48 protein-coding genes (1 of these 48 running past the window's edge) are annotated in these 57,182 nt (G+C 69.6%); 27 read left to right on the top strand and 21 right to left on the bottom strand.

Going from position 1 to position 57,182, the window contains the following annotated elements:
- Positions 1-759: 759 nt before the first annotated feature.
- From D3869_RS25655 to D3869_RS25595, 13 genes are all read left to right on the top strand, one after another.
- Positions 760-1,641: a glycosyltransferase gene (locus D3869_RS25655; protein WP_137142564.1), complete on the top strand. Its 882-nt coding sequence runs from the start codon at positions 760-762 to the stop codon at positions 1,639-1,641.
- A gap of 38 nt (positions 1,642-1,679) precedes the next feature.
- Positions 1,680-2,720, top strand: coding sequence for a polysaccharide deacetylase family protein (locus tag D3869_RS25650; protein ID WP_137142563.1), 1,041 nt, complete (start codon positions 1,680-1,682; stop codon positions 2,718-2,720).
- A gap of 293 nt (positions 2,721-3,013) precedes the next feature.
- On the top strand, positions 3,014-3,217 hold the full coding sequence (locus tag D3869_RS25645; RefSeq protein ID WP_137142562.1) for a hypothetical protein: 204 nt from the start codon (positions 3,014-3,016) through the stop codon (positions 3,215-3,217).
- A 19-nt stretch (positions 3,218-3,236) separates the two neighbouring features.
- Positions 3,237-4,448 (top strand): right-handed parallel beta-helix repeat-containing protein, encoded by a 1,212-nt coding sequence (locus D3869_RS25640; RefSeq protein WP_137142561.1) that lies wholly within the window; start codon positions 3,237-3,239, stop codon positions 4,446-4,448.
- Between the two features lie 69 nt (positions 4,449-4,517).
- Positions 4,518-5,696, top strand: a complete 1,179-nt coding sequence (locus tag D3869_RS25635) for a GNAT family N-acetyltransferase (RefSeq protein ID WP_137142560.1) — start codon at positions 4,518-4,520, stop codon at positions 5,694-5,696.
- 404 nt (positions 5,697-6,100) lie between these two features.
- Complete coding sequence (locus tag D3869_RS25630; RefSeq protein ID WP_137142559.1) at positions 6,101-7,495, top strand: nucleotide sugar dehydrogenase; 1,395 nt, start codon at positions 6,101-6,103, stop codon at positions 7,493-7,495.
- A gap of 43 nt (positions 7,496-7,538) precedes the next feature.
- Positions 7,539-9,791, top strand: a complete 2,253-nt coding sequence (locus tag D3869_RS25625; RefSeq protein WP_137142558.1) for a GumC family protein — start codon at positions 7,539-7,541, stop codon at positions 9,789-9,791.
- A 96-nt stretch (positions 9,792-9,887) separates the two neighbouring features.
- Positions 9,888-11,318 carry an O-antigen ligase family protein gene (locus D3869_RS25620; protein ID WP_137142557.1) on the top strand — a complete coding sequence of 477 codons (1,431 nt, stop codon included), beginning with the start codon at positions 9,888-9,890 and terminating at the stop codon, positions 11,316-11,318.
- Complete coding sequence (locus D3869_RS25615; protein ID WP_137142556.1) at positions 11,315-12,748, top strand: lipopolysaccharide biosynthesis protein; 1,434 nt, start codon at positions 11,315-11,317, stop codon at positions 12,746-12,748. Before D3869_RS25620 ends, D3869_RS25615 begins: the two co-directional genes overlap by 4 nt.
- Before the next feature lie 35 nt (positions 12,749-12,783).
- Complete coding sequence (locus tag D3869_RS25610) at positions 12,784-13,707, top strand: glycosyltransferase family 2 protein (protein ID WP_014242000.1); 924 nt, start codon at positions 12,784-12,786, stop codon at positions 13,705-13,707.
- Positions 13,704-14,690 carry a glycosyltransferase family 2 protein gene (locus D3869_RS25605; RefSeq protein ID WP_137142555.1) on the top strand — a complete coding sequence of 329 codons (987 nt, stop codon included), beginning with the start codon at positions 13,704-13,706 and terminating at the stop codon, positions 14,688-14,690. Before D3869_RS25610 ends, D3869_RS25605 begins: the two co-directional genes overlap by 4 nt.
- A gap of 93 nt (positions 14,691-14,783) precedes the next feature.
- Positions 14,784-15,143 (top strand): IS630 transposase-related protein, encoded by a 360-nt coding sequence (locus D3869_RS25600; RefSeq protein ID WP_137140950.1) that lies wholly within the window; start codon positions 14,784-14,786, stop codon positions 15,141-15,143.
- Positions 15,144-15,163: 20 nt separating this feature from the next.
- Positions 15,164-15,748: an IS630 family transposase gene (locus D3869_RS25595; RefSeq protein ID WP_247895652.1), complete on the top strand. Its 585-nt coding sequence runs from the start codon at positions 15,164-15,166 to the stop codon at positions 15,746-15,748.
- Between the two features lie 99 nt (positions 15,749-15,847).
- Here the strand turns inward: D3869_RS25595 and D3869_RS25590 are convergent, their stop codons facing one another.
- Together D3869_RS25590 and otnI are read right to left on the bottom strand one after the other, a co-directional pair.
- Positions 15,848-16,738 carry an AEC family transporter gene (locus D3869_RS25590; RefSeq protein ID WP_137142554.1) on the bottom strand — a complete coding sequence of 297 codons (891 nt, stop codon included), beginning with the start codon at positions 16,736-16,738 and terminating at the stop codon, positions 15,848-15,850.
- Positions 16,739-16,740: 2 nt separating this feature from the next.
- Positions 16,741-17,529 carry a 2-oxo-tetronate isomerase gene (otnI, locus tag D3869_RS25585; RefSeq protein ID WP_137142553.1) on the bottom strand — a complete coding sequence of 263 codons (789 nt, stop codon included), beginning with the start codon at positions 17,527-17,529 and terminating at the stop codon, positions 16,741-16,743.
- Positions 17,530-17,742: 213 nt separating this feature from the next.
- Here otnI and D3869_RS25580 point away from each other — a divergent pair, with 213 nt between their 5' ends.
- A complete protein-coding gene (locus D3869_RS25580; protein WP_137142552.1) occupies positions 17,743-18,771 on the top strand; it encodes an AbrB family transcriptional regulator in 1,029 nt (342 codons plus the stop codon).
- Between the two features lie 9 nt (positions 18,772-18,780).
- Here D3869_RS25580 and D3869_RS25575 read toward each other — a convergent pair whose 3' ends face one another.
- Both D3869_RS25575 and D3869_RS25570 read right to left on the bottom strand, forming a co-directional pair.
- Positions 18,781-19,473, bottom strand: a complete 693-nt coding sequence (locus tag D3869_RS25575) for a hypothetical protein (protein WP_137142551.1) — start codon at positions 19,471-19,473, stop codon at positions 18,781-18,783.
- A 178-nt stretch (positions 19,474-19,651) separates the two neighbouring features.
- A complete protein-coding gene (locus D3869_RS25570) occupies positions 19,652-20,260 on the bottom strand; it encodes a flavodoxin family protein (RefSeq protein WP_137142550.1) in 609 nt (202 codons plus the stop codon).
- Between the two features lie 168 nt (positions 20,261-20,428).
- On the opposite strand from D3869_RS25570, the gene D3869_RS25565 reads away from it, so the two are divergent.
- The 3 genes from D3869_RS25565 to D3869_RS25555 all read left to right on the top strand — a co-directional run bounded on the left by D3869_RS25565 (position 20,429) and on the right by D3869_RS25555 (position 23,275).
- Positions 20,429-21,193 (top strand): M48 family metallopeptidase, encoded by a 765-nt coding sequence (locus D3869_RS25565; protein WP_247895970.1) that lies wholly within the window; start codon positions 20,429-20,431, stop codon positions 21,191-21,193.
- Between the two features lie 170 nt (positions 21,194-21,363).
- Positions 21,364-22,398, top strand: coding sequence for an AAA family ATPase (locus D3869_RS25560; protein WP_137142548.1), 1,035 nt, complete (start codon positions 21,364-21,366; stop codon positions 22,396-22,398).
- Entirely contained in the window at positions 22,388-23,275 is an 888-nt protein-coding gene (locus D3869_RS25555; RefSeq protein WP_137142547.1) for a ParB/RepB/Spo0J family partition protein, read from the top strand. The genes D3869_RS25560 and D3869_RS25555 overlap by 11 nt, the downstream gene beginning before the upstream one ends.
- Positions 23,276-23,332: 57 nt before the next feature.
- On the opposite strand, the gene D3869_RS25550 is transcribed toward D3869_RS25555, so the two are convergent.
- The 3 genes from D3869_RS25550 to D3869_RS25540 form a co-directional block, all read right to left on the bottom strand.
- The gene (locus D3869_RS25550; protein WP_137142546.1) at positions 23,333-24,517 is read right to left on the bottom strand and encodes an HPP family protein; all 1,185 of its coding nucleotides are present in this window, start codon (positions 24,515-24,517) and stop codon (positions 23,333-23,335) included.
- Between the two features lie 89 nt (positions 24,518-24,606).
- On the bottom strand, positions 24,607-25,746 hold the full coding sequence (locus D3869_RS25545) for an SbmA/BacA-like family transporter (RefSeq protein WP_247895969.1): 1,140 nt from the start codon (positions 25,744-25,746) through the stop codon (positions 24,607-24,609).
- A gap of 115 nt (positions 25,747-25,861) precedes the next feature.
- Positions 25,862-27,889, bottom strand: coding sequence for a methyl-accepting chemotaxis protein (locus tag D3869_RS25540; protein ID WP_137142544.1), 2,028 nt, complete (start codon positions 27,887-27,889; stop codon positions 25,862-25,864).
- Between the two features lie 329 nt (positions 27,890-28,218).
- On the opposite strand from D3869_RS25540, the gene D3869_RS25535 reads away from it, so the two are divergent.
- On the top strand, positions 28,219-29,205 hold the full coding sequence (locus tag D3869_RS25535; protein ID WP_137142543.1) for an aldo/keto reductase: 987 nt from the start codon (positions 28,219-28,221) through the stop codon (positions 29,203-29,205).
- A gap of 9 nt (positions 29,206-29,214) precedes the next feature.
- On the opposite strand, the gene D3869_RS25530 is transcribed toward D3869_RS25535, so the two are convergent.
- Complete coding sequence (locus D3869_RS25530) at positions 29,215-30,090, bottom strand: LysR family transcriptional regulator (protein WP_137142542.1); 876 nt, start codon at positions 30,088-30,090, stop codon at positions 29,215-29,217.
- Between the two features lie 107 nt (positions 30,091-30,197).
- Here D3869_RS25530 and bla point away from each other — a divergent pair, with 107 nt between their 5' ends.
- From bla to D3869_RS25510, 4 genes are all read left to right on the top strand, one after another.
- Positions 30,198-31,088 (top strand): class A beta-lactamase, encoded by an 891-nt coding sequence (gene bla, locus D3869_RS25525; RefSeq protein WP_137142541.1) that lies wholly within the window; start codon positions 30,198-30,200, stop codon positions 31,086-31,088.
- A 311-nt stretch (positions 31,089-31,399) separates the two neighbouring features.
- On the top strand, positions 31,400-32,152 hold the full coding sequence (dsrO, locus tag D3869_RS25520) for a sulfate reduction electron transfer complex DsrMKJOP subunit DsrO (RefSeq protein ID WP_137142540.1): 753 nt from the start codon (positions 31,400-31,402) through the stop codon (positions 32,150-32,152).
- A complete protein-coding gene (nrfD, locus tag D3869_RS25515) occupies positions 32,152-33,285 on the top strand; it encodes an NrfD/PsrC family molybdoenzyme membrane anchor subunit (protein WP_137142539.1) in 1,134 nt (377 codons plus the stop codon). The genes dsrO and nrfD overlap by 1 nt, the downstream gene beginning before the upstream one ends.
- Positions 33,286-33,299: 14 nt before the next feature.
- The gene (locus tag D3869_RS25510) at positions 33,300-36,404 is read left to right on the top strand and encodes a molybdopterin dinucleotide binding domain-containing protein (protein WP_137142538.1); all 3,105 of its coding nucleotides are present in this window, start codon (positions 33,300-33,302) and stop codon (positions 36,402-36,404) included.
- A gap of 215 nt (positions 36,405-36,619) precedes the next feature.
- On the opposite strand, the gene D3869_RS25505 is transcribed toward D3869_RS25510, so the two are convergent.
- The 5 genes from D3869_RS25505 to D3869_RS25485 all read right to left on the bottom strand — a co-directional run bounded on the left by D3869_RS25505 (position 36,620) and on the right by D3869_RS25485 (position 41,414).
- Positions 36,620-37,816, bottom strand: coding sequence for an ATP-dependent DNA helicase (locus D3869_RS25505; RefSeq protein WP_137142537.1), 1,197 nt, complete (start codon positions 37,814-37,816; stop codon positions 36,620-36,622).
- 82 nt (positions 37,817-37,898) lie between these two features.
- On the bottom strand, positions 37,899-39,095 hold the full coding sequence (locus D3869_RS25500; RefSeq protein WP_137142536.1) for an MFS transporter: 1,197 nt from the start codon (positions 39,093-39,095) through the stop codon (positions 37,899-37,901).
- A 13-nt stretch (positions 39,096-39,108) separates the two neighbouring features.
- Complete coding sequence (locus D3869_RS25495; protein ID WP_137142535.1) at positions 39,109-39,918, bottom strand: amino acid ABC transporter ATP-binding protein; 810 nt, start codon at positions 39,916-39,918, stop codon at positions 39,109-39,111.
- Between the two features lie 4 nt (positions 39,919-39,922).
- Complete coding sequence (locus D3869_RS25490) at positions 39,923-40,585, bottom strand: amino acid ABC transporter permease (protein ID WP_094303574.1); 663 nt, start codon at positions 40,583-40,585, stop codon at positions 39,923-39,925.
- 31 nt (positions 40,586-40,616) lie between these two features.
- Complete coding sequence (locus tag D3869_RS25485; protein WP_137142534.1) at positions 40,617-41,414, bottom strand: glutamine ABC transporter substrate-binding protein; 798 nt, start codon at positions 41,412-41,414, stop codon at positions 40,617-40,619.
- A gap of 286 nt (positions 41,415-41,700) precedes the next feature.
- Between D3869_RS25485 and hutG the strand changes: the two genes are divergently transcribed.
- The 3 genes from hutG to D3869_RS25465 are packed head-to-tail and all read left to right on the top strand — an operon-like array spanning position 41,701 to position 44,695.
- Positions 41,701-42,501, top strand: a complete 801-nt coding sequence (hutG, locus tag D3869_RS25475) for an N-formylglutamate deformylase (RefSeq protein WP_137142532.1) — start codon at positions 41,701-41,703, stop codon at positions 42,499-42,501.
- 20 nt (positions 42,502-42,521) lie between these two features.
- Positions 42,522-43,910, top strand: a complete 1,389-nt coding sequence (locus tag D3869_RS25470) for a formimidoylglutamate deiminase (RefSeq protein ID WP_247896014.1) — start codon at positions 42,522-42,524, stop codon at positions 43,908-43,910.
- On the top strand, positions 43,907-44,695 hold the full coding sequence (locus tag D3869_RS25465) for an IclR family transcriptional regulator (RefSeq protein ID WP_137142530.1): 789 nt from the start codon (positions 43,907-43,909) through the stop codon (positions 44,693-44,695). Before D3869_RS25470 ends, D3869_RS25465 begins: the two co-directional genes overlap by 4 nt.
- Before the next feature lie 16 nt (positions 44,696-44,711).
- Here the strand turns inward: D3869_RS25465 and D3869_RS25460 are convergent, their stop codons facing one another.
- Positions 44,712-45,890: a pyridoxal phosphate-dependent aminotransferase gene (locus D3869_RS25460; RefSeq protein WP_137142529.1), complete on the bottom strand. Its 1,179-nt coding sequence runs from the start codon at positions 45,888-45,890 to the stop codon at positions 44,712-44,714.
- A gap of 281 nt (positions 45,891-46,171) precedes the next feature.
- On the opposite strand from D3869_RS25460, the gene D3869_RS25455 reads away from it, so the two are divergent.
- Positions 46,172-47,665, top strand: coding sequence for an acetyl-CoA hydrolase/transferase family protein (locus D3869_RS25455; protein WP_137142528.1), 1,494 nt, complete (start codon positions 46,172-46,174; stop codon positions 47,663-47,665).
- Positions 47,666-47,689: 24 nt separating this feature from the next.
- Here D3869_RS25455 and D3869_RS25450 read toward each other — a convergent pair whose 3' ends face one another.
- From D3869_RS25450 to D3869_RS25420, 7 genes are all read right to left on the bottom strand, one after another.
- Positions 47,690-48,043 carry a hypothetical protein gene (locus D3869_RS25450; RefSeq protein WP_137142527.1) on the bottom strand — a complete coding sequence of 118 codons (354 nt, stop codon included), beginning with the start codon at positions 48,041-48,043 and terminating at the stop codon, positions 47,690-47,692.
- A 127-nt stretch (positions 48,044-48,170) separates the two neighbouring features.
- A complete protein-coding gene (locus D3869_RS25445; RefSeq protein WP_137142526.1) occupies positions 48,171-49,874 on the bottom strand; it encodes a methyl-accepting chemotaxis protein in 1,704 nt (567 codons plus the stop codon).
- Positions 49,875-49,992: 118 nt separating this feature from the next.
- Positions 49,993-51,522, bottom strand: coding sequence for an AMP-binding protein (locus tag D3869_RS25440; RefSeq protein WP_137142525.1), 1,530 nt, complete (start codon positions 51,520-51,522; stop codon positions 49,993-49,995).
- Between the two features lie 55 nt (positions 51,523-51,577).
- Positions 51,578-53,347, bottom strand: coding sequence for an ABC transporter permease subunit (locus tag D3869_RS25435; protein ID WP_137142524.1), 1,770 nt, complete (start codon positions 53,345-53,347; stop codon positions 51,578-51,580).
- Entirely contained in the window at positions 53,344-54,447 is a 1,104-nt protein-coding gene (locus D3869_RS25430; protein WP_137142523.1) for an ABC transporter ATP-binding protein, read from the bottom strand. Before D3869_RS25430 ends, D3869_RS25435 begins: the two co-directional genes overlap by 4 nt.
- Before the next feature lie 29 nt (positions 54,448-54,476).
- The gene (locus tag D3869_RS25425) at positions 54,477-55,550 is read right to left on the bottom strand and encodes a polyamine ABC transporter substrate-binding protein (RefSeq protein WP_137142522.1); all 1,074 of its coding nucleotides are present in this window, start codon (positions 55,548-55,550) and stop codon (positions 54,477-54,479) included.
- A gap of 125 nt (positions 55,551-55,675) precedes the next feature.
- Entirely contained in the window at positions 55,676-56,446 is a 771-nt protein-coding gene (locus D3869_RS25420; protein ID WP_137142521.1) for an enoyl-CoA hydratase/isomerase family protein, read from the bottom strand.
- A gap of 166 nt (positions 56,447-56,612) precedes the next feature.
- On the opposite strand from D3869_RS25420, the gene D3869_RS25415 reads away from it, so the two are divergent.
- On the top strand, positions 56,613-57,182 hold the 5' portion of the coding sequence (locus D3869_RS25415) for an IclR family transcriptional regulator (protein ID WP_137142520.1). The gene runs 315 nt beyond the window's last position; only the first 570 of its 885 coding nucleotides appear in the window; it begins with the start codon at positions 56,613-56,615; the stop codon falls past the right edge of the window.

Below are 57,182 nucleotides of genomic sequence, written 5' to 3'. Positions count from 1 at the left end.
GGCGTTGGCGTTTCCGCCTGGCGGATCCGACACGAAGCCGTAAAGATTGGCCAGGCGGACCCTCCGGGCTCATCTATGGCCCCGATTTTCTTGTGCATTGCACAATAGGCTGCCGGTCTGCGGAATGCTGGATGCTGGAATTCATCCGCGTTTCCCTGCGTTTCATGGCAGTCAGCCGTTATTTCTTCAATAGACGCGCGGCATCCCCCACTTTCTCCTCAATCGACCAAAGTGGCAGACAGCTTTCCCTTTGGGACGCTGCGAAGGGGATATTTATCTTGCACTTTATGTAGGTTTACCCGCCATCCGCCCTTTGATAGCGTCCACAGACCTATTCCGTGCCTATGCGTGCATCGGCACCGGCCGATACGACGGCCAGGGGTGTGCTCGTCCGGGATGCGGACCGGAGGGAGGCCCCCGCAGAACCGACCAGGAAAGGGACGAGGCAGGGCAAGAACGGCACTGAAAACGACGACAAGGACGGGACGGCCGGCGCCGCAGAGGCGCCGGACCGACGGCCACCGGGGAAGGAACGCCGAAACCGCTTCCGCGCGCGTGCCGCGGACGCGGGGCTGTGGGCGGCACGCACTCGCCTCCATTCCCTGGGCCGCGGTGTCCGTGGTCCGGTTCTCCGGCATCGCCCGAGGACTGGACCGCCGGACGCCGTCCGCGTCGCCACGACAAGAGGGGTGGAGACCAGGTATGAATCACGTGAGCGGACCGAGGGACGGTCGGGACACTCAATCGATCAGCGTGCTTATGGCCACCTACGCCGGCGAGAAGGCGGACAACCTTCAGGCCGCGCTGGAGAGCGTCTATACCCAGACGCTTCTCCCGCGCGAATGCGTGCTGGTGGTCGATGGACGGATCGGGGAGGAGCAGGAGAAGGTCATCGCCCGCTATCAGGCGTCCAACGCCTGCCGGCTTGTGGTGGTGCGGCGGCGCAACCAGGGGGGCTTGGCCCGCGCGCTGAACGATGGCCTGCAATATTGCACGGGCTATCTGGTGGCCCGCATGGACAGCGACGACATCTGCCTGCCCCACCGCTTCGAGACGCAGGCGCGCGCCTTCGCCGAGCAGGGGGCGCTGGACGCGTCCTTCTCCTGGCACGCGGAGTTCGAGCAGGACCCCGGCGTCATCACCTGCGTGAAGCGCAGCCCGGAGACGCACGAAGAGATCAGCCAGGGCATGAAATGGCACTGCGTCCTGTCGCACCCCACCATGATGGTGCGGCGGCGGGCGCTGACCGCCATCGGCGGCTACCGCTCCTGCTTCGGCAATCTGGAGGACTACGACCTGTATGTCCGCCTGCTCCAGGCCGGGGCGCGCATGGAGACGGTGCAGGAGGCGCTTCTCCTCTTCCGCACCAGCATGGCCCAGCGCGTCCGCCGTGGCGGGCTGCGCTACGCCGTCAACGAATGGGCCTTCCGGGTCTGGTGCTGGCGGTCGGGCTTCCTGACCAACTCGGAGTTCCTGGCGACCGCCTCCCTTCAGATCGGCTTCCGGCTGACGCCGCCGGGCCTGAAGAGGATGCTGTACCGCTTGGTCCGCACGCCGACCGAGGCGCAGGCCATGGCCCGGATCCACAGCGCCATGATGCAGCCCAAGCGCCTCGCTCCCGATGGCGCGGACGCCCTCTGACCCTCTGCCCTCTGACTCTTCTCCGCGGGAGGACATGAATGAGCGTTGCCGACGTGATTTCCGGTGGCGGGCTGGGCCGGCGGCTCCGGTGGGTGGACACGCTGCGCAACCCGTTGGGGACCGCCTGCCATCACGCCTATGGCAGCCCGGTGCTGGCCGTCGTCTACCACGCCGTCTGCGACACGGTGCCGGACCATCTGAAGCACATCTACCGCCCCCGCACGCCCAAGGAGTTCACGGAGGACCTTGATTTCCTCCTGAAGCACTTCGAGCCGACGGACCTGCCCACGGTCACCGGGTCGGCCATGGGCGGGCCGGAGATCCGCCGGCCGTCGCTGCTGGTCACCTTCGACGACGGCATGCGCGAGGTCGCGGAGGTGGCGATGCCCATCCTGCGCCGCAAGGGCATCCGTCCGGCGCTGTATCTCAACCTGAACTTCCTCGACAACGGGACGCTGTTCTACCGGCACAAGGCGAGCCTTCTGGCGGAGCGGCTGAGCCGGCTGCCCGAGGCCGATCCCCGCCGCGCCGTCTGCGCCGCCACCCTGGCGCGGGCCGGCGCCATAGCCGCCGATCCGGCCGCGGGCGTCATGAAGGTGAGCTGGCACCAGCGCGCCGTGCTGGACGAGATCGCCACCGTGCTGGAGTTCGACACGGCCGGCTTCCTGGCGACGCAACGGCCTTACCTGACCCGCGACGAGATCACCGACCTGATGGCGGAGGGCGTGTCGATCGGCGCCCACGGTTTCGACCATCCCAACCACCGTCTGCTGACGCCGGAGCAGCGGAAGGAGGAGGTGACGGGCAGCGTCGCCGGCATCCGGGAGCTGTTCGGCCCCGGCTGCGGCTCCTTCGCCTTCCCCTATTCGGACGAGGGGCTGCACGACTCGCTGTTCGGCGAGCTGTACGGCAGCGGCGTCGACCTCACCTTCGGTACCTCCTGGCCGCGCCGCGGCGGTCCGCAGCGGCGCATCCAGCGGATTTGCTTCGAGAACGGTCCGGCCCCCGCCAGACAGCAGCTCGTCAAGCGCCTGCTGCGCGGCGGCGCCGGCAACCTGAAGCGCGCTCTCGCCGGGTGAGTGGTCTCGCCGGATAAGCGGTCCGGCTTATGAATGGCTCCCTCTCCCACCGCGGGGGAGGGAGTTCATGCCCTTTTCATATGCATTCCGAGCGATGATGTCTCGGCAATTCCAAAGAGAAGGCCTATTCCTCCCTTTGGAATGCCCCCTTATCGTACGCGGATCGCTTAAGCGTGATCCCTTTTCATTTCCCTTTATTTGTCCGCGACGTAACACAAAATACCGCAATAGGGACACGCTGCGGTTTTGGTCGGCGGGTCCTCCGCTTATCGGCCCCCCCCGAGGAGATCGCCATGATCGAGCAAGCCACGCCGGCCAGCCCGAACCTGCTGGGTGGGGTTGCGGACGTCCTGCCGGCGGACGCCGCCCCGACGGCGACGGACCGCGTCGCCCCCCCGATGCTCGATCTCCAGCGGGCCGGCTGGGCCTTGCTGTGCACCGGCTGCGCGCTGGCGGCCTGGGGCCTCGCCTACGCGCTGATCCGCGTCGCTCTCTAAGGCCGCGCGAGCTGGACCCATGGATCACCTGCCCCCGCCTCCCCCCGCCATCGAGCGTCCCGCCGCGCCGTCGCTGCTCGTCAGCGCGCGCCGGACCGCGGATGACGCGCCGGTCTTCTACGTCGACGCCACGGACGGCGACGACCGCCGGTCGGGCCGCGGCCCGAAGGAGGCGTGGAAGTCGCTGGACAAGGTGAACGCCACGGCTTTCCCGCCGGGCAGCCGCGTGCTGTTCGAGCGCGGGGAGAGCTGGCGCGGCAGCCTCCTGGCCTCCTCCTCCGGCACCACCGACCGGCCGATCACCTACGGCGCCTATGGCAAGGGCGACGCCCCGGTGATCGACGCGCGGGGCGCGTCGGTCGCGGTCAGCCTGAACGGGCGGACGAACGTCGCCTTCGACGGGCTGACCATCACCGGCGCGGCCGACACCGGCCTGCTGCTGGGTCCCAGGGCGCGCAACGTGTCGGTGACGAACGTGACCGTCGCGGGCAACGGCGGCTCCGGAATCGTCGTACAGGGCACGTCGGATGGGCTGCGGATCGACGGGTCGGCCATCACCGGCAACGGCGCCTACGGGATCGTGCATTACGCCGCGGACAACACCGACCAGGTCATCACGCGCAACACCATCGCCGACAACGGCTGGCGCAAGGACGGCGGCGTCTATTCCGGCTGGAACGGGCGCATCCGGACCGGCGAGATCGCCCACAACCGGGTCTTCAACAACGGCGTCAACGGCGGCGAGGGCCGCTCCCACGGCCTCTACCACGACCAGGGGCAGGCCGGCAGCGCGCTGAAGATCCACGACAATCTGATCCACGACAACCCGCGCGGCGCCGGCATCCTGGCCAAGTCCAGCACCGAGATCTACCGCAACGTCATCTTCCGCAACGCCGACGCGGGCCTCTCGCTCGGCCAGAACCGCGGGATCGACGTGACCTACCGGGTCTACGACAACGAGTTCTACGACAACAACGGCGGCGTCCTGCAGCACCAGAAGGGCAACGGCTCGATCACGCTGGAACTGCGCGACAACGTCTTCCACCGCAACGGCAAGCGGGCCGCCATCATCATCGCCGACAGCATCGACAAGGCCGTCACCGGCAACCGGGTCAGCAACGACGCCAAGGCCGAAAACAGGGCCGAATCCCGGACCGGGGCGACCGTGATCCAACAGCCAGGAGGAACCGTGCAGGAAGCATCCGGAATGCGGCCGGAATCCGTGCGCTGACCTTGGCGACGTCCGCGGGCGAGCCGCGGGCCGGCCAAGGGAACGGCGCGTTCGAACAAGGGGGGGCATGTGAGCACCAGCAGCAGCACCGTCGGTCAGTCGATCACCGACCGGCTGAAGAAAACCGTTTTCCGCTTCGACGCTTCCGACAAGGGGGAGCTGCGGGGCTTCCAGCGCAAGATGTTCGGGGAACGGGTCTGGCAGGTGGACGAGGCCTACAACCGCTGGCTCTTCGACGAGGTGCCCGACCGGGACGCGGACGGGCCGCAGGTCTGGGTGTGCAAGCGCCAGGGCCAGATCGTCGGCCAGCAATGCGGGATTCCCTTCCGCCTGAAGGCGCAGGACCGGGAAATCCCGGCCTCCTGGGCCAACAGCCTGATGGTCCTGCCGGAATGGCGGATGCGCGGCGCCTTCACGCCCCTGGCGGAAGCGCAACTCGACAGCCGCCCTCTGGCGATGGCCATCCACATCTCGGACTCCGCCTACAAGGCCTACAGCAAGGCCGGCTGGATCGACATCGGCGCCCTGCCCGCCTACGTCTTCCCGCTGGACACGCGGCGCTGCCTGGAGGCGTCGTCGCTCCAGGGCCGCATGCGGACCCTCGGCACGATCGCCGGGCCGGCCCTGCACGGAGCACGGATCGGCGGCCACCTGCTGAGCCGGGCGACCGGCGCGCGGTTCGAGGAGATCGGGCGGTTCGATGGGCGGGCCGACGCCATCTGGCGACGCGCTTCCCCGCATTACCCGCTGATCGCGCTGCGCGACCTGACGCATCTGCGCTGGCGCTACGACGCGATCCCCTGCGCCTCGGACTACCGCCGCTTCATCCTGACGCGCGGGGGCGAGCCGCTGGGCTATGTCGTCCTGCGCCGCGAGACCTGGCGCAAGGAGCCCTGCCTCGCCATCGTCGATTACCTGTGCGAGCCGAAATGGCTGTGGGTTCTGTTGAGCCACACCCTGCGCATCGCCGCGACGGAGCGCGCGACCGCGCTGATCTGCCGGACGCTGAACACGCGGGCGGAGCGGACCTTCCTCGCCATGGGCATGATGAAGGTGCCCGACCGCGTCGGCTTCCCGGTGCGGGTGATGGCGCACGCCGGGCCGGACGCCGGCATCGATCGGGACGCCTTCGCCGACCGCGGCAACTGGCTGCTGACCATGGGCGACGGCGACGCCAGCTTCCTGATGCACAACACGCTGCCCGAGACCGCCGGGCTGCAACCGGAGGGAGTCGCCGTCCAGGGATGACCGCGGTGCGAAGGAGCCGCCCGGCCGCCGACGCGCCGGTCCGGCTCCTTTCGTCTATTCTGCCCGTGGTTACTCAAAAGGGGTTAATAAAGCGACTTTCGGGATGGTCATCCCGAAAGTCTCACGAGAAAGGTCACTCGGTCAACTGACGGTAGTTCGGCCTTTTACGACGTTTACGGCTCCCCCTTTTTCTATCACGATTGCTGGGTGCTTAGACAAAGCAGCCTGATGTATTCGGTGAGAGGAAACGCCGATCGATCAGTCTTATGAACAGCAAAAGCCAAGGCCCGATGTCAGAACCGGACCTTGGCTTCGGTTTTGTGTCGGTGAATTTGATCTCTGCCATACAGCGCGAATAACGGTGAAACCTCTACGAACAAGAGAGTCGGAAAAGGAGACGTCTTATGTCGAGCAATGAGTTTGCCGACCTGTTGGTGAGCGGGGGTTCGGTCGGCACGTCCGGCATTCCGGAAGCTCTGGCGACCCTGGAGTCGAAGATCGCGGCGGGCACCGCCAGCGTCGGCGTCATCGGCCTGGGTTACGTCGGCCTGCCTCTGGCGCGGCTGTTCGCGCGGGCCGGCTTCTCGGTGACGGGCTTCGACATCGACCCGGAAAAGGTCGCCAGCCTGAACGGCGGCACCTCCTACATCGGCACCGTGTCGACCGACGAGGTCCGCGGGATGCTGGAGGAGGGCCGCTTCACGGCCACGGCGAACTTCCAGTCGCTGGCCGACATGGACGCCATCGTCATCTGCGTGCCGACGCCGCTGACCCGCAACCGCGAACCGGACATGAGCTGCATCGAGGTCACCACCCGGCAGATCGCCCAGGTGCTGCGCCCCGGCCAGCTGATCGTCCTCGAATCGACCACCTACCCCGGCACGACGCGCGAAGTCGTGCGCCCGATCCTGGAGAAGACCGGCCTCGTCAGCGGCACGGATTTCCTGCTGGCCTTCTCGCCGGAGCGCGAGGACCCGGGCAACGAGACCTTCACCACCGCCCGCATCCCGAAGATCGTCGGCGGCGAGGACCCCAACGCGCTGCGCATCGCCTGCTCGATGTACGGCCGCGCGCTGGAGCGCGTGATCCCGGTCTCGTCGCTGGAAGCGGCCGAGGCGGTGAAGCTGACCGAGAACATCTTCCGCTGCGTCAACATCGCGCTCGTCAACGAGCTGAAGGTCGTCTACGACGCGATGGGCATCGACGTCTGGGAAGTGATCGAGGGCGCCAAGACCAAGCCCTTCGGCTACATGCCCTTCTACCCCGGCCCCGGCCTGGGCGGTCACTGCATCCCGATCGACCCCTTCTACCTGACCTGGAAGGCCCGCGAGTTCGACGTCGCCACCCGCTTCATCGAGCTGGCCGGCGAGATCAACACCCGCATGCCGCATTACGTGGTGGAGCGGCTGTCCCAGGCCATGGACTCCAAGCTGGGCCGCGCGCTGCGCGGGTCGCGCATCCTCGTTCTGGGCGTCGCCTACAAGAAGAACATCGAGGACATGCGCGAAAGCCCGGCGCTGAAGATCATCGATCTTCTCCAGGACCGCGGCTGCGAGGTCTTCTACTACGACCCGCATGTGCCGGAGCTTCCGGAGACGCGCCGTCTCGCCCGCATGGCCGGCACGCCGTCGGTCGCGCTGGAGGAAATCCAGCAAGGCGCCTTCGATGCCGCGATCCTGTGCACCGACCACGACTCCTTCGACCTGAAGGCCTTCCTGGACGGGCTGCCGCTGATCGTCGACACCCGCAACGCCTTCGGCAAGGCGGGCATCGTCGACGAGAAGATCGTGAAGGGCTGACCGCCGGCCTGGACCCTAACCGACCGATCCTCAGGAGAATGGGATGGCCGCGTACACTCATGTAGACGGAGCCCTGGGGTCCGAAGCCAGCACCCGGGAGGTCGCGCTCCGCGACCTCCTCCAGGTGCTGCGCCGGCGCCGGAGCACGATCATCGCCAGCGTCCTGTGCTGCACCGCGCTGGCCACCACCGGTGCCCTGCTCTATGAGCCGCGGTTCACCAGCCAGGCCGTGCTCATCATCGACCCGCGCACGACGGAGGTCACGGACATCAACGCCGTGATCTCCAACCTGCCGCGCGAGGCGGCGGCGATCCGGACCGAAATCGACATGATCACCTCCAGCGCCACCGCCGCCAAGGTGGTGGACCGGCTTGGGCTGGTCCATGACCCGGAGTTCAACGGCGCCATCGAACGGCCTTCGGCCATCGACCGGGCCATCGCCGGGATCAACGACACCATCGGCTACGACCTGTCGCCGCTGCAGCAGCAGATCACCGGCTATCTGAACTCCGCCGGAATCGGTGTGAAGGAGCCGACGACTGCGGAGAAGGAGCGTGCGGCGGTCATCGCCGACGTCCGCCGCGGCCTGTCGGCGACCAGCGACGCCCAGTCCTACACCATCGTCGTCTCCTTCAAGGCGAAGGAGGCGGAAAAGGCGGCGCGCATCGCCAACGCCTTCGTGGACGAGTATCTGCTCGACCAGCTCCAGACCAAGCAGGAGGTCACCCAGCAGGCCAACAAGTGGCTGGAGGACCGCATCAACGAGCTGCGCGCCCAGGTCGAGGTGTCGGACAAGGCGGTGCAGGACTACCGCGCGCAGCAGGGCCTCGTGCTCGGCAGCGCCGGCGGCGAGACCTTCCTGTCGCAGCAGTTGGCCGAGCTGAACCGCGCCCTGGTCGTCGCCCAGACGGAGCGTGGCCGGGCGGAGGCGCGGGCGCAGAACGCCCGCATCGTCGCGCGCAGCCCGACCGAGGGCAACGCGGCCGAGGTGCTCGGCTCGCCGCTGATCCAGCGGCTGGGCGAGGAGGAATCGGGCATCGCGCGGCGGCTCGCCGAATACCGCACCCGCTACGGCGACCAGCATCCGGCGGTGCAGGCCTACGTCAACCAGTTGACGAACCTGCGCCAGAAGATGCGCGAGGAAGCCACCAAGATCATGGCGGTGATCAACAACGAGGTCGAGATCGCCCGCGCCCGCGAGCGCGAGCTTGAGGCCGCGTTGAAGAAGCTGACCGCCGAGACCGCCGGGGAGCTGGGCGCCAACGTCCGCCTGGCCCAGCTGCAGCGCGAGGCCGACGCCAACCGCCGCGTCTATGAAGGGCTGCTCCAGCGTCTCGTCGAAACGCGCGAGCAGGACGACCTTCAGCAGCGCGACGCCCGCGTCGTCTCCAAGGCGGAGCCGCCGCTGGAGCCGTCGACCCCGGGCAAGAAGCTGTTCGTCGGCGGCGGTCTGGCCGTGGGCCTGCTGATCGGCATGTTCCTGGCCTTCCTGCGCGACCATCTGAACAAGACCTTCCGCAACACCCAGCATGTGGAGGAGACGATCGGCGTGCCGGCCATCGGGCTGGTGCCGTCCCTGCCGCATCACAAGAACGCCAAGCCGGAAGACTATGTCCTCGACCGTCCGCGGTCGGAGTACAGCGAGGCGGTGCGCGCCATCGGCGTGTCGCTCTACGCCCGCGGCGCCCTGAACACCGGCTCCGTGGTGATGGTCACCTCCGCCGTTCCCGGCGAGGGCAAGACCACCGTCTGCCTGACCCTGGCGCGCATGCTGGCGGCGTCCGGCCGGCGGGTCCTGCTGCTGGAATGCGACCTGCGCTGCCCGCGCATCGGGAACGTGCTGGGCGACAACGCCCCGGGCGACCTGAGCGATCTGATCGTCGGCAAGGCGGAGTGGAACGACGTCGTCCAGGTGGATGGCCGCAGCGGACTGCACTATGTCGTCGGCCGCCCGCATTGCGACCACCCGCAGGAGCTCCTGGGGTCGGAGAAGCTGGCGAGCATCATCAAGTTCGCCTCGCTCGAATACGACTGCGTCATCCTCGACACCCCGCCGATGGCGGTCGTGGCGGACGCGGGCGTGCTGACCCGGTCGGCGACGGAATGCCTGTTCGTGGTGCGCTGGGAGCAGACGCCGCGCGCCGTCGTCCAGCGGGCCATCGACCGGCTGACCGAACTGGGCCGCGACGTGACCAGCGTCGTGCTGAGCCGGGTGGACCTGAAGAAGCTGGCCCGCACCGACGCGTCGGAAGAGGCCTACGGCATGAACGAGGCGCGCCGCTACTACACGCGCTGACCATGACGTGACGGCGGAAACGCCCGGCGCCCCGGCGGCCGGGCGTTTCCGTACCCCCGGGCAGGAGTTGACCCGGGGGTTCATCGGGGGAACAGGATGAGTGCAACGCCATTTCCGCGAAACCGAGCCGCTCTGGCGGCGGCGCCCGCTGCGGACGCGCCGCCCGCCCGGCCACGGACGCCGCTCCTGCGCAGCGCCGCCGATCTCACGCCCAGCCTGTTCGATCAGGTGGTGTGCGCCATCGGCCTGATCCTGCTGTGGGACGCGCTGCTGTCGGTGATGATGTCCGCGCCCTCGCAGCGCTTCATCCTGCGCGCGGGCGGCGCGCCGGAATCCTCCGGCGACACCATCAAGCAGCTCATCTTCGCCGCGCTCTACGCCACGGCCCTGCTGCGGATCGTCATGCTCCACGGCGTCCGGGCCTTCCGCTATCTCAGCATTCCCATGGCGCTCATGGTGGTGCTGGCCATCGCGTCCAGCCAGTGGTCGCATGACCCGTCGCTGACCATCCGCCGCAGCGTGGCCCTGGTCGGCACGACCATCTTCGGCCTCTATGTCGGCCTGTCCTACGGCGAGGTCGCGCTGGCCCGGCTGATCCACCGCGCGGTCTTCGTGCTGGCGGTGCTGAGCGCGCTTCTGGCGATCGGCCTGCCGAGCTACGGCCTGATGCCGGCGGAGCAGGGATCGCAGTGGCGCGGCGTCTTCTCCCACAAGAACGGCCTGGGCGACGCCATGGCCTTCGGCCTGACCGCCGGGCTGTTCGTCCTGCGCTCCCGCCCGGTGACCGACACCATGGCGCTGGTCTGGCGGCTGGGCACCTTCGCCATCATGGCCGGCTGTCTCGCCATGTCCGGCTCCGCCACGGCGCTGATCGTCGCCACGGCCGGCATGACGCTGGTCATGCTGGTGACCCACCGGCAGGACGCCGGGTCGCTGGCGCTGGAGCTGTACGGCGGCACCATGGTCATCATGCTGGCCGCCATCTTCGCGCTGCTGAACCTGGAAAGCATCACCGCGCTGCTCGGCCGCGACATCACGCTGACCGGGCGCACGCTGATCTGGGACTTCGCGATCCGGATGATCGAGCAGCAGCCGGTGCTGGGCTACGGCTTCAGCGCTTTCTGGTCGGGGCTGGACGCGCCGGGCGCGCTGTTCTGGCGCACCTCGGGCCGCTTCGACATCCACGCCCACAACGGCTTCATCCAGACGACGCTGGACGTCGGCCTGCTCGGCCTCGGCCTCTTCCTGGTGGCCTATGTGATCTACCTGTCGCGGATCGCCCGGATCGTCCCGGTCGACCGCAGCGGGGCGGCGCGCTGGCACATCGTCTTCGCCATGATGCTCCTGCTCGGCAACGTCGCGGAAAGCAGCCTGCTGATCCAGAACGGCCTGCTGTGGTTCCTCTTCACCGCCTTCCAGACGCGGCTGGCCAAGACGGTCCACGTCCATGCCCTGACGCCGCGTCCGTCGGCGGGACGGCGGCCCAAGCTGCAGAACGGCATCCCGGTGGCGGAGTCGCGGTCATGATGTCGAGCGGCTTCGCCTTCTTCGCGACCCGGATCGCCGTCGGCGTCCTGGGCTTCGCGGCGGTCGCGGTCTTCTCGCGCATCGTCACGCCGGAGGCCTACGGCCATTACGCCCTGGTCATGGCGGCGGCGGCGGCGATCAACGCCTGCGGCTTCTCTTGGATGGGCCTGTTCGTCCTGCGCAAGTGCGGCGGCGACGCGGCGGAGCGGGACGCCTGGCTTTCCACCGTGGTCACCGCCTTCCTGGTGGTGGCCTGCGGGGTGCTCGCCATCCTGGGCGCGGTGGTGGCCTTCTATCCCGGCATGAACGGCATCGACTATGTGCTGTACCTGCCGGTGATCGCGATCCTGATCTCCTGGTTCGACCTGTCGATCCAGATGTCGCGGGCGCGGCTGAAGGGCTCGGTCTTCGCGGCCAAGTCCTTCGCCAAGGCGCTGTTCGGGCTGGCGCTCGGCTCCGCCTTCGTGCTGATCGGCTGGAAGGAGGAGGGGCTGCTGCTCGGCACCAGCATCGGCTTCCTGCTGGTCACGGCGATCTGGCTGCGCTCCGACCTCAAGGGCATCTCGCTGCGCTGGCCGGCGCGGGAGCGTGTCGGCCTCCTGCTGACCTTCGGCGGCCCGCTGATGCTCAGCCTGATGGTCGGCTGGGCGCTCGATTTCGCCGACCGCTTCCTGATCTACTGGTTCATCGGCGAGGCGGCGGCCGGCGCCTACGCCATGGCCTTCGACCTCGCCAAGCAGCCGATCATGCTGGTGGCCTCGGCGGCCTCGCTGGTCACGCTGCCGATGGCGTCGCGCGCCTTCGACAGCGCCGGCCCTCGCGCCGCGCGGCCGATCATGGCGCAGAACCTGACGATCCTCCTGCTGGTCTGCCTGCCCCTGGTGCTGATGGAGGTCATCTCCGCCCAGGGCATCGTCGGGCTGCTGCTCGGCGAGGCGTACCGCGAGACCGGGGCGGCGATCATGCCGCTCGTCGCCCTGTCGGTCTTCATCAGCATCCTGCGCATCTATCACTTCGACCTGTCGCTGCACCTGACCAAGAAGACCGGCTACATCCTGAAGCTGACCATGCTGACGGCGGTGCTGAACATCGGCGCCAACCTGTTCCTGATCCCCCGCTTCGGGGTGATCGGGGCGGCCTACGGCTCGCTGGCGGCGCAGCTCGGCTGGGTGGTGGCCGCGGTCATCCTGATGCCGCGGGCCGGCGTGCTGGCGGTGCCGGTGAAGGATCTTCTGAAGGTGACCACCGCCGCCCTGCTCTTCGCCGCCGGGCTGAAGATCGCGGCGATGGAAAGCGACCTGCTGCTCGTCCAGCTCGCCCCGGCGGGCAGCCTCTATCTGCTGGCCCTGGCCGTGCTCAATCCCGCCAACCTGATGGGTCAGGTGCGGATCGCGCTGGCCCGGCTGAAACGCACCCGATCCCCGGCATGAACACCATGAACAGGCGTGAGGAAGGAACAGGCACCATGTCGAAAAAGCTGGTGGTTTGCGTGTGCACCTACCGCAGGCCGAAGGATCTTCACCGCACGTTGCTGTCGCTGGAGGGGCTGACCTTCAACCCCGACGCCCCGCTGGACGTCGAAGTGCTGGTGGTGGACAACGACCCGGCGCGCTCCGCCGAACCGCTGTGCCGCGAGATGGCGCAGGACTGGCGCTTCCCCATCCGCTACGCGGCGGAGCCGGTGCCGGGCATTCCCGCCGCCCGCAACCGTTGCCTGGACGAAACCACGGACGCCGACCTGATCGCCTTCATCGACGACGACGAGGTGGCGAGCCCCGGCTGGCTGGACTGGCTGGTGACGGCCATGGAGCGCACCGGCGCCGCCGTGGTCGCCGGCCCCGTCCTGCCGATCTACGAGAAGCGTCCGCCCGACTGGCTGACCAAGGGCCGCTTCCACGACCTGCAGCGGATGCCCACGGGCAGCGAGCCGGCCTATTGCGCGACCGGCAATGTGCTGTTCCGCCGCTCCATCCTGAAGGGCGGCGTGCGCTTCGATCCGGAGCTGAGCCTGTCCGGTGGCAGCGACGTGCTGTTCTTCGAGCAGATCCGACGCCAGGGCCATCGCATCGTCTGGTGCGATGAGGCGACCATCGAGGAGCATGTGCCGGCCAGCCGCATGACCGCGCGCTGGATTCTGCGCCGCGCCTTCCGGCTCGGCACCTGCGTGTCGCTGACCGAGGCCAAGCTGAACGGCCAGCGCCGCACGCTGGTGAAGCGCTCCACGCTGGGCCTCGCGCACATCGCGCTGAACATTGCCGCCCTGCCGCTGGTGCCGATGGTGATGGCCTTCGACACGAGCTGGCCAATCCGCCGGCTCCAGAAGATCTGCGTCGGCAGCGGCTATCTCTACGGCCTGATGGGCTTCCAATATCTGGAGTACAAGCGATGAAGGACGTTGAGGTGAACGGCGGAAAGGCGAAGGGCGGGACGGCGGAAGCCCCGCCCGTCACCGTCAGCGCGGTCATCCCGACGCGCAACCGCCCGCATCTCGTGCTGAACGCCGTGGAGAGCGTGCGCGCCCAGACGCTTCAGCATCTGGAGATCGTCGTCGTCGTCGACGGGCCGGACCCGGCGACCGTCGCGGCGCTGGAGGCGGTGGAGGACCGCCGCCTGCGCATCGTGCAGAACCCGGCCTCGCTCGGCCCCGCGGGGGCGCGCAACGCCGGCGTGCAGGCGGCGCTCGGCGAGTGGATCGCCTTCCTGGACGACGATGATTCCTGGGCGCCGGAGAAGCTGGAACGGCAGCTCGCCGCCGCCAAGGCGTCGGGCGCCAAGTTGCCGGTGGTCTCCTGCAGCACCAGCGTCAGCATCGGGGAGCGCCGCTACGTCTGGCCGCAGCGCCGGCCGGAGCCGGGCGAGCCGATCAGCGACTACCTGATCGACCGCCGCAGCCCGCTGTCCCGCCCCGGCTATCTCGCAACCCCGACGATCATGGTGCCGCGCTCTCTGGCGCTCGCCGTGCCGATGCCGGACTACCGCCATTTCGAGGATTGGGGCTGGCTGTTCCGCGCGCTCGACCAGCCGGGCGCGGAGTTGGTCTTCGTCGACGAGCCGCTGTGCTTCGTGGAGATTGACGAGGGCCGCGCCTCGCTGCATTCGGTGGACGACTGGCGCCAGGCCTTCGAATGGGCGCGCACGCACCGTCCGCTGATGACCGGCAACGCCTACGCCGCCTTCCTGATGACCAAGGTCGTCGGCATGGCCCGCCGCGAGGGTGACTGGAACGCCGTCCGCCGCCTGCTGGCCGAGGCGACGCGGGCGGGCGACCCGAAGATGCGGCATTACCTGATGTTCTTCGGGACCTGCGTGGTGCCGCCGTCCTTCCACCGCCGGGTGCGCGCAGCGACCCATTCGGACGCCGCGACGGCGTGAGGCCCCACCCTAAAGCGGATTGTCGCTGAGTATAGACGGAATTTTGGCTGGCCTGAGCGGTTGGAGGAAGACACCGCTGAAGGACCGCGCGCCATGGGCCAGCCATATTCCGCCGATCTGCGCGAACGGGTTCTGCTGGCTTATGAGCGCCACGAGGGCGGCCCCGAGTTGCTGGCGCGGCGCTTCCAGATCAGCCGAGCCTGCGCGTACAACTGGGTGCGGGCCGCGCGCCTTGAGGGGCGGCGGGTCGCCAAGCCCCATGCCGGCGGCGTACCAGCCAAACTGGACGCGGAGGGCGTGAGCGTGCTGCGGGCCTTGGTGCGGGAGGATAATGACGCGACACTGGCACAGTACCGCGACCGGTTGGCCGCACGCACCGGCATCGCGCTGAGCCCGGCGGTGGTGTGCCGCACCTTGAAGCGGCTGGGGTTGGCGCGCAAAAAAAGACGCTGAGGGCCAGCGAGCAAGAGCGCATGGATATCGCCGCGGAACGCGCGGCCTACCGGGACGATGCGGTGGTCCACGAACCGGCGCGTTTGGTTTTCCTCGATGAAACCGGCATCAACACCCAGATGACGCCCACCCAGGCCCGGGCGCCGCGCGGCCAGCGGGCGCTCGGGTCCGTGCCCTGTGGGTCGTGGCACCGCGTCACGGTGCTCGGGGCGTTGAGCGCCGAAGGCATGCTGGCCGCCATGAGCATCGAGGCGTCTACCTCCTCGGCCGTGTTTCTCGCCTTTGTCGAGCAGGTGCTCTTGCCCGTGCTCCGGCGCGACAAACCCGGCGCCGTGGTCGTGATGGACAACCTTTCCGCTCACAAGCGGGCCGATATCCTCGCCGCCTTTGAGACCGCAGGGATCCGTGTCCGCTTCCTCCCGCGCTACTCGCCCGACCTGTCGCCCATCGAGCCCGGCTGGGCCAAGCTCAAAGGAATCCTGCGCGCCAAGGAAGCCCGCACCGTCGAGGCCCTCAACGAGGAACTCGGCCCAGCCCTCAATGCGATCACCGCCACCGACGCCAAAGCGTGGTTCAAGCTATGCGGCTACCCGAATCTAAACTGAGCCGAAATCCGCTTTAACGCAGGGGAGGGAACTGTTTCTCCCTCCCCTGCGAAGCGGGGGAGGGCCGGGGAGGGGGGCAACAACACTCCCCTCCCCTCTTCACATCACCACGGCCAGCAGCAGCGGCAGTGTCAGGAACGACAGCGCGGTGGAGCCCAGCACCATCCCGGCGACCTCCTGCGGCGCGTTGTTGTAGCGCAGCGCCCAGAGATAGTTGAACACCGCCACCGGCATGGTGCTTTCCAGCAGAACGACGCCGCGCATCGTGCCCTCCAGGCTCAGCACCTCCACCACCGCCAGCCCGGCGGCGAAGCCGAGCAGCAGGCGCAGCGCCGACATGGCCAGCGACCGCATCATCCCCTGCATCCGCAGCCCCGCCAGAGCCACCCCCAGCGAGAACAGCATCAGCGGCACCGCGCAGTTGCCGAGCAGCGTCGTCGTGTTGGTCACCCATTGCGGCGGCTGGAAGCCGGTCAGCAGGACAAAAACCGCCAGCGCGACCGCGTAGATCACCGGCGTGCGCAGCACCTGCTTGGCGTCCGTGCGCCCCGCCGCCAGGGCCGGACCGATGGTGAACTGGAGGACGGCGAGCGTCGCGAAGAACAGCACGGCCAGCCCCATCCCGGTCTCCCCAAAGGCGAACAGGCAGACGGGAATGCCCATGTTGCCGCCGTTGGGAAAGCTGAGCGCCGGCAGATAGACGCGTAGCGGCAGGCGGCTGGCGAGCAGGATCGGCGTCGCCATCAGCCCGGCCAGCGCCATGCTGCCGACCGAGGCCGCCGCCATGGTCAGCAGGTCGTCCCCGCCCAGCGTCAGGCGGGCCAGCGAGGAGAAGACCAGGCAGGGGGTGGAGACGTTGATCGCGAAGGTGGTGATGAAGGCGCTGTCATAGGGCAGCTTGGCACGGCTCCAGCCGAAGCCGAGGGCGGCGATCAGGAACACCGGCACGACGACCGCGGCGATGCTGGACAGGGGGGCGAGCAGGTCCATGGTCAGCGCGCGGCCTGCGTGTTGGCGGCGTGGAACCAGCCCAGCCCATCCTCCGTCCGGCCACAGGGCCGGTACTCGCAGCCGATGAAGCCGCGGTAACCGGTGTCGGCCAGAACCTCGAACAGATAGGGATAATGGACCTCGCCGCGGTCGGGCTCCTGGCGGTCGGGGACGCCGGCGATCTGCACATGGGCGGTGAGGTCGGCGTTGGCCCGGATGCGGGTGGCGAGATCGCCCTCGCTGATCTGGCAATGGTAGAGATCGAGTTGGAGCTTCAGGTTCGGCGCCCCCACCGCCTCGATCACCCGACGGGCCAGCGCGGTGCTGTTCATCAGATAGCCGGGCATGTCGCGGTTGTTGATCGGCTCCACCAGCAGCGTCAACCCGGCCTCCGCGCAGGCCGCCGCGGCGTGGCGGAGGTTGGCCGTGTAGAGCGCCAGAGCCGCGTCGCGCCCCTGCCCTTCCGGCGGGATGCCGGCCATACAGTGCAGCAGCCGGTTGCCCAGCACCTTTGCGTAGGCGATGGCGGTCGCCACACCCTTGCGGAACTCCGCCTCGCGGCCGGGCAGGCTGGCAATGCCGCGCTCCCCCGCCGCCCAATCGCCGGGGGGCAGATTGAACAGCGCCTGGGTCAGGCCATGGGTGTCCAGCGCCGCCTTGATCCGCTCCGCCGGAACGTCGTAGGGGAACAGGAACTCCACCGCGTCGAAGCCGGCCGCCGCCGCCGCGCCGAACCGCTCCAGGAAGGGCCGCTCGGTGAACATCATGGACAGGTTGGCGGCGAATCTCATGGCGTCCGTCCCCTGGCTGTCGTGGGCATGGTCCCCTCCCCTATCGTCTGGGCCGCCGTGGCGGCCGGTTGCACCGACAATGCAGCAGGCGGACGGTCCGGACAATCGCCGGCTTATGCCGCACACGCTTGTCAGGTGACCGCCCATACCGGTTGCGCGGAATTGCGGGTGACACGCACAGTGCACGGCCCTTACCGCAGCCGGACCCGACGGATGATGAAGCGACTCGCCGCCACCGCCCTGACCCTCCTTCTGGCCACCCTGGGTGGCGGGCTGTTCGCCTTGGCGGGGCTTCCCGCAGCGTGGCTGATGGGGGCAATGACCGCGGTGGCCGGCGGGGCGCTCGGCGGGTTGAAACTCCGCCTGCCCTCCCCGCTCGGCACCGCCGCCTTTGTGCTGCTGGGCATTTCCATGGGCGCCGGGGTGACGCCGGACACGCTGCACCAGATGGCCTCCTGGCCGCTCAGCATGGCGCTGCTCGCCGGATCGGTGATGGCTTGCCTATACGCCTGCTCGGCGTGGCTGGAGCGGGTGCACCGCTGGGACCCGGCGACCGCGCGCTACGCCGCCGTTCCCGGCGCGCTGGGCGCGGTGCTGGTGCTGGCGGCGGAGAGCCGGGCCGACCTGCCGCGGGTGGCGCTGGCGCAGAGCCTGCGGCTGTTCGTCCTGGTCGCCGCCATGCCCTGGTTGCTGGATCTGATCGCCGCCACCCCCGGCCTGCCGCCCCGCCCTGCCCCCTCCGACGCGGCGGGCGCGCTGCCCGAGCTGGCGTTGCTGGTCGGGGCAAGCGCTCTCGCCGGGCTGCTGTTCCAAAGGCTGCGCGTGCCCGGCGGCGTGCTGCTCGGCGCCATGCTGGGAAGTGCTGTGCTGCACGGCGGCGGCCTTGTGGACCACCGTTTGCCGAACTGGCTGCTCAACGCGGGTTTCGTGGTGACGGGGGCGCTGATCGGATCGCGCTTCGCCGGGGTCACGCTGGCGTCCCTGAGGGCGGCGCTGCGCCCGTCGCTGGAAAGCGTGGCGCTGGCGCTCGCCCTGTCCTCGATCTTCGCCTGGGCGGGAGGCTGGTTGCTCGGCCTCCCCTTCGGTCAGCTCTGGCTCGCCTACGCGCCGGGCGGGGTGGAGGCGATGACCATCGTGGCCTTCGTGCTCGGCCTCGACACCGCCTTTGTCGGCACGCACCATGTCGTGCGCTTCGCCGGGCTGGGCTTCCTGGCCCGCTGGTGGCAGCCCCGCCGCGGCTGAGCGGACGCTTTACAGCCCGTCGAAGAGAAGCTGTGCCGGCGGCTCGGCCTTGCGCTTCTTCCTCTTCTCCTTGGGCGCCTGTTCCGCGGCCGGTTTGTCCTGCGCCTCCTTCTCCTCGGCCGCTGCATCCTGGGCGTCCGGGTTCAGGGCCATCTCAACCCGCTTCAGAGGAGCCGGTGCGGGCGCGGGGGCTTCTGGGGCTGCCTCGACCGGCTCGGGCGCGTGGACCGGTTCTTCCGGAGCCGGCGCTGCGGCAGGAGGCATGTCCTCCGCCACAGTCTCCTGGACCGGCTCGACCGCCGCGTCCTCGGCCGGCTTGTCCGCCTTTTTCTTCTTCGGGCGGGTCGGGCGCGGCTCAATGCCCACCCCGTCCTTGACGCGGGCCTTGGCTTTGTCGCGGGCGACGGCCTCCGGTGCGTTGGGATCGTCGTTCAGCCACTTGCCGCGCTTGATGACCTCGTTCACGCGTCCCTGGTTGACGCTGAGCTGAAACGCGATCTCCTGCTGCGTCATGTCGGTGGTGCGGTGAAGCTCCAGAATCTGCGCGGCAAGTTCCGGGGTCATCTTCTTGCCGACGACGCGCCGCGCCGGGCGAATCGACCGCTGGGCCTTGTCGCGCTCGCGCAGCTTGCCCAGGATCTCCAGGGCCTCCGTGTTGCCCGCCGTCTTCAAGGCTTCTTCGAATTCCTTGAGCGTCGCCACCCGTTCCTCCTGCCACCATCCACCCGCGGCGACACCATCGCATCGCCGGCCTACAAGACCGACTATACATGGAATCGCTCGGGCGGTTGATAAGGCTCTTGCGAGGATATCCACAGAATGGCACGGCCGTGACGGGACGGCGACGCGACGCTATTAGACGTCTAATCGCCGGAAACCATCATTCGCCGGGATATTGCCTCTCCTTCAGGAAGCGCGCGAGATGGGCGGCGTTGCGCGCGGCCATGGCGGAGGTGGAGGCGACCTTGTCCGGCACCCTGTCCAGCTCCTGGAAGTCGGTCTTCTGCATCGCCTCCCCCACCCAGTAGCAGACGGCGTTGGCGGCGAGCGTGAAGCCGACGTCGTTCAGCGCCTGGAACAGCTCCGCCGAGACATGGTGGGCGCCGTCCTCGTTGCCGACCACGGCGACCAGAGCGACCTTGCCGTAGGACACCATGCGGCCCTGGTCGTCCGTCTCGCCCAGGAAGGCGTCCATGCGCTCCAGCACCCGCTTGCACACGCTGGACGGCTGTCCCATCCAGATTGGCGTGCCGAGGACGAGGATGTCCGCCCCCAGCACTTGGCGACGCAGGTCCGGCCAAGCGTCGCCCGGCCCCTCGTCGGAGGTGACGCCGGGCTTCACGTCATGGTCGGCGACGCGGACCGGCGCCCCCACCTCGACGCCGAGGGCCGCGAGATCCTTCTGGAGCAGCCCGATCATCGCGTCGGTCGAGGAGGGCTTTCCCGACGGCTTCAGGGTGCAGTTGAGCGCGAACGCTTTGATCGGCATGCTGTCCTCCCGGTTCGTTCCGCATCGGCGGGGATCGGAGGCAACATCCCGCCCTTCGAAACGTTGCGGCTCTCACGACACGGCCACCGAATTGCCCCGGCACAGCCCATCCGCCATCGGATAGGATGCGGCGGACCGAACCACAACGGAGGAACAGAGATGCCAACCATGACCGTCCGACCCCTGTGCCTTGCCGCGGCGCTGGCCGGGTCCCTGGCGCTGGCCGGATGCGCCGGAAACTCGACGGGGCTCGGGCTGAACCTCGTCTCGCAGGAGCAGCTTGTCGAACTCGGCCAGCAGGATTGGCAGCGCCTGATCCAGTCGACCCCGGCCACAACCAACGCCAGCTATCAGCGCCGCGCTGAGCAGATCTCCGCCCGCCTGCTGCGCGCCGCCTCCCTCGACCCCGCCGGGTGGGAGGTCCGCGTGTTCCAGGGCCAGGAGGCCAACGCCTTCGCCCTGCCCGGCCAGAAGATCGGCGTCTATGAAGGCCTCTTCAAGTACGCCAAGACCGACGCGCAGCTTGCCGCGGTCATCGGCCACGAGATCGCCCACAATCTGGAAGGCCACGCCGCCGAGCGGGTGAGCACCCAGATGGCCACCGACGCCGGCACCAGCATCCTGGGGGCCGTGGCCGGGGCGAGCGGGGTCGGCGGCAGCGAGATGATCGCCGCGGCGCTGGGCACCGGCGCGCAATACGGCCTGCTGCTGCCCTACTCCCGCAACCAGGAGCTGGCGGCCGACCGCGCCGGCCTGCTGATGATGGCCCGCGCCGGCTACGACCCGCAGGCGGCCATCGAGCTGTGGCAGAACATGAAGCAGGCGGGGGCCGAGCAGCCGACCTTCATGTCCACCCACCCCGGCACGGCGGACCGCATCGCGGCCCTGCAGAAGCTGATGCCCGAAGCGAAAGCAGCCTACAAGCCGAGCTGACCGGAACGGCGGGCGGTGCCGTGGTCGCACCGCCCGCCGAGCGCTTTCCCGCGAGAAAATTTTCTCGCCGAATGTTGACTCCCCTCCCCTGCCCCGGAGTCAACATTCCGGCTTGACCGGGCTCCGGCGCCGCGCAAAAGTGGCCTCGGGGCAAGGCAGGGGAACGAACCATGCGCGGCGAGGACATCAAGGCGTTCCGGGAAGGCCGGACGCTGAACCAGCCGGATTTTGCGGCTTGGCTGAACGAGAAGCTCGGCCGGAAATACGACAAGGCGAAGATCTCGCGCTGGGAGAACGGCAGCGAGAAGATTCCGGCTCCGGTCATTTCCCTGCTGTTGCAGGAGAAGATCGGAACGGTGACGCATCACGGCCCGGCGCTGATCTGCGCCGCGGCCAACCGCAAGGGCGGCGTCGGCAAGACCGCCTTCACCGTCAACACCGCCACCCTGCTCGCCCGGCATTTCAAGGTCCTGCTGATCGACGCGGACCCGCAGGCCAACGCCACCATCCATCTCGGCATCAACTCCATCGAGCGCGAGCGCGAGGAGAAGACCCTCTACTACGCGCTGAAGGCGTCCGTTGAGGCGCTGAAGTCGCGGGGGAAAGGGTTCGACCTCAGCGATTACATCGTCACCACCGACAGCGGTCTGGACGTGATCCCCAGCGGCATGCGGCTGGGCGACGCGGAGGCGGAACTGCAAAGCCAGTCCTCGGGCGACTGCGCGCTTCGGGAATGCCTGGATGGCGGAGCGCGGCAGAGCTACGATTTCATCTTCGTCGACACCCCGCCGCATTTCGGGATGCTGGCGCGCAACGCGCTGACCGCCGCCAACACCGTCGCCATCCCGTGCCAGACGGAAATGCTGAGCGTCGCCGGTGTCGAGTTCCTGCTGGAGAACCTGGACATGATCCGTCGCCGGGCCAACCCGGGGGTCAGTGTTCTCGGCATCCTGCCGACGATGTTCAACGCGCGGCTGACCCAGGACCAGGCGTCGCTCGACGACATCCGCAATCTGTTCGGCGCGAAGCTGCGCGTCTTCGGCCCGATCCCGCGGGCGACCGTCTATGCCCAGGCGGTGGCCGCCGGGCGCGCCGCGCTGGAGGCGGTGCCGGACGCGCCGGGCTACGAGGTCTATCAGGCCGTCGCCGACGCGCTGATCCAGGAACGTGCCCGCATGCCGGAGGTGATGGCCCATGTCGCGTAAACTGGCCCGGACGAACACCGGCGTGCTGACCACGGCCGCGGCCGAGCGCCAAGCCCGCGAGGACGGGCAGGGCTTCAACCGCCGCGGCCCGGTCGTGGTGGAGATCGACGTCGGCCGCATCGTCACCAACCCCGACCAGCCGCGCCGCCATTTCGACGAGGCGGACATGGAGGCGCTGAAATCCTCCATTGCGCAGCATGGGCTGGCCCAGCCGGTCGGCGTGCAGCAGTTGGGCGACGGCCGCTTCCAGCTCGTCTTCGGGGAGCGGCGCTTCCGAGCGGTGCGGGCGCTCGGTCACCCGACCATCTACGCCGTGACCGTCACCGGCGCGTCGGACGAACTGGCTCTGATCGAGAACGTCGTCCGCGCCGATCTGTCGCCCTTCGAGGAGGGCGACGCTTACGCCCGGCTGATGGAGCGCCACGGCTACCGGCAAGAGGATGTCGGGCGGATCGTCGGCAAGGACCGGGTGGACATTTCCCGCGCACTCCTCATCAGCCGCCTGCCGCAGCGCATCCGTGACGAGTATCCGCTGCACCGTCCGGCGCGCTACCGGCTGGTGGAGATCGCGCGGCGGAAAGGGGAGGGCGAACAGCTTCGCGGCTGGGACGCGCTGGTCGCGGAGATGACCCGGCGCTCCGCCGACGCGGAAGACACTCCGTCGCCCGCGGCGGCGCGGCCCCGCAGCAACGCGGTTCCGACCGGCAGCGCATTGCCGAAGCCGCTGGCCAAGGCGATGTTCGGGGCGCGCCAGACCGTCGCCGCCGTCCGTGAACAGGGACTGGCGCTGGCGGACATCGACCGGGAGACGCTCCGCGCCATCCGCGACGACATCGACGCGATTCTCACTGCCGGCGAGGGCAGGGGAGGGGGGTGAGAGACGCCACGGCTCCGCGAGAAAATTTTCTCGCGGAGCCGTGGCGTCCGGTATGGTTCAGCGACTGGCCAAGGCCACCGGCCCGGCCGAGGTCCGGGCGCTGTCCAGCGATTGCAGCAGGTTCGTGCGGGCCATGACCATAAGAAGGTCCGTCTGGGTCACCACACCCAGAAGCCCGCCGCTCCCATCCACGATGGCGACCTCGTGCGTGCCCCCGTCCGACAGCGGGCCGAGCAGACGGAAGGCCGGAGTTTCCGGACCGGCGGTCACCGGTGGGGCCATCACCGCCGCCACCGTCGCGGCATGTCCGACCAGATGCCGGTGCCCGACCAGACCGACCACAACGTTGCGCCGGTCCACCACCGGCAGGGTGCGGAACGCGTGCTCGATCAGGCGGGCGCGGGCCACCTCGGGATGGGCCTCCGCGCTCACCGTCACCACGTCGCGGGACATGATGTCACCGCAGGTGATTCCGCTGTGCATCCGCTCCATGGCGTGAAGCTCGGCCTTCTCCAAAAGGGCGCTCAGGTCGTCACGATTGACGTCCAGCGCCTCCCCCAATTCGCGGATCGCCTCGTCCAGGTCGTCGGCGGTCAGGCCGGCGCGCGTTTGGGCGGGGGGATCGGCGGTGCCGTGGCTGTTGGCCGGCTTGGGTGGTGCCCGGTGCGGGTAGGAATGGCCGGAGAAGCGGTGGAACGTCCAGCCCGCCAGCACAAGCAGGATGGAATTGACAGCGACCGGGTAGAACACGAACTGCATCCCCGACGCCGCGATCGCCGGCCCACCGATCACCGCGGTCAGGGCGGCGGCGCCGCCCGGCGGGTGCAGGCAGCGCGTCATCGACATGGTCGCGATGGCCAGCGCCACCGCCACGCCGCCGGCCAGCATCGGGTCGGGGATCAGCGCCGCCACCATCACCCCGACCAGCGCCGACAGGGTGTTGCCGCCGATGATCGACCAGGGTTGGGCGAGCGGGCTGGCCGGCACCGCGAACAGCAGGACCGCCGACGCCCCCATCGGCGCCACCAGGGCCGGCGCGCTGGTGAGATGGGTCAGCAGGTTGTGGCAAAGCAGGCCCGTCGCGGCGAGGCCGATCATGGCGCCGCAGCAGGCGATCAACCGGTCCTTCAGGTTCGCACCGGGCAGGATGGGCCTGAACAGGGCAAGGCGGCGGCGGTTTTCGCGTTTCTTCAGCAGAGTGATTTTCCAGCGGCGCAGCAGATGCCGTATCTCGCGGTGCATTCGGCCCGGTCCCTCCCAAGGTTTCGGCGTGCGGCGGCAGGATAGAACCTCAAGCTAAGTTGAGGTCAAACGGAAAGTGCCGGACCGCCTTACCGTTTCCGCGCGGCGTTGCCGCCATCGGACAGGACATCAGGAGTGCGCGCCTTGACCGGGGGCAAGGGGGTGAGCCCGTCCAGCGCCTCCTGCAGACCCAGCACGCGCTCGACCGACGCTTTCCATTGGGCGACGGTCGCCAGATTGTCGATGGGCCAGGACAGCGCCGCGACCGCCTGCTGGAAGGCCTGCGCGGTCTGCATCATCACCCCCAGCGTGATGGCTCCCGCGGCGTAGCGGGGCGCCACCACCAGGATGGGAAAGACCGCGGACAGCACCGAATAGGACGCGCCGAAGGCCATCACGCGGACCAGCGCGCCGGTCTGCCGTTCCCAGCCGCGACGCACCCCGCCGAACAGCAGGGCGATGCGGCCGCGCTCCACCGCCTCGCCGCGCTGCCGGGCGATGATCGGCGCGTTCTCGCGGACCCGCGCCAGCCCGAACCGGAAATCGGCCTCCAGCCCCTGCCGCCGCTCCGCCGCGCGGACCAGCGGCCGGGCGACGGCGATGGCCGCGGCGGTTCCGGCGGCGGAGAAGGCGAGAGCGAGGAGAAGCAAATGGCCGGGCACCGCGAGGCTCACGCCGGCGAACGCGACCTGCACCAGCCCGGAAAGCTGCCACAGGATGCTGGCGAAACTCACCAGCAGCAGCAGACAGTAGGTCAGCGAATGACCGAGATCGACGACGAGTTCGGTGACGATGCGGACGTCCTCGGCGATGCGCCCGTCCGGATTGTCATGGTCGCCGGGATGGGAGGGGAGGGCAAGCTCCCGTCCCTCCGACACCCACGCGCCGACCAGCCGCCGGGTCAACCACGCCCGCCAGCCGAACTGGAGGCGCCGCTTCACCCACAAATGCGCGACGGTGACCGCGATGTTGAACAGCAGGATCCCGCCGGCCGCCGCGGCCATGACCGGCAGCCGGTCCATCGCCCGCTGCTCCAGCGCGTCGAACAGGCGCTGGCTCCACAGGTTCATCATCACCGGGACGGACACCTGCGCCACCGTCAGGGCCAGCAGGGCCAGCGCCAGCAGCCGGACCGACCAGCGGTCCCGTCCCGCCCAGTAGCCCCCGGCCAGTCCGGCAAAGCGCCGGACGAAGCCGGAGGCGGTTCTCGGGGAAACCCTTCTCACCATGACCGACCATCCCGGCCGCCCAACCGAGGCGCCCAACATCTGCGGCTCGGTTCAGCCTAACACCAATCCGGGCGACGGGAACCGGGACAAGCGGTGATCCCCTGATCCCGCCGGATCAGGCGGCCCGGACGGTGGCGATGAAGCTGCGCACCTCATTGCGCAGCCGCTCCGCCTCGGCGGCCAGCTCCTCCGACGTGCCGTGGACATGGCTGGCGGCACTGCCGGTCTCGGACACGGCCGTGCTGACGCCGGCGATGTTGCGCGACACCTCCTCCGTCCCCTGGGCGGCCTGGGAGACGCTGCTGGCGATCTCGCGGGTCGCCGCGGCCTGCTCCTCGATGGCGGCGGCGATGGTCGTGGCAATCTCGCTCATCCGGCCGATGGTCTGGCCGATGCTGCCGATGGCCTTCTGCGCGCCGCCGGTGGTCTGCTGGATCTCCTGCACCTTCGATTGGATCTCGTCGGTCGCCTTGGCGGTCTGGTTGGCCAGCGCCTTCACCTCGCCCGCCACCACGGCGAAGCCCTTGCCCGCCTCGCCGGCGCGGGCCGCCTCGATGGTGGCGTTCAGCGCCAGCAGGTTGGTCTGGGCGGCGATGCCGCTGATGATCTCCACCACCTGCCCGATCTGCTCGGCGGCGGTGACCAGGGCGCGCATGGTGCGGTCGGCGCCTTCCGCGTCGGTCACCGCCTGCCCGGCGATGCGGGTGGAGATCTCCACCTGCTGGCCGATCTCGGCGATGGAGGCCGACAGCTCCTCCGTCGCGCTGGCGACGGTCTGCACGTTGGCCGACGCCTCCTCGGAGGCGGAGGCGACGAGGAGCGAGCGCTCGCTGGCGTCCGCGGCGGTGCCGGACAGCGTGCTGGCGGCGTTGTGCATGCCGCCCGCGGCGCTCGCCACCGCCTCGACGATACCCTGGACGGTCGCTTCGAAGGTGTCGGCCATGTGGATCATGGTGGCGCGGCGCTGCGCGGCGGCCTGGCGCTCGGCCTCCTCCTGCGCCTTGCGCATGCGCTCCATCTCCTCGGCGTTCGACTTGAAGACCTGGAGCGCACGGGCCAGCGCCCCGATCTCGTCCTTGCGCCATCCCTCGTCCACCTGCACCGTGCGGTCGCCCTCGGCCAGCCGGCCCATCGCCCCGGTGATCGTGCCGAGCGGGCGGGTGATCGCCCGCGAGATCATCCAGGCCAGCAGCAGGCCCAGCGCCACCGCGGCGGCGGTCACCGCGGCGCCCTGCCGCTCGGCGGCGGCCACCGCGGCGGCGGCGCTGACCTCCAGCCCCTTCAGGACCTCGGTGGAGTGCTGGCGGATCGCCCCGATCCTCTTGTTGATCTGGGCGCCGGCGCGGGTCAGCGTGTCGGCGTTGACGCGGGCCATCTCCTCGGCGATGGCGGCGATGCGCTCGATGCCCGCGGTGTAGCGCGGCAGCTTGGCGAGCACCTCCGTGCGCTTCGCGGCACCCGGGGAGTCGGTCCAGCCCTTGGCTTCGCTCTCGACATCGGCGGCCACCGCCGCCAGATCCTGGCGGATGCGGGCCAGATCCTCGGGCTTCGTCTCGGTCACGAAGCGGGCGACCAGAACACGCACCAGCAGAAACTGCTCGCTGACGCCCGCGGCCTGAACGGTGCGGTCCAGATTGCCGGTCTGCCGTTCGGCGGTCACCAGATCGCTCAACGTCCGGCGGATGTCGGCCCCCAGCTTGTTCACGACCTCCGCGACGATGCCGTCCCGTTCGGTGCGCAGGGCGACCAGACGGTCGAAGCCGGTCAGAAAATCCCGCTCCAGCCCACGAATCTCGTCCACCGCCTGACGATCGGCCGAATCGCCGATGCCGGGGGCCGCCTTGTCCAATTGCCGGCGGAAGTCCCCAGTTGTCGCGCGGAAGCGGGTGGCAGCACTGTCCGTCCCGGAAACGAGAAACTCCGCCGCCGCGCCCAGCGCGTCGGACAGCGCGGTATCGGCCTCTCCCAACGTCACCGTGATGTCGGACTGCGCCGCGTAGCTGCGCAGCGCTGTGTCGTTGGACCGAAGGCCGCTCCAGGAAACCGCCCCCAACGTGACCAGCAGGGCCAGCGTGACCCCGAAGCCGGTGTAGACCTTGGTTGCGGTGCGCAAGTTGGCGAAAGCACGAAGGGAGGTGGTCATGATGGGATGTCCTGCCTGGGGTATTTTTTGTTCGGCGTCGGTTGCCCGTACCGGATCAAATCATTCTCAAATTCCGTACCAACTCCCAATCCCCGCGCAATTGCTGTTCCACCCAGCAAAAATCCCGAGCGGGCTGCGCGGTTGTTCCTTCCCAACCGTTGCAATTTGCCAACGCGCTCCCATCCGCGTCGCAAATTGCCACGCCCGCGTCGGCAAGTTGCGAATGGGAACGCCGGAACGGTCCCGATGTTGAGGCCCGATGTTGAGGGAAGCGCCGCCAGAGCGCAGACTGGAATCCCGCACACGCACGGAACAACGAGAGGTCGGTCATGCCGGACAGCAAGCATTTCGCTCCGCCCGGACCCATCGGGTTTGGTGGCGCTCCGCTCGGCAACATGTTCGAGGAGGTGCCGGACGACGTGGCGGAGGCCACCCTGGCCGCCGCCTGGGACGCCGGCATCCGCTATTTCGACACGGCGCCGGAATATGGCCCCGGCATATCGGAGCACCGGTTCGGCCATGTCCTGCGCAACCGCCCGCGCGACGAGTTCGTCCTGTCCACCAAGGTCGGGCGTCTGCTGCGCGCCGATGCCAGCAAGGGCGGGCAGCACGGCCCCTTTGTGAAGGGGCTGCCCTTCCGGGTGGACTACGACTACACCGCCGACGGGGTGCGCCGCTCCATCGAGGACAGCCTGCAACGGCTGGGCATGGCGCGCATCGACATCGCCTACATCCACGATTGCGCCGAGGACGCCCACGGCGACCGCTGGCTGGAGGTGTTCGACACCGCCATGAAGGGCGCCGCCGTGGCGCTGACCAAGCTCCGCGAGGAGGGCGTGATCCGCGGCTGGGGCCTGGGCGTCAACCGGGTGGAGCCCTGCGTGATGGCGTTGGAGCGCGCCGACCCCGACGTCTTCCTGCTGGCCGGGCGCTACAGCCTGCTGAACCAGCCGGCGCTGGACACGCTGTTCCCGCGTTGCCAGGAGCGCGGCGTCCATGTGGTGGTCGGCGGCCCCTACAACTCCGGCCTGATCGCCGGGGGCAAGAATTTCGAGTACCAAGAGGCTCCGCCGGACAAGGTGGCGGCGCGCGACCGTCTGGCCGAGATCGCCAAGCGGCACGGCGTGGACCTGCGGGCGGCGGCCCTGCAATTCTGCGCGGCGCACCCGGTCGTCGCCTCGGTCATTCCGGGCACCAAGAACCCGCCGCGCGTGCAGGAGAACGTCGCGCTGATGAAGCAGCCGATCCCGGCGGACTTCTGGCGGGAGCTGAAACAGGCGGGCGTCCTGCCGGAGCAGGCCCCGACTCCCGCCTGAGGCGCCGGCCTAATCGTCCATGCGGACGGCGGCGGCGATCCAGTGGCGGAAGCTCTGCATCGCCGCCGTCTCGGGACGGGAGTGCAGGCGGGTCAGCCAGTAGCGGCCCGCCGGCACCTCGATGGCGAAGGGGCGGACCAGCCGGTCGGTGGCGAGGTCGTGCCCGAACAGCCGCGCCGGCAGCAGAGCCACCCCGGCGCCCATCGCGGCGGCGGCGGCGATGGTGGGGGAGGAGTCGAAGACCGGGCCGCGGATGGCCGGGCAGGGCACCCCGGCCAAAGCGAACCAGCGCTGCCATTCCTCGACCCGGTAGGAGCGCAGCAGCACCTCCCGCGCGAGCTCGGCCGGGGCGGACAGCCGTTGCGCCAGCGCCGGGGCGCAGAGCGGGGTCAGCGGGGCGTCGAGCAGTGGCACCGCCTCCACCCCGTGCCAGGAGCCGTCGCCGAAGCGGATGGCGAAGTCCAGCCCCTCGCCGGCCAGATCGACCCGGTTGTTGTTGGTCAGGATGCGCAGATCCACGGCCGGGTTCGCGGCGGTGAAGGCCGGCAGGCGCGGCAGCAGCCAGCCCGTGGCGAAGGTTCCCACCACCCCGACCGTCAGCACCTCGTGGTAGCGCCCGTCGGCGAAGCGGTCGAGCGTCGCGCCGATCCGCTCGAAGGCGTCCATCAGCACCGGCACCAGCGCCGCCCCCTCGTCGGTCAGGGCGAGGCCGCGCGGCAGGCGGCGGAACAGGGTGACGCCCAGCCGCGCCTCCAGCGTGCGGATCTGCTGGCTGACCGCCGCCTGGCTGACGCACAGTTCCAGCCCGGCGCGGGTGAAGCTGAGATGGCGGGCCGACGCCTCGAAGGCGCGCAGCGCGTTGAGCGGAAGCTGGGGGCGGGCCATGGACAGCTATTAGTTTTTCTTGTGGCTTGTGAAAACTATCATCGTTTGTTCGAGCGCCGGGAGCTTTTTATCGTCCGCCCATCGACACGGCATGAGACGAGGACACGATGATCGGACGGCGGGCTTTCCTGGCCGCGGCGGGCGGCGTGACGCTGCTGGCGGCAACCGGCGTGAAGGCGGAGAAACCCAGAAAATTCGGGGACAAGCGGCTGGCGGACGCGATCGCCGCGTTGGAAAAGCGCAGCGGCGGGCGGCTCGGCGTGGCGGTGCTCGACACCGGCACCGGACAGAGCTTCGGGCATCGCGCGGACGAGCGCTTCCCGATGTGCAGCACCTTCAAATTTCTTTTGGCTGGCGCCGTCCTGAAGCAGGTGGACGAGGGGCGGGAGCGGCTGGACCGGCGCATTCGAGTGACCAAGGCGGACATGGTCCCCTACGCCCCCTTCGCCGAAACCCGCCTCGACGGCCCGCCCCCCACGGTGGCCGAGCTGTGCGAGGCCACAATGACGCTCAGCGACAACGTGGCGGCAAACCTGCTGCTGCCGGCGGTGGGCGATCCCGCCGGGCTGACCGCCTTCCTGCGCACGCTGGGCGACCGGAAGACCCGGCTGGACCGCAACGAGCCGTCGCTGAACAGCGCCATTCCCGGCGATCCCCGCGACACCACCACGCCCGCGGCGATGGTCCACAGCATGGAGCGGCTGATGCTGGGCGACGCGTTGACGTCGGCGTCGCGCGACCAGCTCATCGCCTGGATGGTCGCCAACCGGACCGGTGACAAGCGCCTGCGCGCCGGCCTGCCGAAGGGCTGGCGCATCGGCGACAAGACCGGCACCGGCGTGCGCGGGACGGCCAACGACATCGGCATCGTCTGGCCGGAGGGCAGGGCGCCGCTGCTGATCACCAGCTACCTGACCGAGACGCCCGACACCTTCAAGGAACGGGACGCCACCCACGCCGGCGTGGCCCGCGCGGTCGTCGACACCCTCAAGGGCTGATCGCATTTGAAATCCCCTCTCCCCTCCGGGGAGAGGGTTAGGGTGAGGGGGTCGCACTTGTGCCGGACGTATCGCCACGCGCATCCCCCTCACCGGCCCTCCGGGCCACCCTCTCCCCAGAGGGGAGAGGGCTATGAAGGTCAAACGCGATTGCCTTGAACGACCGCCCCCTGCGGCATGTCGTCACTGGGGTTTACCCTAAGAAGTGTAGGGATGCCCCCAATGGGAACGGGGGCAGGGCGCCGGTACCCTTCGCACCGTAGGGCCGCGGTTCGTCGCGGCCGAAGGAATCAGGTGCGAAGAGGCCAGCCATGGACCGATCAAGGCGCAACTTCTGCCTCGGCGCCGGCGCCGCGACCATCGGGGCCGCGACGGTGGCGACGATGCCAGCCGCCGCCGCGCCCAGCGGTGCGTCGCTCCGCCGGGACGGCGATCCGGCGCACCGCTGGGCGATGGTGGTGGACGTGGGCAAATGCGTGGGCTGCCAAGCCTGCACGGTCGCCTGCATCATGGAGAACGACGTTCCGGAAAACAGCTTCCGCACCATCGTCTCCACCTATGAGGTGACGGAGCAGGGCAAGGCCGGCAGCTACATGCTGCCGCGCCTGTGCAACCATTGCGAGGATCCGCCCTGCATCCCCGTCTGTCCAACCGGAGCGACCTTCCAGCGCCGGGACGGTATCGTCGTGGTGGACAACACCGTCTGCGTCGGCTGCGCCTATTGCGTCCAGGCCTGCCCCTACGACGCGCGCTTCATCAACCACGAAACCCAGACCGCCGACAAATGCACCTTCTGCGTCCACCGCGTGGAGGCCGGGCTGCTGCCCGCCTGCGTGGAGACCTGCGTCGGCGGCGCCCGCATCTTCGGTGACCTGAACGACCCGGACAGCGCCGTCGCCACCCTGGTCCGCGAGGAGAACCCCAAGGTGCTGAAGCCGGAGCAGGGAACCCAGCCCCGCGTCTTCTATCTCGGCCTCGACCCCCGCTTCCAGGGCAAGGTCGACGGCACGCCGACGCTCTGGAAGCCCAGCAGCCAGCCCCACGCCGAGAAGGAGCACGCGTGATGGACAACCATATCGTCGAGGTCATCAATGTGACCCGCGAGGTCGCGTGGCTTCCCTGGGCCGTCCAGTATTTCTTCCTGATCGGCCTGTCGGTCGGCGGCCTGCTGCTCAGCCTCCCCGGCTACGCTTTCGCCCGGGAGGACTGGCGCGCGCTGGGGCGCGTCGCCCTGCTGGTGGCGCTGACCTGCGGGCTGGCCGCCCCGGTGGCGCTGCTGTCGGACCTCCACCAGCCGGGCCGCTTCTGGCACTTCTACGTCGTGCTGCGCCCGACATCGTGGATGTGGTGGGGCTCGGTCTTCATCCCCCTCTACGTCACCGGCCTGCTGGCCTACGGCTGGGCCTGCTTCCGCGAGGAGTTGCAGGCCCATGGCCGGGTGGACAGCCGCCTTGCGGCGCTCTACCGGCTGGCGTCGCTGGGCGGCGGGCGCAACGACGCGCTGATCCGCGCCGCCGGTCTGTTCGCCCTGGTGGGCGCGCTCCTCGTCGCCCTCTACACCGGGGCGGAGGTCGCGGTGGTCAAGGCGCGCCCGCTGTGGCACACGCCCTTCCTGCCCGTGCAGTTCCTGATGACCGCGCTGGCCGGCGCCGCCGGTCTGGTGCTGGTGCTGAACCGCTTCGCCGCCGGCAACGACCGCGCGGTGGAGGTGCGGGCGAACCGGCTGCTCGCCGGCGTCCTGGGCGGCGTCATGCTGGTCGGCGCGCTGTGGCTGGCGCTCGGCCTGTTCGGGCTGGACGCTACCCACGCGGAGGCGCTGGGCAGCGTCGCCGGGTCGGAGGCATGGCGCGTCACCGCCGTCTGGGCCGTCGCCGCCACCGCGCTGCCCTTCGCCATCGCCGTCGCCAAGCCCGCCGGGACGGGGCTGCTGACCGGGCTGATCGCCCTGCACGGTGCCTGGATGTTCCGCTGGACCGTGTTCATCGGCGGCCAGACCGTGCCGAAGACCGGCGCCGGCTTCTACGACTACGCGCTGCCCGCCGGTCCGGAGGGGCTGCTGGGAATCGTCGGCACGGCCGGACTCTGGCTGTTCCTGCTGATCGCCCTCACCGCCATCCTGCCTTCCCCGCGCCGCCCGGCGCCCGCTCCGGCCCGCGCCGCCCAGGCGCCTGCCGGAACCGTGGCCGCCGCCGAGTGAACGGAGCACCCATCATGTCGATTTCCCGTCGCCTCCTTCTGAAGACCAGCGCCGCGGGCGGCGCGCTCGCCGCCTTCGCGGGCGGCTTCTCCGACACCGGGCGCAAGCTCGTGAAGGGCGCCTGGGCCGGGGACAAGCCCGACCACGCCATCTCCGGCAACGCCCCGGCCCCCGAATTCCGCGTCGATCCGGCAACCGGCGACCTCACCCCGACGCCGGGCCAGATCGTCGCCAACGTCGCCTGCCTCGGCTGCACCACCCTGTGCGGCGTCCGCGTCCGGGTGGATGTCGAGAAGAACAAGGTGCTGCGCGTCGCCGGAAACCCCTACAGCCCGCTGTCCACCGATCCCTTCCTGCCCTACGGCACGCCGATCAAGGAGAGCTTCAAGTCGCTGTCGCGGCTGGACGAGAAGGGGCTGAAGGGCCGCTCGACCGCCTGCGGGCGGGGCAACGCGGCGCTGGAGATGCTGACCTCGCCCTTCCGCGTCGCCACGCCGATGAAGCGCGTCGGCCCGCGCGGCTCCGGCCAATGGGAACCCATCGCCTTCGACCGGCTGGTCGAGGAGATCGCGGAGGGCGGCGACCTGTTCGGCGAAGGCCCGGTGCCCGGCCTGCGGGCGCTGCGCGACCTGAAGACGCCCATCGACCCGGCCGCCCCCGAACTGGGGCCGAAGGTCAACCAGGTGGCCCTGCTGTCGTCGGTCAACGACGGGCGGGAGCCGTTCGTGCGGCGTTTCTTCAACCAGGCGTTGGGGACGATCAACTTCGTCGGCCACGGCTCCTACTGCGGCGGCGCCTACCGCTCCGGTTCGGGGGCGGTTTTCGGCGACGCCAAGAAGATGCCGCACGCCAAGCCGGACCTGCAGAACGCCGAGTTCGTTCTGTTCATCGGCACCGCCCCGTCGAACGCCGGCAACCCGTTCAAGCGGCAGGCCATGCTGCTCGCCAAAGGGCGGACGGACGGCGTCCTGAACTACGTCGTCGTCGATCCGGTGCTGACCAACGCCGACAACCGCGCGGCGGCGGAGCGGTCCAACTGGATTCCCATCCGGCCCGGCACCGACGGCGCCCTGGTCATGGGCATGATGCGCTGGATGTTCGAGAACGGGCGCATCGACGCCAACTACCTGTCCCAGCCCAACGGCAAGGCGGCGGAGGCGGCGGGCGAGGCCGGCTGGTGCAACGCCACCCATCTGGTGATCCAGCAGGCGGGCCACCCGCGCGACGGGCGGATGCTGCGCGCCTCCGACCTCGGCTGGGTCACGCTGGGCGAGACGGAGCGCTACGGCGCCAAGGACGCCTTCGTCGTGCTCGACCCCGCCGGCACGCCGGTGGCCCACGACGCGCTGACGGGACCGGCTATGCTGTTCCACGGCGGGACACTGGCGACCCCGGCGGGAGACGTCGCGGTGAAGACCAGCCTGACCCTGCTGCGCGAGCAGGCGATGCGGCTCGACCTCGCCGGCTACGCCGACGCCTGCGGCATCCCCGCCGACGTCATCGCCGGTCTGGCGCGCGAGTTCACCAGCCACGGCAAGAAGGCGGCCGCCAACGCCCACGGCGGCATGATGGCCGGCAACGGCTTCTACAACGCCTTTAGCGTGGTCACCCTGAACACGCTGATCGGCAATCTGAACTGGAAGGGCGGCACCATCTTCGGCGGTGGGCGCTTCCCGGACGAGCAGGACGGCCCGCGCTACAAGCTGGCGAGCTTCCCCGGGCAGGTGAAGCCCTCCGGCACGCCGATCAGCCGCCCCGTCCCCTATGAGAGGTCCAGCGAGTTCAAGGTGAAGAAGGAGGCCGGCAAGCCCTATCCGGCCAAGGCGCCCTGGTACCCCAACGCCCCGCAGCTCACCACCGAGTATCTGACCAGCGGCGTGGTGGACGGTTACCCCTACCCGCTGAAGGCCCTGTTCCTGTGGAACAGCAACCCGCTCTACGGCATCCCCGGCGTCCGCGCCCAGGTGGAGGCGACGCTGCGCGACCCGAAGGCGCTGCCGCTGATCGTCGCCATCGACCCCTTCATCAACGAATCCACGGCCTTCGCCGACTACATCATTCCCGACACCGTGCTGTACGAGACCTGGGGCTGGGCGGCGCCCTGGGCGGGCGTGCCGACCAAGACCTCGACGGCGCGCTGGCCGGTGGTGGCTCCGCGCACCGAGCCGCTGCCGGAGGGCCGGCACGTCCAGATGGAGACCTTCCTGATCGCGCTGGCGAAGCGGCTGGGCCTGCCCGGCTTCGGCCCGGACGCCATCGCCGACATGGACGGGAACACTTATCCGCTGGAACGGCCGGAGGATTGGTATCTGCGCGGTGGCGCCAACATCGCGTGGCTGGGCAAGCAGCCGGTCCCCGACGCCACGGACGAGGACATTGCCCTGTCCGGCGTCGCCCGCGTCCTGCCGGCGCTCCAGGCGGTGCTGAAGGAGGAGGAGTGGCGCAAGGTCGCCTTCATCCTGGCGCGCGGCGGGCGTTACCAGAACCAGGCGGAGGGCTTCGAGGGCGACAGGGCCACCCACCGCTTCAAGGACGGGCTGCTGGTCTACAACGAGGCGGTCGGCGCGGCGAAGAGCAGCGTCACCGGCAGGCGCTGGACCGGCACCGCCGCCTGGACGCCCCCGGCCTTCGCCGACGGCACGCCGATGCGGCAGGTCCACAGGGTAGAGGACTGGCCCTTCCAGCTCATCAGCTCGAAATCGGTGCTGGTCAGCGCCTACACCATCGCGGCCAGCCGCCTGCGCCACCTGCACCCTGAGAATCCGGTGGGCATCAACGCGGAGGATGCGCGGCGGCTGGGCATCGCAACCGGCGACCGCATCCGCATCGCCACGCCGGGCGGGTCGGAGCTGGCGACCGCCATCGTCCGGCACGGCGTGATGCCCGGCGTGCTCGCCGTCGAGCACGGCTTCGGCCATAAGGAGTTCGGCGCGCGGCCGCACGTCATCGGCGGCCACAGCCAGCCGGTGGTGCCGGAGATCGGGGCGGGGGTGAACATCAACGACCTCGGCCTGCACGATCCGACCCGTCCGGGCGCCTCGGTCTGGGTCGACCCCATCGCCGGAACGGCGGTGCGCCAGGGCCTCCCCGCCAAGCTGGAACGCGTCGCCGCGGCGTGAGCCTTCCGTTCGGTAATCACGGGTAAAATTCCCTCTCCCCTCCGGGGAGAGGGGCAGGGTGAGGGGGCCGCGTGCGCGTCAAGCCCACGCCAGGGGATTGCCAAGGGGCAGCATGCCACTTGACGGTGCGCCTGTGGCGCACCGGTCCCCCTCACCCTCCCCACGCCTACGGCGCGGGTTCCCTCCCTCTCCCTGGGGGGGAGAGGGCTGCACCATCACGCGTCGAGGTCGGGCATCCGCCAGTTTCCGCCGAGATCGGCGTTGCGCAGCAGCAGGAACAGCTCGTCCTGCGAGCGGGTGACGGCGGTGTAGAGCCAGCGCCACTTGTGCTCGCGGAAGGCGGCGGAGTCGTCGAGCACGGTGACCGAAGGAAACTCCGACCCCTGGGCGGAATGGCAGGTGATCATCCAGGCCCAATCGAACTGCTGCACGTCACGTTCCACCCGCGGCGCCTTGGTCTCGCCGCTGTAGTGGGCCTGGAACATCCAGGGATGGACCATCAGCTTGCTGCGGGGCTTCACCTCGTCCTCCATATGGACGCCGAGCGACCACAGCCCGTCCTGGCGGCCCCGCCCCTCCGCCGCCGGGCGGGTCAGCGTGCCGATCATGCCGTTGAACAGCCCCTCCTCGCGGTCGTTGCGGCGGCAGATCACCCGCTCGCCGGCCTGGGGCATCACCGTGTCGAAGCCGTGGCGGGTGCGGATGCGGCGGGTGAAGTCGGTGCGCACACGGTGGGTGCCGCAGATGGTCTGGGTATCCACCCGCAGGGCCAGCGGCTCGGTCACCCGGTTCAGCGGCAGGACATGGGCGTTCCCGGCGGTGCCGAAGCGGCGCGGCAACTCCTGCCGGCGCAGCAGATGGGCGAGCCGGATCACCGGGCTCTCCCGCGCCGTGCGGTGCGGCTCGACCAGCCGGAAATCCGGTTCGCCCTTGGTCAGGGTGCCCTGGCCGGTCACCGGGGGGAGCTGGTAGTCGTCGGCGATCATCAGGATCTTCTTGCCGGAGCGCAGCAGGTCGCCCGCCACGTCGTCCCCGACCATCGAGCCCTCGTCGCAGACGATCAGGTCGGCCTCGGCGAACTTGCCCTCCGACTTGCGGGCGAAGAACAGCTCGCCGGTGTCGTCGTCCTGCCGCGGCGCGTAGATCAGCGAATGCAGCGTCGCCGCCCGGTCGATGCCCTTGCGGCGCAGCACCTGCGCGGCCTTGCCGGTGGGCGCGCCGACCACGAAATTCTCCAGGTTGCGGCGGTCCTGGAGATGATCGAGCGCGAAGACGGTGGTCTTGGTCTTGCCGGTCCCGGCCTCGCCGGCCAGCCAGAACATCTGGGGGGCCGCGGGGTCGGCATACCAGGCGTCGATGGCCTGGATCGCCCGGAACTGCTCGTCGGTCGGGGTGTCGGTGGTGCTGGGCATGGAGCGCGGGGGAGGGGGCTGCTGGGCGGGACACAGTAGCCCGCCCGGCAGCCCGCGGCCAAGCCTTACGGCCCTTACGGCTTCATGGCTCCGAGCGGAAAGGGCCGCTGATGAGACGGCGCAGGCCGGCGAAGAGGGTTAGGCCGCCCGACACCACCCCGACATAGACGAACAGCGCGTCATGCCCGAACCATTCCATGGCCGCCGTCGCCAGCAGCGGGCCGAGGGCGGCGCCCAACGCCCAGGCGAGCAGCAGCGCGCTCGCCAGCGGCACCGTCTCCTCCACCGTCACATGGTCGTTGGCGTGGGCCACGCAGATCGCGTAGAGCGACAGGGCGGCGCTGCCCCATAGGGTGAACAGGCCGAGCAGGACGGTCTGCGGCGCCGCCCCGCCGGGCGGGTTGGCGAAGGCGGCGATCAGGAAGGCGGCGACCGTCGCCACCCCGGACACCGCGAAGATTACCAGCCGCCGGTCGTGGCGGTCGGAAAACCGGCCGATCGGCCATTGCAGCACGACGCTGCCCACCTGGATGCCCGACATGATCAGCGCGACTTCGGCGGCGGGCAGGGCCAGCCCGGCGAGCCAGGCCGGACCGATGCCGGTGACCGCGGTGTTGCACAGCCCGACCATCAGGCAGCCGGCGAAGGCCACCGGCGCCCGCCGCACATACTGGCAGGGCGAGGGCGCCGGCCCTTTCGGCGCGACGCTGGCCGGCGGGCGGATCACCGCCACCGGCACCAGCGACAGGCCGTAGCAGCCCGCCGCCAGGACGGTCAGCCACAGGGCTGACAGGTTCGGGCTGGCGAGCAGCATCTGGCCGCCGATCACCGCCACCTTGCAGGCGATCATGTAAAGGGAGAAGACGCTGCCCCGCGATCCCGGCGGGGACAGGGTGGCAAGCCCGCTTTCCGCGACGGTGAGCATCCCGACATAGGACACTCCCATCAGCAACCGCAGCCCCACCCAGGCCTGGGCGTCGGGCAGCAGGTTCAGCAGCAGCGTGGCGGCGGCGGCGAGCAGCCCGAAGGCGGCGAAGGACCACACCCCGCCCACCCGGCGGATCATCCAGGGTGCGGCCCAGCAGCCCAGCACGAAGCCGACCGAGTAGGCCGACGCCACCGCCCCGACGACCAGCGGCGGGGCCGCCGCCTCGGCGAGGCGGAGCGGCAGCAGGATTTGCAGGATGCCGTTGGCGACCTGGATGACGCAGACGCCGAGGATCAGCGCGGCCAGCACCGTCACGGGCGAGGCCGGAGGCCGATGGGTGGTGTGGGGCAAGATCGCGGGAGGCTCAGTGGTTGCCGGGCAGGGCGTCCAGCGGATCGTCCGCCGCCGGCTGCGGGCGGGCACCGGCGAGATGACCGTCCACCAGCGCGCGCAGGAAGCCGCGGGTGCGCTCCTGCGTCGGGTTGGTGAAGATCTGCTCCGGCGGGCCGGACTCGACGATGCGCCCGTCGGCCATGACGACGACGGTGTCGGCGACCTCGCGGGCGAAGCCCATCTCGTGGGTCACCACCATCATGGTCATGCCTTCCTCGGCCAGCGTCTTCATGACCTGGAGCACCTCGCCGACCAGTTCGGGGTCGAGCGCGGAGGTCGGCTCGTCGAACAGCATCACCTTCGGCTTCATGGCGAGCGCGCGGGCGATGGCGGCGCGCTGCTTCTGCCCGCCCGACAGGGTGGACGGATAGACGTCGGCCTTGTCGCCCAGCCCCACCTTGCGCAGCAGCTCCATGGCCAGCTCCCGCGCCTCGGCCTTCGCCATGCCGCGCACCACGACGGGGGCGCGCATGACGTTCTCCACCGTGGTCATGTGCGGGAACAGGTTGAAGGACTGGAAGACCATGCCGGTCTCGGCGCGCAGAGCGTTCAACTCCTTGTCGGGCAGCGGCTTACCGTCGGCGATGATGGTCCGGTGGTTGATGCGGATCTCGCCGCGGTCGGCGGTCTCCAGGCAGTTGCAGCAGCGCAGCAGCGTGCTCTTGCCCGAACCCGAGGGGCCGATGACCACGGTGGTGCGCGACGGCGGCACGGTCAGGCTGACGTCCTTCAGCACCTCGGTGCTGCCGAAGCTCTTGTAGACGTTGCGGATCTCGATCACCGGCTTACCCTCTTTCCACGGTCATGCGCTTTTCGAGCTGGCGCAGGATCCAGGTGGCCGCGTTGGTCAGCACGAAATAGATCAGCGCCACCGCGATGTAGACCTCCAGCGCGCGGAAGCTGGTGGAGATGATCCGCTGCCCCTCGCGCATGACGTCGTCGATGGTCAGCAGCGACACCAGCGCCGAGTTCTTGATCAGCGCGATGGTCTCGTTGCCCAGCGGCGGCAGCATGCGGCGGAAGGCCTGCGGCAGGACCACTTCCCACATCGCCTCGCGGTAGGACATGCCGAGCGAGCGGGCGGCCTCCATCTGGCCGCGGTCGATGGACTGGATGGCGCCGCGCACCACCTCCGACACGTAGGAGCCGCTGTAGATGCCGAGCCCGATCACGCCGCACAGCATCGCCGGCAGCAGGATGCCGAACTGCGGCAGGCCGAAGAACAGCAGGAACAGCTGCACCAGCAGCGGCGTGCCGCGGATGAAGGCGACATAGGCCGACGCGATGCCGTACAGCACGCGCCGCGCCGGGTTGAGGCGGATGATGCCGACGAGCAGGCCGAGCACGGCGCTGAGCAGGAAGGCCGCCGCGGTCACCTCGATGGTGACCACGGTGCCCTTCAGCAGCTCCGGCAACCCTCCCCAGACGGGGGCGAAGTCGAGCGTCACGGGAGGGATCCTCCGTTCACAAAAATATCGATCACTTCTTGGCTTCGAACCACTTGTCGATGAGCTTCTGGTAGGTGCCGTCGGCCTTCAGCTTGGCGATGGCGGCGTTCACCTTGGTCACCAGCTCGGTGTTGTCCTTGCGCATGGCGAAGCCGTAATCCTCGGTGGTGAGCTGGTCGTCCAGCACCTTCACGGTCGGATGCGTCTGGGCGTAGAGCTTGGCGGCGGGCTTGCCGGTCACCGCGACGTCGGTGCGGCCGGTCTCGACCTGCCCGAACATCTCGGCGTTGGTCTCGACCTCGACGATCTTCGTCTTCGGGAAATGCTCCTTCAGATGGACGACCGACTTGGTGCCGATCTGCACGGCGGCGGTCTTGCCTTCGAGGTCGGCCGGACCCTTCACGGCGCTGTTGTTCGCCTTGACCATGATGACGAGGCCGCCCGGATAGTAGGTGTCGGAGAAGGCGACGACCTTGCGGCGCTCCTCGGTGATGTACATGGCCGAGGCAATCATGTCGAAGCGGTTGGCCATCAGGCCGGGGATCAGGCCCTTGAAGTCGATGTCCACCCACTCGACGCCCTTGGTGGCGCCCAGCTCCTTGGCGATGGCCTCGACCAGCTCGATGTCGAAACCGGTCTTCTTGCCGTCCTGCGAGAATTCGAAGGGCGCGAAGGTGGCGTCCACGCCGACGCGGAAGGTGCCGCTCTGCTTGATCGAGGCGATCACCGCGTCCTCGGCGCGCGCCGGGACGGACCCGGCGCCGACCACCGTGACGACCGCGGCGGCGGCGAAGGAGGCGGCGGCGAGAAACTTACCAAAGGACTTCATGGGTCGGAATTTCCCTGTTCGTTGCGCCTGCGTTGCCAGTTTCGGACGCCGGGGAACCCCCTTGCGCAGCGAGCGGCTTGGCAGCGCCGTGTTTTGCCTATAAAACATATGTTGCCCAGGGAAAACAGCTGCGTCAACGCCGTTTGTCATACTGGAGCATGACGGACGCCCTATGGCAACGCTGGTGTTGCGGCCAAGTACCGCGAACGCCGCGGAAGCCGGGGACGACCGAACAGGGAAGCGAAAAGTTTTGCTGACAAAACACTTGTCGCACGGGAGAGAGGATATGGACGTTTTCGGGTTTCGCGCCGCGCGCCGTCCGGTGCTGGTCAGCCTGCCCCATGTCGGCACGGCGCTGCCGGACGGATTCATCGGCCGGCTGGTGCCGGAGGCGCAGGGCCTGCCCGACACGGACTGGCACCTGCCGCGTCTCTACGACTTCCTGGAGGACCTTGGAGTCGGGGTGATCCAGGCGCGCTTCTCGCGCTATGTCGTCGATCTGAACCGCCCCAGCAACGACACGCCGCTCTACAGCGGCGCCACCACGGGCCTCTGCCCGACGACCCTGTTCGACGGGGCGCCGCTGTACCGGCCGGGCGCGGAACCGGACGCGGCGGAGGTGGCGGAGCGGATCACCCGTTACTGGGCTCCCTACCACGACGCCATCACCGCGGAGATGACCCGGCTGCGCGACCAGTTCGGGCGCGCGGTTCTGTTCGACGCCCATTCCATCCGCTCCGTCGTGCCGCGGCTGTTCGAGGGGCGGCTGCCCGACCTGAACATCGGCACCAACGACGGGCGCAGCGTCGACCCCGTGCTGAGCGACCGGCTGGTCGCGGTCGGCGCGGACGCCGGGACCGACGGCTTCACCCATGTCCTCAACGGGCGCTTCAAGGGCGGCCACATCACCCGCCACTTCGGGCGCCCGTCCGAGGGCTGGCACGCCGTGCAGCTCGAGATGGCGCAGGTGACCTACATGGAGGAGGATGCTCCCTTCGCCTTCGACGAGTCGCGCGCCGCGCGGATCCGCCCGCATCTGCGGCGGTTCGTCGGTGCGATGGCTGATTGGGCGGAGGAGCGGGCGTGACGGAGGCGGCGATGGACAGCGTGAACGGGCTTTTCTGCGGACGGGCGCTGCTGCCCGAGGGTTGGGCCTCGAACGTGGCGCTGCGTTTCGACGCGCGGGGCACGCTGATCGCGGTCGAGCGGGACGCGGAGGCGAACGGCCTCCCGCAGGCCGCCGGGCCGGTGATCCCCGGCATGCCCAACCTGCACAGCCACGCCTTCCAGCGCGCCATGGCCGGGCTGACCGAATACGCCGGTGCGTCGGAGGACAGCTTCTGGACGTGGCGCGACGCCATGTACGGCTTCGTCCGCCGCATGACGCCCGAGGCGGCGGAGGCGGTCGCGGCGCTGCTCTACATGGAGATGGCGAAGCAGGGCTACACGGCGGTGGCGGAGTTCCACTACCTGCACCACGGTGCCGACGGGCGCCCCTACGCCGACCGGGCGGAGATGTCGCGCCGCATCCTGGCGGCCGCCGACACGGCGGGGATCGGCCTGACCCATCTGCCGGTGCTCTACGCCCACAGCGGCTTCGGCGGCAAGCCGCCGTCCGACGGGCAGAAGCGCTTCATCAACGACGTGGACGGGCTGCTGTCCATCGTCTCCGCCATGCAGACGGCGATGGGCGCGGAGCGGGCGGGCCGCCGCGCCGGCCTCGCCCTGCATTCGCTGCGCGCGGTGACGCCGGAGGAGATGCGCGACGCGCTGGCCGGCCTCGACGCGCTCGACCCCGGCGCGCCCATCCACATCCACATCGCCGAGCAGACGGCGGAGGTGGACGACTGCGTCGCCTGGAGCGGCAAGCGCCCGGTGGAGTGGCTTCTGGAGAACGCTCCGGTCGGGCCGCGCTGGTGCCTCGTCCACGCCACGCACGTGACACCGGCCGAGGTCGACGGCATGGCGGCGAGCGGGGCCGTGGCCGGCCTCTGCCTGACGACCGAGGCCAATCTGGGCGACGGTCTGTTCCCCGCCATCCCCTTCCTGGCGCAGGGCGGGCGGTTCGGCGTCGGGTCGGACAGCCACATCAGCGTGTCCGCGGCGGAGGAGCTGCGGCTTCTGGAATACGGCCAGCGGCTGGTGCAGCGGCGGCGCAACGTGCTGCGCATCGGGAATTGCCCGTCCATCGGCGGCGGCCTCTACCGGGCGGCGGTGGCCGGCGGCGCGCAGGCGCTGGGCCAGCCGGTGACCGGCGGCGGGATTCAGGTGGGCCAGCCCGCCGACTTCGTCGTGCTTGACGCGGACAACCCGAAACTGCTTTCTCGGACCGACGACAGCCTTCTGGACGCCTATGTCTTCGCCAGCGACGGGCACGCCGTGCGCGACGTGGTCGCGGCGGGGCGGACCGTAGTGCGCGAGGGCCGCCATGTCCGGGAGGACGCCATCCGGGCCGCCTACCGGCGCGCCATCGAGGGGTTGCGCCGGGACACATGAGCGAGACCGATCCGAACACCTACATCGCCCCGGCGCTGCAGCGCGGGCTGGCCATCCTGGAGCTGTTCACGCCGCAGCGCCGGACGCTGTCCCTGACCGACATCGCCAGGGCGCTGGGGATCGGGCGGGCCTCGGCCTACCGGCTGGTCTTCACGCTGGAGCATCTCGGCTACATCGGGCGGGCGGGGGACGGCAAGTCCTACCGCCTGGCGCCGCGGTCGATGCAGCTCGGCTATCATTACCTGTCGGGGCTGGACGGGATCGAGGTGGCGATCCCCTACATCGACGGGCTGCGCGACAGCACGCAGATCTCCGCCCACATGGCGGTGCGCGACGGGACGGAGATCGTCTACGTCTACCGCGCGCACTCGCACATGACGCTGTCCAGCAACATCGCGGTCGGCTACCGCCTGCCGGCCCACGCCACCGCGATGGGCCGGATGCTGCTGAGCGGCCTCACCGACGAGGCCATCGCGCAGCTCTACACCGGCGTTCGGCTGGACCGCTACAGCGACACCACGGCGGTCACGCTGACCTCGCTGATCCAGGAGGTGGCGGAGGACCGCAAGCGCGGCTGGACGATGAACCGCTCCTCCTTCGTGTCGGGGATCGTCGCCATCGCGGCCGCCATCCGCGACCATCGGGGCGAGGTCATCGCCGCCATCAACCTGTCCGGCCCCAGCGCCGTGATGGACCAGCCCGCCACGCTCGACCATCTGCGGACCAAGGTGGTGGAGACGGCGGACGCGATCTCGCACCAGCTCGGCTACCTGCCGCGCGGGTGAGCGCGGCGGGCTCGACTCACGCCGCCGGCCGCAACCCCGTCACGAAGGCGGCGATGCGGCGGCAGGCCTCCGCCAGCTCCGCCTCGCCGACCGCGAAGGACAGGCGGACGCAGCCCGCCGCCGCCGGGCCGAAGGCGCCGGCGTCCAGCACCGACACGCCGGTTTCGCGGAACAGCCGCCACGCGAACTCCATGGTCGGCAGTCCGGTGCCGCGCACGTCCACCAGCATGAACATGCCGGCCTCCGGCTTCAGGCAGCGCAGGCCGGGAACCGAGCCGAGCGCCTCCAGCGCGATGTCGCGGCGGCGGCGGTAGCCCTCGCGCATCGCCGCCACCGCCGCGTCGCCCTGCTCGACGGCGACCAGCGCGGCCTGCTGCACGAATCCCGGCAGGCCGTAGAGCATGCACAGCGCCAGCGTGCCCATATGGGCGACCAGCGGCGCCGGGGCGACGACCCAGCCGGCGCGCCAGCCGGTCATGGCGTGCGACTTGGACAGGCTGTTGATGGTCACCGTGCGCTCCGCCATGCCGGGCAGGGTGGCGATGCTGATGTGCGGCCGGTCGAAGGTCAGGCTGGCATAGACCTCGTCGGCGACCACCCACAGGTCGTGGCGGCGGGCGAGGTCGGCCACGGCCTCCAGTTCCTCCATCGACATGACGATGCCGGTGGGGTTGGCGGGGGTCGCCAGGAAGATGGCGCGGGTGCGCGGGGTCACCGCGGCGGCCAGCGCCGCCGGGTCCAGCCGCAGCGTGGCGGCGTCCGGGGCCACCGGGACCAGCGTGGCGCCGGACGCGCGGACGCAGGCCTCGTAGGTCAGGTACATCGGTTCCGGCACCAGCACCTCGTCCCCCGCCTCGACGAGGCAAAGGGTGGCGTTGAACAGGCCGTTCTGCGCCCCGGCGCAGACGATGACGTTCTCCGGCTCGATCGCCAGACCGGTGCGGCGGGCGACGTCGCGGGCCAGCGCGGCGCGCAGCTCCGGACGGCCTGGGATCGGGGTGTAATGGGTGTCGCCGGCGTGCAGGGCGGCGATGGCGGCGTCGCGCACCGGGGCGGGCGTGTCGAAGTCCGGGTCACCGACGCTCAGCACGATCACGTCCTCGCCGCGCCCCTTGGCGGTCCAGGCGGCGAAATGGATGTCCCAGGCCGCGACGCGGTCGCCGCGGATGCGGTCGGTGAGGGACGAGAAACGCATCGGCGGAGGCTCCCTGGCAGGCTTTTCCGTTGGCCGGACATGGGTCACGGCGGAAGCCCATCCATATGCCCCAGGGCGGTGCCGGGGCACAACCGGGCGTTTGAGGGACGACGGCGCAAGGCGGCCATTCATGCCCATTAGGACACCCTGATATGACCGACCGGCAATTGCAGCGCTGCGAAAGCGGGGCCTATGACGGACCTCAAAGAAAAGAATGAGTGAATCGTCTGCCGAACAATTTCAACAGGCAACAAACGCCCGAGAACGTGCAAAGGATAACCATGTACCGCGACCGTATTCGCCTGAAGTCCCTGTGGGGTAAGGTGGTGACGCCGGAAGAGGCGGCCCTGCTGATCCGCGACGGCATGACCATCGGCATGAGCGGCTTCACCCGCGCCGGTGACGCCAAGGCGGTGCCGCTGGCGCTGGCCGAGCGCGCCGCGACGGAACGGCTGAAGGTCACGCTGATGACCGGCGCCTCGCTGGGCAACGACGTGGACCGCATCCTGACGGAGGCCGGGGTGCTGGCCCGCCGCCTGCCGTTCCAGGCCGACCCGGTGCTGCGCAAGGCGATCAACCGCGGCGAGGTGATGTTCGTCGACCAGCACCTGTCGGAGACGGTGGAGCTTCTGCGCTCCCGCCAGATGGGGCCGGTGGACGTGGCGGTGATCGAGGCCTGCGCGATCACCGAGACGGGCGGGATCGTTCCCACCACCTCGATCGGCAACTCGGCGACCTTCGCCATCCTGGCGGAGAAGATCATCGTCGAACTGAACCTGACCCAGCCGCTCGACCTGGAGGGGATGCACGACGTCTACATCCCGACGCGTCGCCCCTTCCGAGAGCCGATCCCGGTGGTGACCGCGGAGAGCCGCGCCGGCCTGCCCTACATCCCCATCGACCCGTCGAAGATCGCGGCCATCGTGGTGACCCGCAAGCAGGACAGCAGCGCCACCATCCTGCCGCCGGACGCCGAGACCCGTGACATCGCCGGGCACCTCATCGAGTTCCTCGACCGCGAGGTGCGGCAGGGCCGGCTGGGCCGCTCGCTGAACCCGCTCCAGGCCGGGATCGGGACCATCGCCAACGCGGTGCTGCACGGCATGATCGACAGCCCGTTCCACGACCTGACCATGTACAGCGAGGTCCTGCAGGACAGCACCTTCGACCTGTTCGACGCCGGCAAGCTGACCTTCGCCTCGGGCTCCTCCATCACGCTGAGCGCAGGAAAATACGCAGAGGTTCTGCCGAAGATCAGCAGCTACAAGGGCCGGCTGCTGCTGCGTCCGCAGGAGATTTCCAACCACCCGGAGGTCATCCGCCGGCTGGGCGTGATCGGCATCAACACGGCGCTGGAGTGCGACATCTACGGCAACGTCAACTCGACCCACGTCAACGGCACGCAGATGATGAACGGCATCGGCGGCTCCGGCGACTTCGCGCGCAACGCCCACCTCGCCATCTTCGTCACCAAGTCGCTGGCCAAGGATGGGAAGATTTCCAGCGTCGTGCCGATGGTCACCCACACCGACCACAACGAGCATGACGTGGACGTCCTGGTGACCGAGACCGGTCTGGCCGACCTGCGCGGCCTCGCCCCGCGCGAGCGGGCGGAGACGATCATCCGCAACTGCGTCCATCCCAGCTACCGCGAGCTGGCGCTGGACTATCACCGCCGGGCGCTGCAGCGCGGCGGCCACACCCCGCATCTGCTGGAGGAGGCCTTCTCCTGGCACCTGCGCTACCAGCAGACGGGCAGCATGCGGCCGGTCTGAGCGCCTTGACGGGGGCGTGGGCGGTCAGGGGCAGACGGCCTCGACGATCCGGCACACGTCCCCGGCGGTGCGCGGGGTGAAGCGGGCGAGCAGCCCGCCGCGCAGCTCGGGCACGACCAGCGACACCGGCTGTTCGGCGGGAACCGTCAGGTCGTGGTCAAGGTCGCAGACGCTCACATAGTCCAGCCCGGTCAGGGCGACCAGGAGCGACTGCCGCCCCTGCGCGTCGACGGCGTGGGCGATGGCCCGCCCGTTGGCGGCGGCGTAGGCGGCGGCCTGGTCCCGGGTGTAGCGGGACACCGGCAGCACCCGCAGCGACGGGTGGCTGCGCAGGACCGTGTCGATGAGGGCGTTGAGGCCGCTGGACAGGCTCGGCATGGGGTTCCAAAGGCTTCCGACTGTGGAGCGCCATGCTACCACGAATTCGGCCGTTGGGGGCGCCACCCCCGCGCGACACGACAATGGTCACGCGGGGGTCACGCGGGGGTCACGCTCCGCCCGTTCATCAGCCGGCGCGGACCCGGGCGATGAAGCCGTGGATCTCGTCGCGCAGCAGGTCGGAGTCGCGGGACAGGCTGTTCGCGGCGTCCAGCACTTCGGCGGCGGCCTCGCGCACGTCGGTGGCCGACTGGCTGACTCCGCCGATGTTGCCGGAGACCAGCCGGGTGCCCTGGGCGGCCTGCTGGATGTTGCGGCCGATCTCGTGCGTGGCGGCGGTCTGCTCCTCCACGGCGGCGGCGATGGCGCCGGCGATGGCGTCCACGTCGGCGATGGTCCGGGCGATGTTGCGGATGGCCGTCACGGTGCCTTCGGTGATCGCCTGGATCTCGGTGATCTGGCTGGCGATCTCCTCGGTGGCCTGGGACGTCTGGGTGGCCAGCGCCTTGACCTCGCCCGCCACCACGGCGAAGCCCTTGCCGGCCTCGCCGGCGCGGGCCGCCTCGATGGTCGCGTTCAGCGCCAGCAGGTTCGTCTGGCTGGCGATGTTCTGGATCAGGTTGACCACGTCGCCGATCTTCTGGGCGGCGCTGGCCAGCCGCTCGACCAGCGCGTTGGTCCGTTCCCCTTCGGCGACGGCGTCGCGGGCGACCGTCGCGGCGCCGTTGACCTGACGGCCGATCTCCCCGATGGAGCTGCCCAGCTGCTCCGACGCCGCGGCGACCGTCGCGACGTTGGCCGACGCCTGCTCCGTCGCGGCGGCGACCGAGGAGGCCTGCTCCGTCGTCGTCTCGGCGGCGCCGGTCATCGTCTGCGCGTTGCTCTGAAGCTGGCGGGCGGCCTGCGAGACGGCCTGCACCACGCCCTGCACGTTGGCGTCGAACTGGTCGGCCAGGGCCAGCATGGCGGCCCGGCGGTCGGCCTCCATCTGGCGCTTCTGCGCGTCGCTCTCCTCCTGGAGGCGCCGCATCTCCAGCCCGTTGCTCTTGAAGACCTGGAGCGCGCGGGCGAGCAGGCCGACCTCGTCCGTGCGCTCGGTGCCCTGGATGGCCACGGCCAAGTCGCCGGCGGCGATCGAGGTCATCTCCGACGTCAGGCGGTGCAGCGGACGAACGACGAAGAACAGCAGGATGGACCCCAGCAGGCCGAAGGCGAACAGCAGGCCGGCGCCCGCGACCGTGTAGAGCCGCGTCATGACCTGTTGGGAGAGCGCGGTTGCGCGCTTCTCGGCCTCCCGCGTCTCGGCCATGCTCTGCTCCACCCGCTCGCCCAGCGCGGCGGTCAGCTTCTGCCGGACGGGGCGGCCGACGTCGATGGACACGCGGATGGCGCCGTCGGTGTCGAAACCGCGGGCCAGCTGCACGGTCGTCTGGGCGACGCGCTCATACTCTCCGACGATCGACTTGATGGCCTGGATGCTCTCGCGCTCCGCCGGGTCGTCGTAGGCCTCGGCCAGCGTGTCGATGGCGGCCAGGGCCTTGGCGATGTTGGCCGTGAGCTGCGCGTTGGCGGCGTCGATGGCCTCGCGGGACGAGGCGACGATGGCGTTCGCCTCGGTGTCCATGGCATCGCCCAGCGCCGATTGCACGGCGATGGTCGCGCCGAGCCGGTCGGCGACCAGGTCGGTGATGCGGGCGGTTGAGCTTGTCAGATCGGAGATCGCGCTCCGGGCGGTCCAGACGAGGCTGGCGATGACGATCAGCAGAACAAGAACCGGAACGAGGATCTTGTGCAATAACTTGCGGTTCGAGAACCAGCGGTGCAGCGGCATGTCCAGGGCTTTCCAGTAAAGCGGGCTCGATCGGTGGGGCGGCGCGGGCGCCAGGAGCCGGGTCCAAAAAAATTTCCCCCGCAGCCTTGCGGCATGCGGGGGGAGGTGAGACGCGCCGTCAGCCGGCCAGCCGATCCCAGCAGCCGTCTAAGGCCGGGGACAGCTTGTGCTTCATGATGCGCTGGCTGGGGGTGCGCTCGAACTCCTCGACCACCGCGATGTAGCGCGGATTCTGATAGGGCGCGAGCTGTTTTCCGAGCCAGCCGGACAGCGACGCGATATCCAGCGTCGCCCCGGCCTTCGGCTTCACGAAGAGTTTGATGTCCTGCTCGCCGACGTCGGCGGCGACGCCGATGATGGCGCAGTCCTCGACGGAAGGATGGGTGGCCGCGACATGCTCGACCTCCCAGGCCGAGACGTTCTCGCCCTTGCAGCGCACGCTGTCGGTCATCCGGCCGTGGAACAGCAGCGTGCCGTTTTCATCGAGCGAGCCGAGGTCGCCGGTGTGCAGGGCGCCGTCCTTGAGCGCACGGGCCGTCGCCTCCGGGTTGCGGAAATAGCCGGCGAAGATGGCGCCGGGCCGGTCGGTGCGGACGACGATCTCGCCCCGCTCGCCCTGCGGCACAGGCTTGCCCGCGCCGTCCAGCAGCTCCACGGTGAACCAGGGCATCGGGCGGCCGACCGCGCCGACGACGCCCTCGTCGTTGCAGGTGGTGATGCTCGACGCCTCGGTCATGCCGTAGCATTCGCGGATCTGCACGCCGAACCGCTCCTCGAAGGGCGTCCAGGTCTCCTTGGGGCAGCCGCCGCCCCAGGCGATGCGCACGGGGTGGTCGCGGTCGCGCGGGGAGACCGGCTGCTTCAGCAGGATCTGCAGGATGCCGCCCAGATAATGGATGTGGGTCGCCCCATACTCCCGCACCTGGTCCCAGAAGCGGCTGGCGCTGAAGCGGTCGACCATGGCCAGCGACACGCTGCGGATCAGCGGCATGACGATCATCTGGGCGCCGCCGATGTGGTACAGCGGCTCCCACACGAACAGCACGTCGCCGTCACGGGCGGCGGAGACGCGGGCCACCGCCTCGCCGGCCAGACGCATCATGCGGTGCGACACCAGCACGCCCTTGGGCCGCCCGGTGGTGCCGGAGGTGTACATGATGGCGAAGATGTCGTCGGGGGCGGGCGGCGCCTCCTCGAAGGCGGCGTCGGACTCCAGCAGGGTCTCCAGCCGCAGCGCCGCGGCGGGGTCGCCCTGGACGATCAGCGGCGTGCCGGCGGGCACCGCGCCCGTCTCGGCGATCACCGGCAGGAACTCGGCCTCGGCGACGATGGCGCCGGGCTCCGAATGCTCCAGGATGTAGCGCAGCCCCTCGCCGCGCTGCTGGGCGTTGATCGGCACCCAGACCAGCCCGGCCTTGGCGAGGCCGAACAGGGTGGAGAGCACCAGCGGGCTGTTGCGCAGCATCAGCGCCACGCGGTCGCCGGGCTTCAGCCCCAGCCGCCGCAGCTCCGCCGCCACGCCGTCGGACTGGCGGTCGAGCGTGGCGAAGCTCAGCGCCTCGCCGTTGAAGCGGGCGAACAGGCGGGCGCGCCCGGTCCGGGCCGCCTGCGTGAACAGGCGGACGAACCCTTCTTCGAAATCGGACATGATGCGTATCTCGAATGCGTTTGGTCGGTTGGTTACGGCCGAAAGGAGTTTCGGATCAGCGCGCCGGGCGGCGCAGCCACTCCGCCATCAGCAGCAGGGCCATCACGATCGCGAAGACCACGACGGACACGGCGGCCAGCGTCGGGTTCAACTGAAGGATCATGTCGTCCCACATCTGCTTGGGCAGCGTGGTCTTGACGCCGCCGCTGACGAAGATCGCCACGGTCAGCTCGTCGAAGGAGGTGATGAAGGCGAACAGGAAGGCCGCCACCAGTCCGCCGCGGATCAGCGGGACGGTGACCAGCATCAGCGTCTTGAAGCGGTTCGCCCCCAGCGTCGCCGCCGCCTGGTCCAGCCGCCAGTCGTGCCCCTTGACCACCGCGGAGATGGCGACGAAGGCGAAGGGCAGGGCGAGCACCGTGTGGCCGATGATCAGGCCGAGGTCGGTGGCGACCAGCCCGATCTGGGCGAACAGGTAGAACAGCCCGACCGCGATGACGATGCGCGGCACGATCATCGGCGCCAGGAAGAAGGCGAAGATCGCCCCCCGCCAGCGCGAGGAGGAGCGGGCGAGCGCCAGCGCGGCCAGACCGGCCACCAGCGTCGCCAGGACCGCCGTGGCGAAGGCCACCGCGAAGGAGCGGATCGTCGCCGACACCCAGAGGTCGGAGTTGAAGTAGACGCGGAACCACTCCAGGCCGTAGCCCGGCGGCGGGAAGTCGAGGAAGGGCGAGGTGGTGAAGGCGATGGGCACCACGACCAGCGCCGGGGCGACCAGGAAGACGATCACCGCCGCGGAGTAGAGCGGCAGCAGCCGGTCCATCACCTTCGGCCCCAGCAGGCGCCCGACCGGTCCGCCCAGCGCCGTCGACGCCTTGGCGAGGGCCGACAGGATGCCCATCCCGGCCTCGCGCAGGCGGCCCTGGCCGCCGCCGGTCCGCCCGGACGTCTCGCCCGACAGGGAAGACAGGCCGAACAGCCGGTCGTAGACCCAGCAGGTGACCAGCGCCGCGACCAGCATGAAGGTGGCCAGCGCGCCGGCGAAGGCCCAGTTCAGCATCTCCTGGATCTGCGAGATGATGAGCTGCGCCAGCATGGTCTGCTGCGGCCCGCCGAGCAGCGCCGGCACGATGAAGAAGCCCAGCGAGGAGATGAAGGTCAGCAGGCCCGCCGCCGCCACGCCGGGCAGCGACAGCTGGAAATAGACCAGCCAGAAGGCGTTGGCCGGCGGGGCGCCCAGCGTCTCCGCCGCCTGGACCAGCCGGCGGTCGAGGGTGGTCATCACCGGCAGCATGGTCAGCACGGCCAGCGGCAGCATGGCGTGCACCATGCCGGCCATCACGCCGAACTCGTTGTGCAGCAGCGGCAGGGGCGACGCCCCCGTACCGGAGAGGATCTGGTTGATGACGCCGGTCCGCCCCAGGATGACCATCCAGGCGAAGGTCTTCACCAGATAGCTGGTCCAGAAGGGCACCATCACCGCCAGGATCGCCAGCCCGCGCTGGCGCTCCGGCAACTGCGCCAGCCAGTAGGCCAGCGGGTAGCCGAACAGCAGCGACAGCAGGGCGGTCAGCCCGGCGATGCGGAAGGTGCTCATCAGGACGCGGAAATAGACGTCCGTGGCGACGATGCGGGCGTAATGGTCGCCGGTCCAGGCCGAGGTCTCCAGGTCCTGGACGCTGAGGCCGAGCAGCCGCAGCACCGGGAACAGGAAGAAGATGGCGAGGAAGGCGAGGCCGGGGGCGGCCAGCCACAGCGGGCCGAAGCGCAGCCGCCGCCGCGCCGCGGCGAAGGCGCCGTCATGGTTCAGGGTGGCGGCGCTCATGACACCAGCACCCCGGCGTCGGCGCGCCAGCGCACCGCGACCACTTCGCCCAGCCGCGGCGGGGCGGTGCCGCGGCGCAGCCGGACGGTGATCGTCTCCTCGCCGCCGAGCGACACCAGGACGCGGGTCTCGGACCCGGCATAGACGGTGTCGACCACCTCGCCCCGCACCTCGTTGTCGCCGTCGCCGTCGATGTCGAGCTGCTCGGGACGGACAACCAGCGTGCCGTCCTGGCTGTCCGGGGTGTCGGCCGACAGGCGGAAGCTGCCGTTGCCGGTGACCAGCATGGGCGCCCCGCTGCCGTCGCGCCGGACCTGTCCGCGGAAGATGTTCGACACGCCGATGAAGTCGGCGGCGAAGGCGGTCTTCGGGCGGGCGTAGATGTCGTGCGGGGTGCCGAGCTGCTCGATCCGCGCGTGGTTCATCAGGCAGATGCGGTCGGACATGGCCAGGGCTTCCTCCTGGTCATGGGTGACGTAGATGATCGTGGCGCCCGTCTCGCGGTGCAGGCGCTTGATCTCGTACTGCATGTGCTCGCGCAGCTTCTTGTCGAGCGCTCCCAGCGGCTCGTCCATCAGGATGACCGAGGGCTGGTAGACGAAGCAGCGCGCCAGGGCGACGCGCTGCTGCTGCCCGCCGGAAAGCTCCTTGGGGAAACGCCCGGCGAGATGGCCGAGATGGACCATCTCCAGCGCCTCCTTCACGCGCCGCGCGAGGTCCGCCGGGGCGACGCCGCGCATGCGCAAGGGAAAGCCGATGTTCTCCGCCACCGTCAGGTGGGGGAACAGGGCGTAATGCTGGAAGACGAGGCCGATGTCCCGCTTGTGCACGGGGGTGCGGGTCTCGTCCTGCCCATCGATCAGGATGCGCCCGCCGCTGGGCTCCACCAGCCCGCAGATCATCTGCAGAAGCGTGGTCTTGCCGGACCCCGACGGGCCGAGCAGCGTCAGGAACTCGCCCGCCGGGACTTCCAGGCGGGTGGGCTCCAGCGCCGTGATGGCGCCGTACCGTTTGGTCAGGCCGTCGACCAGCAGCTTCGGCGTGGCGGCGGCCCCGGCCTGGACCGGCGCTGTCCGCGCCTGTGCGAGCGGTGAGAGCATGGCGGCGGGTCTCCTTTCCGAAGGCGGGCTTAGCCGAGGATCCAGGCGTTGAAACGCTCGTTCATCTTCGCCCGGTTGGCGCCCCACCAATCTTCCTTGGCGATGGTCATCACCTTCAGATTGTCTTCAAAGGTGGGCAGCGCCTGGGCGCGCTCCTTCGGGATGCTCTTGTAGGCGTCGAGGTTGGTCGGGCCGTAGGCCAGCACCTCGGTGAAGACGGCCTGACGCGACGGGTCGGCGCAGAACTTGATGAACTGGCGGGCGGCGTCGGCGCGCGGGTTGCCGCGCGGGATGCCCCAGCCCTCGATCGAGTAGAGGCCCTGGTTCCAGTTGATCTTCACCGGGGCGCCGCCGTCGATCACCGCCTGGGCGCGGGCGTTCCACAGGGCGATCATGTCGACCTCGCCGCTCTGGATGAGCTGGCTGGACTGGGCGCCACCGGTCCACCACACGGCGACGTGCGGCTTGATGCGGTCGAGTGCCTTGAAGGCGCGGTCGACGTCGAGCGGGTAGAGCTTGTCGAGCGGCACGCCGTCGGCGAGCAGCGCCTGCTCCAGCGTGTCGATCGGGTTCTTGCGCAGCGAGCGGCGGCCCGGGAACTTCTCGACGTTCCAGAAATCGGCCCAGCTCTGCGGGGCGTTGGCGGCGAACTTGTCGGCGCGGTAGCCGAGGATGGTCGAATAGACGTCGGTGCCCATCCAATGGCTGGTCAGCGACTCCGGCATCAGGCCGGGCGCGTCCGCCGCGGTGAAGTTCAGCGGCTCCAGCAGGTTCTGCGTCATCAGGATGTCGCGGGCCGACAGGGTCAGCGTGCAGACGTCCCAGGTGTAGGATTTGGTCTCCACGATGGCCTTGAACTGGGCGGTCGGCTCGGCCTCGCGGGCGACGTTGACGACCTTGATGCCGGTCGCCTTCTCGAACGGGTCGTAGAAGGCCTTGCGGAAGGCCGGGCTGTAAGGGCCGCCCGGGTCGGCGACGGTGATCTGCGTGGCGGCGAAGGCCGGACGGAGCAGCCCGGCGGGCAGGGTGGCGCCCAGCGCGACGCCGGCGGCTCCCTTCATCAGGCTGCGGCGGCCCATGGAGAAGCCGGAGGTCTTGCTCATGTGAAACTCCCTGTTCTGTGCGGCCGGGGCGTCTCTGTTGCCCCGGTGGAGGAGCGCCGCCGTGGCGGCGCGGGTGGGCGGATCGTTGCGCCCGGGAAGAGTCGTGTTTGGGGCGTGAGCCCGGGTTACGCGCGCTTCGCGGCGCGCTTGGCGAGGAAGGCCTCCATCATCCGGGCCGGTTCGCCGGACGCGTAGGCCTCGCGCTGGATGCGCACGCCGGCGGCCAGGGCGTCGCGGAAGCCGGCCTCGGTCATCTCGCGGAAGCGCTGCTTGTCCAGGCGCATGGCGACCGGCGGCTTGGCGGCCAACTCCTCGGCCAGGGCCAGCGATTCGGCCATCACGCGGTCCTGTGGGACGATGCGGTTGATCAGGCCGATGCGGTGGCTCTCCTCGGCGTCCATCAGGCGGCCCGACAGCGTCAGGTCCATGGTGCGGGCCAGACCGATCATCTCCTTCATGATCCACGGGCCGGTGGTGCTGGCGATGCCGGAGTTGATCTCCGGCTGGCCCATGCGCACCCCGGCGTGGCCGATGCGGAAGTCGCCGAGCAGGGCGACCTGGAAGGCGGAGCCGGCGGCGACGCCGTTCAGCGCGATGATCAGCGGCTTCGACAGGGTGCGCATGCGGTGGTAGAGGCGCTCCCACTCCGCCACCCACTCCTCGGCGCGGTCGGCGTCGAAGGTCTTGGTCTCGTTCAGGTCCTGCCCGGCGCCGAAGGCGCGGTCCCCGGCCCCGGTGAGGATGATCGCGCGCACGCCGTCCTGGTTCTCGAACTGCTCGAAGGCGACGACCAGCTCGTCGCGCATTGCGGCGTTCCAGGCGTTCAGGATCTCCGGGCGGTTCAGCGTGATGATGCCGACCGGGCCGCGGACCTCGGTGAGGATGAATTTGAACACGGGACCACTCCTGTAAGCGGGGCGTTTCGCGCGCCTTGCGGATGTTCCGGCGCCCCTCGGGGCGGCGCGTCGTATTGCAATACGATACTTGGTATTGAATAGCTTGGCTTGCTTTGCTAGACCTGTCAACGGTATCTCTCGCACACGAACCACAGGACCGATCGCCATGGCTCCGCGCCGTCCGTCTTCCCGACAGTCAGACACGGAATCCGCAACCATCGATGCGGACGCCTCGGTGAAGCAGAGCGGCGCCGCGCGCGCCGGCGATCCCCTGATGGTCATGTCCGTGGAGAAGGCGTTTCGCGTGCTGAACGCGTTCGACGCGGCGCGCCCGACGATGAGCCTGACCCAGATTGCCTCGATCGTCGGGTTGGACAAAAGCGCGGCGCAGCGCTTCACCCACACGCTGCAAAAGCTGGGCTACCTGCACAAGGACCCGGAAACGAAGCGGTTCGAGCTGACCGTCAAGACGCTCGACCTCGGTCATCATTATCTGCGCGGCAACGGGCTGCTCGAACGCTCGATGCCCTACCTGATGCATCTCAGCAAGACCACCGAGGAGACGATCAATCTGACCATGCTGGACGACACCGAGATCGTCTTCGTGTCGCGCTTCATGAGCCGCCACGTTCTGAACACCGACGTCGTCATCGGCATGCGGATGCCGGCCTATTGCACGGCGCCGGGGGTAGCGATGCTGTCGCGGATGCCGATGGAGGAGGTCGCCGCCCTGATC

The sequence above is a fragment of the Azospirillum brasilense genome, from assembly GCF_005222205.1.
Classification (GTDB): Bacteria; Pseudomonadota; Alphaproteobacteria; order Azospirillales; family Azospirillaceae; genus Azospirillum; species Azospirillum brasilense_G.
This window is presented reverse-complemented; position numbering and strand designations above follow the sequence as displayed.

What these genes read in the sequence shown, in the direction of transcription:
- D3869_RS25510 (WP_137142538.1), top strand. Translation starts at nt 33,300, where the DNA reads ATGTCGATTTCCCGTCGCCTCCTTCTGAAGACCAGCGCCGCGGGCGGC.
- D3869_RS25460 (WP_137142529.1), bottom strand. Translation starts at nt 45,890, where the DNA reads ATGCGTTTCTCGTCCCTCACCGACCGCATCCGCGGCGACCGCGTCGCG.
- D3869_RS25540 (WP_137142544.1), bottom strand. Translation starts at nt 27,889, where the DNA reads ATGACCACCTCCCTTCGTGCTTTCGCCAACTTGCGCACCGCAACCAAG.
- D3869_RS25570 (WP_137142550.1), bottom strand. Translation starts at nt 20,260, where the DNA reads ATGCCGATCAAAGCGTTCGCGCTCAACTGCACCCTGAAGCCGTCGGGA.
- D3869_RS25640 (WP_137142561.1), top strand. Translation starts at nt 3,237, where the DNA reads ATGGATCACCTGCCCCCGCCTCCCCCCGCCATCGAGCGTCCCGCCGCG.
- hutG (WP_137142532.1), top strand. Translation starts at nt 41,701, where the DNA reads ATGGACGTTTTCGGGTTTCGCGCCGCGCGCCGTCCGGTGCTGGTCAGC.
- D3869_RS25485 (WP_137142534.1), bottom strand. Translation starts at nt 41,414, where the DNA reads ATGAAGTCCTTTGGTAAGTTTCTCGCCGCCGCCTCCTTCGCCGCCGCC.
- D3869_RS25455 (WP_137142528.1), top strand. Translation starts at nt 46,172, where the DNA reads ATGTACCGCGACCGTATTCGCCTGAAGTCCCTGTGGGGTAAGGTGGTG.
- bla (WP_137142541.1), top strand. Translation starts at nt 30,198, where the DNA reads ATGATCGGACGGCGGGCTTTCCTGGCCGCGGCGGGCGGCGTGACGCTG.
- D3869_RS25625 (WP_137142558.1), top strand. Translation starts at nt 7,539, where the DNA reads ATGGCCGCGTACACTCATGTAGACGGAGCCCTGGGGTCCGAAGCCAGC.
- D3869_RS25505 (WP_137142537.1), bottom strand. Translation starts at nt 37,816, where the DNA reads ATGCCCAGCACCACCGACACCCCGACCGACGAGCAGTTCCGGGCGATC.
- D3869_RS25445 (WP_137142526.1), bottom strand. Translation starts at nt 49,874, where the DNA reads ATGCCGCTGCACCGCTGGTTCTCGAACCGCAAGTTATTGCACAAGATC.
- D3869_RS25620 (WP_137142557.1), top strand. Translation starts at nt 9,888, where the DNA reads ATGAGTGCAACGCCATTTCCGCGAAACCGAGCCGCTCTGGCGGCGGCG.
- D3869_RS25545 (WP_247895969.1), bottom strand. Translation starts at nt 25,746, where the DNA reads ATGGTGAGAAGGGTTTCCCCGAGAACCGCCTCCGGCTTCGTCCGGCGC.
- D3869_RS25605 (WP_137142555.1), top strand. Translation starts at nt 13,704, where the DNA reads ATGAAGGACGTTGAGGTGAACGGCGGAAAGGCGAAGGGCGGGACGGCG.
- dsrO (WP_137142540.1), top strand. Translation starts at nt 31,400, where the DNA reads ATGGACCGATCAAGGCGCAACTTCTGCCTCGGCGCCGGCGCCGCGACC.
- nrfD (WP_137142539.1), top strand. Translation starts at nt 32,152, where the DNA reads ATGGACAACCATATCGTCGAGGTCATCAATGTGACCCGCGAGGTCGCG.
- D3869_RS25615 (WP_137142556.1), top strand. Translation starts at nt 11,315, where the DNA reads ATGATGTCGAGCGGCTTCGCCTTCTTCGCGACCCGGATCGCCGTCGGC.
- D3869_RS25560 (WP_137142548.1), top strand. Translation starts at nt 21,364, where the DNA reads ATGCGCGGCGAGGACATCAAGGCGTTCCGGGAAGGCCGGACGCTGAAC.
- D3869_RS25600 (WP_137140950.1), top strand. Translation starts at nt 14,784, where the DNA reads ATGGGCCAGCCATATTCCGCCGATCTGCGCGAACGGGTTCTGCTGGCT.
- D3869_RS25435 (WP_137142524.1), bottom strand. Translation starts at nt 53,347, where the DNA reads ATGAGCGCCGCCACCCTGAACCATGACGGCGCCTTCGCCGCGGCGCGG.
- D3869_RS25650 (WP_137142563.1), top strand. Translation starts at nt 1,680, where the DNA reads ATGAGCGTTGCCGACGTGATTTCCGGTGGCGGGCTGGGCCGGCGGCTC.
- D3869_RS25550 (WP_137142546.1), bottom strand. Translation starts at nt 24,517, where the DNA reads ATGCACCGCGAGATACGGCATCTGCTGCGCCGCTGGAAAATCACTCTG.
- D3869_RS25610 (WP_014242000.1), top strand. Translation starts at nt 12,784, where the DNA reads ATGTCGAAAAAGCTGGTGGTTTGCGTGTGCACCTACCGCAGGCCGAAG.
- D3869_RS25565 (WP_247895970.1), top strand. Translation starts at nt 20,429, where the DNA reads ATGACCGTCCGACCCCTGTGCCTTGCCGCGGCGCTGGCCGGGTCCCTG.
- D3869_RS25430 (WP_137142523.1), bottom strand. Translation starts at nt 54,447, where the DNA reads ATGCTCTCACCGCTCGCACAGGCGCGGACAGCGCCGGTCCAGGCCGGG.
- D3869_RS25425 (WP_137142522.1), bottom strand. Translation starts at nt 55,550, where the DNA reads ATGAGCAAGACCTCCGGCTTCTCCATGGGCCGCCGCAGCCTGATGAAG.
- D3869_RS25555 (WP_137142547.1), top strand. Translation starts at nt 22,388, where the DNA reads ATGTCGCGTAAACTGGCCCGGACGAACACCGGCGTGCTGACCACGGCC.
- D3869_RS25645 (WP_137142562.1), top strand. Translation starts at nt 3,014, where the DNA reads ATGATCGAGCAAGCCACGCCGGCCAGCCCGAACCTGCTGGGTGGGGTT.
- D3869_RS25580 (WP_137142552.1), top strand. Translation starts at nt 17,743, where the DNA reads ATGATGAAGCGACTCGCCGCCACCGCCCTGACCCTCCTTCTGGCCACC.
- D3869_RS25530 (WP_137142542.1), bottom strand. Translation starts at nt 30,090, where the DNA reads ATGGCCCGCCCCCAGCTTCCGCTCAACGCGCTGCGCGCCTTCGAGGCG.
- D3869_RS25630 (WP_137142559.1), top strand. Translation starts at nt 6,101, where the DNA reads ATGTCGAGCAATGAGTTTGCCGACCTGTTGGTGAGCGGGGGTTCGGTC.
- otnI (WP_137142553.1), bottom strand. Translation starts at nt 17,529, where the DNA reads ATGAGATTCGCCGCCAACCTGTCCATGATGTTCACCGAGCGGCCCTTC.
- D3869_RS25440 (WP_137142525.1), bottom strand. Translation starts at nt 51,522, where the DNA reads ATGTCCGATTTCGAAGAAGGGTTCGTCCGCCTGTTCACGCAGGCGGCC.
- D3869_RS25590 (WP_137142554.1), bottom strand. Translation starts at nt 16,738, where the DNA reads ATGGACCTGCTCGCCCCCCTGTCCAGCATCGCCGCGGTCGTCGTGCCG.
- D3869_RS25655 (WP_137142564.1), top strand. Translation starts at nt 760, where the DNA reads ATGGCCACCTACGCCGGCGAGAAGGCGGACAACCTTCAGGCCGCGCTG.
- D3869_RS25450 (WP_137142527.1), bottom strand. Translation starts at nt 48,043, where the DNA reads ATGCCGAGCCTGTCCAGCGGCCTCAACGCCCTCATCGACACGGTCCTG.
- D3869_RS25595 (WP_247895652.1), top strand. Translation starts at nt 15,164, where the DNA reads ATGGATATCGCCGCGGAACGCGCGGCCTACCGGGACGATGCGGTGGTC.
- D3869_RS25465 (WP_137142530.1), top strand. Translation starts at nt 43,907, where the DNA reads ATGAGCGAGACCGATCCGAACACCTACATCGCCCCGGCGCTGCAGCGC.
- D3869_RS25535 (WP_137142543.1), top strand. Translation starts at nt 28,219, where the DNA reads ATGCCGGACAGCAAGCATTTCGCTCCGCCCGGACCCATCGGGTTTGGT.